Below are 57,671 nucleotides of genomic sequence, written 5' to 3'. Positions count from 1 at the left end.
GGACGGGACGGACCCGCTCAGCGCTCCGCGTTCATGATCTGCTGGTAGGCCGCGGCCAGTTTGAAGGGGTTGTGCACCGAGCTGCCGTCCTTGTCCCGCAGCGAGTCCCAGTGCACCACAGCACCGAGCTGGGCGGCCGCGGCCTCCACGTCCTTGGGGGACTCCGCCGCGGAGGGGTCTGCGAGCACCACGTCCAGGCGGAGGTCCGGGGCGTAGCGCTGCAGGATCCGCAGCTGGTCCCCCGATCCCATGCTGAGGGTCTCCGAGTCACGGGACAGGTTCAGGGTGACCAGGCGCCTGGCCGGGGACGCGCAGATGGCGTCCCGCAGCTGCGGGAGCAGCAGGTGCGGCAGCACCGAGGTGTGCCACGAGCCGGGGCCGAGCACCACCCAGGAAGCCTCCTCGATCGCGCTCACGGCCTCGGGGCACGCCGGGGCGTCCTGGGGAGACAGCCGCACGTTGCAGACGTCCGCCTCCTTGGCCAGCCGGGACTGGCCCGTGACCGTGCGGGTGACGGACTCGGGCGGGCAGGCCACCGTGGGGCTGCTGCCCGGGGACACGTCCCCCTCGATCACGAGCGGCACGCAGCTCATGGGCAGCACCTGGCCGCGGGCCCCGAGCAGGGCCCCGGCCCAGCGCAGCCCCTCCACGGGGTCGCCGAGCAGCTCCCACAGGGTGACGATCAGCAGGTTGCCCAGGGCGTGGTTGTCCAGGCCCTCGTCCGGGTGCGCCTTGACGCTGAAGCGGTGCTGCATCACGTCGCTCCACGTCCGGCCCCACTGCGAGTCGTCGCACAGGGCGGCCAGGGCCATCCTCAGGTCCCCCGGGGGCAGCACGCCGAGGTCGTCGCGCAGCCGCCCGGACGAGCCGCCGTCGTCCGCGACGGTGACCACCGCCGTGAGCGCGGGGGCCAGCAGCCGCAGGGCGGAGAGGCTCGCGGAGAGACCGTGGCCGCCGCCGAGGGCCACCACGGAGTCGGCGTCCGTGAGGGCGTCCCGGGCGGCGGGGTCCAGGGAGTGGTAGGGGTCCACGTCCCGCCGGCTGCTCAGCGGCAGCCGGGGCAGTGCGCCCGTGGTGGGAAAGGTGCTCATGGTTTCCGTAACGTCTGGGGGTCGGGACTACTCGCGGCCCATGTCCCGGTGCTGGAGGTTGACGGTCACACGCGGGGACTTGCTGAGCCGGCGGGCCACTTCCTCGGTGATCGCCACTGAACGGTGCTTGCCACCCGTGCAGCCGATGGCAATGGTGGCGTAGTGCTTGCTCTCGTTGCGGTATCCCGCGAAAACCGGTTCGAGCATGGCCACGAAACGGTCCACGAAGGTCTGCGCGCCCTCGGTGGCGAACACATAGTCCCGCACCTCGGGGTCCTTGCCCGTGCGGGGACGCAGGGCGGGCACCCAGTGCGGGTTGGGGATGAATCGGACGTCGGCCACGTAGTTGGCGTCCGCGGGCACCCCGTACTTGAAGCCGAAGCTCATGACCGTGAGGCGCAGCACCACGGGACCGCTCGTGGAGAACATGTCCGCCACGGCCTTGGTGAGGGCGTGGACGTTGAAGGACGTGGTGTCCAGCACGGAGTCCGCGGTCTCCCGCAGGTCCCGCAGCAGCTCCCGCTCGGCTCTGATGCCGTCCAGGATCCGCCCGCCCGCCTGCAGGGGGTGCGGCCGTCGCTGCAGCTCGTAGCGGGAGACGAGCACCTCGTCAGAGGCCTCGAGGAACAGCACGGAGAACTCCACGCCGGAGGTCTCCAGGGCCGCCAGGGTCTCCTTCATGTCGTTGAACAGCGCCTTGCCGCGCACGTCGATCACCACTGCCAGCCTGGGCAGGGTCTGCGGGGTGCGGGAGGCCAGGTCCGCCAGGGTTCCCAGCATCTGCGGGGGCAGGTTGTCCACGACGTACCAGCCCTGGTCCTCCAGGGCGTTCGCGGCGGTGGAGCGCCCGGCACCGGACATCCCCGTGACGATCAGCAGTTCCGCCGTGGGGGGTTTCACGGGCTTCAGGGCGGGGGTCTCGGCGTCCGGAGGTGGGGTGCTCATGGGGTGGTGGACCGCCTCATCTGCCGACTGCAAGGTTCCCCTTCAGGGTAGACCAGATTCACTCCAGGAGTTCGCCCGTTCCGGTGTCGACCCCCGGTTCGGACGACGCCGCCCGCTCCCCTCCCAGGGACTCGGCCACCTTCACGGCCAGTGCGGGACCGAAGCCCTTGACCTCCAGGATCTCCTCGGGCGTGGCCGCGCGCAGCTTCTTCACGGAGCCGAAGTGCTTCAGCAGCGCCTTCTGCTTCGCGGGGCCGAGCCCCGGGACCTCGTCCAGCGCGGAGACCGTCATGGCCTTGGAGCGCTTCTGCCGGTGGAAGGTGATCGCGAAGCGGTGCGCCTCGTCCCGGACGCGCTGCATCAGGAAGAGCCCCTCGGAGGCGCGGGGCAGGATCACGGGGAACTCGTCGTCGGGCACCCACACCTCTTCGAGCCGCTTGGCGAGGCCCACCACGTGCACGTCCGTGACACCGAGGTCGTCCAGGGCGCGCTGCGCCGCGGCCACCTGGGGCGGTCCGCCGTCCACGATCACGAGGTTGGGCGGGTACGCGAACGCACGCGAGGTGGGCTCCTCGGCGTCCGGGGACACCTCGCCCGTGCTGAGCCCCTTCTCCGCGGCGCGGCGCTGCTGCTCCACGTGGCGGGAGAACCGGCGGTGGATCACGTCGTACATCGAGGCGGTGTCGTCCCGCGCGGCGTCCCCGGTGATCGAGAACTTGCGGTACTCGGACTTGCGCGGCAGGCCGTCCTCGAACACCACCATGGAAGCCACCACGTTGGTGCCCTGCACGTGGGAGATGTCGTAGCACTCGATGCGCATCAGCGCGTCCGGCAGCCCCAGGGCCTCCTGCAGCTGCTGCAGGGAGGCCGAGCGCGTGGTGAGGTCCCCCGCACGGCGGGACTTGTGCAGGGCGAGTGCCTGCCGCGCGTTCTCCGCCACGGTCTCCAGCAGCTGTGCCTTGTCCCCGCGCTGCGGGCGCTGCACGGTGACCTGCGAGCCGCGCAGCTGGCTGAGCCAGCCGCGGATCTCGTCCGCCTCGTCCGGCTCGGTGGAGACGTACACGGTGCGCGGGATGGTGTCCTGGCGGTAGGCGAGCTCCGAGGTGCGGCGGTGCTGGCCCACCACGTCCTCGCTGCCCTGCGCCGCGGGCTTCCTGCGGCCCGATGCCGCCGGGGCCAGCCCCGTCTGCGCCTCGCCGTAGACCTGCTGCAGCAGGTTGGTCATGAGCTCGGCGGTGGTGACGTCCTCCACCTTCTCCGTGATCCAGCCGCGCTGCCCGCGGATGCGGCCGCCGCGCACGTAGAACACCTGGACGGCGGCCTCCAGCTCGTCCTCCGCGATGGCGAAGAAGTCCGCGTCCGTGGTGTCCGCGAGGACCACCGTGTTGCGCTCGAAGGCCCGCTCCAGTGCCCCGACATCGTCCCGGCGCGCGGCAGCGGTCTCGAAGTCCATGCGCTCGGCGGCCTCGTTCATCTGCCGGGTGAGCTCACGGATGTACGGCCTGGCGTGGCCCGCCATGAAGCGGCAGAGGTCGTCCGCGAGCCGACGGTGCTCCTCCTGGGAGATCTCCCCCACGCACGGCGCGGAGCACTTGTCGATGTAGCCCAGCAGGCACGGCCTGCCGCTGCGCTCGGCCCGCTGGTACACGCCCTTGGTGCACGTGCGCACGGGGAACACCCGCAGCAGGGCGTCCAGGGTGTCACGGATGGCCCAGGCCTGGGAGTAGGGGCCGAAGTACCGGTTGCCGGGCTTCTTCTCCCCGCGGGTGACCATGGCCCGGGGGACGTCCTCGGACATCGTGACCGCCAGGTACGGGTAGGACTTGTCGTCCCGGTAGGCGATGTTGAACCGCGGGGCGAACTCCTTGATCCACGTGTACTCGAGCTGCAGGGACTCGAACTCGGAGCCCACCACCGTCCACTGCACCGCGGCAGCCGTGGTGACCATGGCCCGGGTCTTGGGCGAGAGCTGGTGCAGCGGCGCGAAGTAGGACGACAGCCGGTTGCGCAGGTTCTTGGCCTTGCCCACGTAGATGACGCGGCCGTGCTCGTCCCGGAACCGGTACACCCCGGGGTTCGTGGGGATGTCCTGACGTGCGGGCCTGTAGCTGGCGGGATCAGCCACGCCCGAGGTCTCTCGCCGCCGAGGGGGACACGTTGTAGACGTCCTTGCGGGGCTGGCCGGAGAGTGCCGCGATGGCGTCCATGACCTGCGCCACGAGCTCCTTGCGCATCTTCCCCGTCTGCCGCTCCCCCGAGCGGGCCACCGTGATGGGCTCTCCCACGTGCATCTCGAACTTCGCCGGGCGGATCATGGTGGCCCCCGGCGGCTGCAGCCGCTGCGTGCCGATCATGCCCACCGGGACCACGGGGGCACCGGTGAGGTGGGCGAGGTACGCCACACCGGAGTGACCGCGGTACAGGTAGCCGTCCCGGGAGCGGGTGCCCTCGGGGTAGATGCCGAAGACCTTGCCCTCGCGCAGGTGCTCCACGGCGGGCTGCAGGGCGGCCACCGACTCGCTCTGCTGGCCGCGGGCCACGGGAATGATGTCGATGAACTCGAAGGCGTCCCGCATGACACGACCCTTGATCCCCGGGCTGTTCACGTACTCGGCCTTGGCGATGAACTTCACGCGTCGGGGCATGAATGCGGAGATGATCACGGAGTCCAGGAAGGTCAGGTGGTTGGCGGCAATGATCACGGGACCGCTCTGGGGCAGCCGGTCCAGGCCCGTGATCACGGGCCTGGACGTGAGCTTCAGCGCGCGCGCCACCGTGGCCTTGGTGAGGTCGTACTTGGTGATCATTGCCCGCGCTCCCTAGTGCTCCGTGTACCGACGGAGCAAGTGTGCCAAATCCCCGGGCTCCCCGGCGACTGCGGCACACCCCTGCTCCAGCTCCCCCGGGCCCGCGAAACCCCACGCGACACCGAGGCAGTCGAGACCGTGGCTGCGGGCGCCGTCGGCGTCGTAGCTGCGGTCCCCGACCATGACGGTGTGCGCGGGGTCCGGGGGCAGGGCACCGAGCCGGCGCAGTGCCTCGCCGATGATGGCGGGCTTGTCGTGGACCTGCCCGCAGCCCCCGCGCGGCGGGACGAGGTCGTCCGCGGCACCGCTCACGGTCTCGAAGTACGGGGCGAGGTCGAAGCGGGCCACCACCTCCGTGGCAATGTGCTCGGGCTTCTGCGTGGCCACCGCCTGCCGCACACCGGCATCCCTGAGCTGCTCCAGTACGGGCAGGATGCCGGGGTACACCCGCGTGCGCTCGAGCCCCTCCGTGAGGTAGCCCGCCCGGTAGACGGAGACCACCTGGGCGATCATCTCCTCGGGCACGTCCGTGAAGCGCCGCAGCGACTCGCCGATGGGCGGGCCCACGAAGCGGTCGAGGTTCTCGGGCGCCTCGAAACCGCACGTCCAGAGGGCCTCGGCCATGCCCTCGGTGATGGCGCCCGCGGGGTCCAGGACGGTGCCGTCCAGATCCCACAGGACGACGGGTCGCTGCGCCATCACGAGCCCGCCGCGGCGGCGGCCCCCGCGGTCCTCCTGCTGGAGGCGCCGACCTTTCCACCGGAGCGGTGTGCGGCCTCGCGCTGCGCGGAGTTCTCGAGCACCTCCCGCAGGAACTGGCCCGTGAAGCTCTCCTCGATCTGCGCGACCTGCTCGGGCGTGCCCTGGGCGACCACCGTGCCGCCCCCGGAGCCGCCGTTGGGTCCGAGGTCCACGATCCAGTCCGCGGACTTCACCACGTCCAGGTTGTGCTCGATGGTCATCACGCTGTTGCCCTTGTCCACGAGGCTCTGCAGCACCATGAGCAGCTTGCGGATGTCCTCGAAGTGCAGTCCGGTGGTGGGCTCGTCCAGCACGTAGATGGTCCGGCCGTTGGCCCGCTTCTGCAGCTCCGCCGCGAGCTTCACCCGCTGCGCCTCACCGCCCGAGAGCGTGGTGGCGGGCTGGCCCAGGCGCACGTAGCCCAGGCCCACCTCCACCAGGGTGTTGAGGTAGCGCGCAATCGCCGCGAACGGCGCGAAGAACTCCGCGGCCTCCTCGATGGGCATGTCGAGGACCTCGGCGATGTTCTTGCCCTTGTAGTGCACCTCCAGGGTCTCCCTGTTGTACCGGGCGCCCTTGCACACCTCGCACGGGACGTAGACGTCCGGGAGGAAGTTCATCTCGATCTTCAGGGTGCCGTCACCGGAGCACGCCTCGCAGCGCCCGCCCTTGACGTTGAAGGAGAAGCGGCCCTGCTGGTAGCCGCGCACCTTGGCCTCCTGCGTCTCCGCGAAGAGCTTGCGGATGCGGTCGAACACACCCGTGTAGGTGGCCGGGTTGGAGCGCGGGGTGCGGCCGATGGGGCTCTGGTCCACGTGGACCACCTTGTCCAGGTGCTCCAGGCCGTCGATCCGCCGGTGCCGCCCGGGCACCTGCTTGGCCCCGTTGAGCTTGTTCGCGAGACTCGTGTAGAGGATGTCGTTGACCAGCGTGGACTTGCCGGAGCCCGAGACGCCCGTGACCGCCACGAAGACGCCCAGGGGGAAGTCCACGGTGAGGTTCTGCAGGTTGTTCTCCCGCGCACCCACCACCGTGAGCTGCCGCTTCTTGTCGACCGGCCGCCGCTTCTGCGGCACCTCGATGAGCCGGCGCCCCGTGAGGTAGTCCGCGGTGATGGACTCCCGGTTCTGCAGCAGCTCGTCGTAGGTGCCGGAGTGCACCACGTCTCCGCCGTGCACGCCGGCACCGGGGCCCACGTCCACGATCCAGTCCGCCTCGCGCATGGTGTCCTCGTCGTGCTCCACCACGATGAGCGTGTTGCCCATGTCCCGCAGCCGCAGCAGGGTGTCGATGAGCCGGCGGTTGTCCCGCTGGTGCAGCCCGATCGAGGGCTCGTCCAGCACGTAGAGCACACCCACGAGCCCCGCGCCGATCTGCGTGGCCAGCCGGATGCGCTGCGCCTCGCCGCCGGACAGCGTGGCCGCGGCGCGCTCCAGGTTGAGGTAGTCCAGCCCGACGTCGATCAGGAACGTCAGGCGCGCCACGATCTCCTTGAGCACCTGGTCGCCGATCTTCGCCTCCCGGGAGTCCAGCGTGAGCTCCTCGAAGAACGTGAGCGACTCCCGCATGGGCAGCCGTGTGGCCTCCGCGATGCTCTTGCCCCCCACGGTGACCCCCAGGATGGTGGGGTTCAGGCGCGCACCGCCGCACTCGGGGCACGCCACCTGGCGCATGTACTGCTCGTAGCGGTCCTTGGCGTGGTCGGACTCGGTCTCCTCGTGCTTGCGCTTGATGTAGCCGTACACACCCTCGAAGCCCTGCGAGTACTTGCGCTCGCGGCCCCAGCGGTTGCGGTACGCCACGGTGACCTTGTAGTCCTTGCCCTCCAGCACGGCCTTGCGGGCCTTGGCGGGCAGGTCCTTCCACGGCGTGACCATGTCGAAGCCCACCTCCTTGCCGAGGCCCGCGAGCAGCCGGTTCCAGTACTCGCTCGTGGCCTTTCCGAGGGACCACGGGGCAATCGCGCCCTCCACGAGGGAGAGGTCCGGGTTGGGCACCACGAGGTCCTCGTCCACCTCGAGCCGTGAGCCGATGCCGTCGCACTTCGGGCACGCCCCGAACGGCGCGTTGAAGGAGAACGATCGGGGCTCGATCTCGTCGGTCTGCAGCTCGTGCTCGTTGGGGCACGCCAGGTTCTCGGAGAACGTGCGCCGCTCGTCCTGCCACGGGGACTCCTCGCCCTCGCGCGTGACGATCTCGATGACCACGCGGCCCTCCGCGAGGTTCAGCGCCGTCTCCACGGAATCGGTGAGGCGCTGGCGGGCGTCCGGCTTGGCGGTGAGCCGGTCCACCACCACGTCGATGGTGTGCTTGTACTGCTTCTTGAGCTTGGGGGCGTCCTCGAGCTGGACGGTCTCCCCGTCCACCACAGCGCGCGCGTAGCCCTGCTGGCTCAGCTGCTGGAAGAGGTCCTGGAACTCGCCCTTGCGGCCCTTGACCACGGGCGCGAGGACCATGAAGCGCGTGCGCTGCGGGAGCTCGAGCAGCTGGTCCACGATCTGCTGGGGGGTCTGCTTGGTGATGGGCTCGCCGCACACGGGGCAGTGGGGGTGGCCGATGCGCGCCCACAGCAGACGCATGTAGTCGTAGATCTCCGTGATGGTGCCCACCGTGGAGCGCGGGTTGCGCGAGGTGGACTTCTGGTCGATGGACACTGCCGGTGACAGGCCCTCGATGAAGTCCACGTCCGGCTTGTCCACGCGTCCCAGGAACATGCGGGCGTAGGAGGACAGCGACTCCACGTAGCGGCGCTGGCCCTCCGCGAAGATGGTGTCGAACGCGAGGGAGGACTTCCCGGACCCGGACAGACCCGTGAACACGACCATGGAGTCCCGGGGGATGGTGAGGTCCACGTTCTTGAGGTTGTGCTCGCGGGCGCCCTGCACCACGATCTCCGTGAGGTCCGAGACCCCGGAGGCGCGCGTGGCGGGCGCGTGCACGGACGTGGGCTGGCGGTCGCTGGACGTTTCGTGGGTTCGCTCTGACACGGCTGCCACTCTAGTACCCGGCCCCGACACGCCCACCGGCCCTCCCGGCGGGCCCGGATCAGGCCCGGTGGCGGGCCCTGCCGGTGGGCGCGTGGGGTGCGCGGGCGGCGTCGTCGTCCCGGGGCAGCTCCTCGGGTTCCGCGTCCGACGCCGCATGGGCGCCGCGCGGGGCGCCCCGCTCCTCCCCGCGCCCGCGCCGCAGCCCGGACGCGTTCGGGTCGATCACCGGGATCTGTCCCGTCTCCGCCCGCTCCATGCGCAGACCGGCGGCCTCCACGGGGTCCACGCGCCGCGTCACCACGGTGATCTCCCCGGTGTCCGGGTCCACCTCCGCGACGTCCACGGTGGTGCGCAGCGGCGTCTCCTTCATGAGCAGCACGCACAGCAGGGTCACGAGCGAGGCGAAGCCCGCCACGAGGAACAGGAGCCCGGTGCCCGTGCCGTAGGCCTCGCGGGTGGCCTCGAGCACGGCGGGGGGCAGACCCGCGAGGTCGATCGAGGCGGCGTCGGGGGTGGCCGACGGGTCCGCCCCGTGCTCCGCGGCGAACCGCGACATCTCCGAGGCGAGGTGGCGGGTGAGCAGGGCCCCGAAGAGGGACACGGCCACGGCACCGCCCACGGTGCGGAAGAACGCGACCGCGGAGGACGCCGAGCCCATGTCCTTGAGCCCCACGGTGTTCTGGACGGCGAGCACCAGGTTCTGGTTGAGCGTGCCCACACCCAGACCCACGAGGCAGATGTAGACGCCCACGAGCCACGCCGGGGTGGTGTGGGTCAGGTGCGACCCCAGGAACAGACCCACCGCGAGGACCACCGCACCCACGATCAGGACGCGCTTCCAGCGCCCGAAGCGGGAGATCAGCTGCCCGGCAACCATCGAGCCCAGGAACGAGCCCACGACCTGCGGGAGCATCAGCAGACCGGACTCCGTGGGCGAGTAGCCCTGGCCCAGCTGGAAGTACTGGCCCAGGTAGGTGGTGGAGGCGAACATGGCCGCGCCCGTGGCGATCGCCGCGACGATGGCGAGCACGGTGGTGCGCTCGGTGATCACGTGCAGGGGCATGGTGGGTTCGCTCGCCCGGCGCTCCACCGCCACGAACGCGACGGCGCCGACCACGGCGACGGCCAGCAGCAGGACGGCCTGCCACGAGCCCCAGTCGAAGAGCTTGCCCGCGAAGGAGACCCACAGCAGCAGGGCGGAGGTGGCCAGGGCCAGCAGGGCCATGCCCAGGACGTCGACCCTGGGTGCCCGGTCGCGGGTGACCGCGGGGACGTGGAGCGTCTTCACGATCAGCACGGCCGCGAGCACGGACAGCGGAACGGGGATCAGGAAGCACCAGCGCCAGCCGAAGGCGTCCACGATCAGACCGCCCAGCAGCGGTCCCACGGACGTGGCCACGGCCATGACCGCACCCATGTACCCCGCGTACCGCCCGCGCTCTCGCGGCGGGATGATGGTGCCCAGGATGGTCTGGGCCAGGGCCATGAGACCGCCCATCCCCACGCCCTGGATCACGCGGGCCACCACGAGCATGCCGATGCTCGTGGAGAGCCCCGCCGCACCCGAGCCGACCACGAAGATCGCGATGGCCATGAGCAGCAGCTTCTTCTTGTCGAAGAGGTCCGCGAGCTTGCCCCACACGGGGGTGGTCACGGCGTTGGCCAGCAGGGTTCCCGTGACGGTCCAGGACAGCGCCGTCTGGTCCCCTCCGAGGTCCGCCATGATCACGGGCAGTGCCGTGCCGATGATGGTCAGCGTGACCATGGCCATGAAGAACGCCGCCAGGATGCCGGTCAGCGCCTGCAGGACGTCGCGGTGCTCCTGCTCGGGGCTGCGCGTGGCGGAACCACCGCGCCTCGTGTCTCGGGGGGCTGTCACTGGGTGTTCTCCTCTCCGCGCCCGGCCGTGCCGGACGCACCGGGGTGCAGGGGGTCGGTGGTGTCGTGGGATGCGACGGGGTCGTGGGACGCGGCGGCGCCCGTGGGCACCGCCGGGATGGTGGCGGTTCGGGGGGCCGTCCCGAGCGATGCGAGGAACAGCTCCGTGAGCCGGGAGAGGCTGTCGCTCGTGCGGGCGGCGTCCTCCTCGCTCAGGTCTCCGAGCCGGGACGCGAGGCTCTCGGCGTCCGCGCGCAGGTGGCTCTCGAGCGCGGTGCGCCCGCTGGCCGTGAGGTGCACGATCTGCGCCCGGCCGTCCGCGGGGTCCGGCGTGCGGGCCACGTGCCCGAGCTGCTCCAGCACGGCGAGGTGGCGGCTCATGCCCGAGGCGCCCAGCGCGGACTCGGCCACGATGTCCTTGGCGCGGCGCCCTGGCGTGCAGCTCAGCAGCGTGAGGATGGTCGTCTGCACCACGCTCAGTTCCCGGTGCGCGGCCGACGCCTTGAGCACGCGCCGCGTGGCGCTCTGCAGCTCCAGCAGGTTGCGCACCAGGTCCTGCGCGGTGCCGTGGGACACGCTCACCGCGCGACCCCCTCCCCTCCGTGCGGCGGGCGCACTCGTCCCCCGCGGCGATATTTGTTTCACGCAACTATATATCTGCACCGCTGGGCTGTCCACGGGCGCGGGGGCACGCCCTCCCGGGGGCTACCGCCGTTCGCCCGTGCCCGGGCTCGCGGCCTACACTCGTGGGCATGATCGCCACGCAGACCGAGGTCACGGAACTCACCGACATCACCATCCGGCGGATTTCCGTGAGCGACATGGACAACAACGTGTACCTGCTCACCTCCAAGTCCGAGGGCACGCAGGTGCTCATCGACGCCGCCGACGACGCCCGCGCCATTGCGGGCATGGTGGCCGCCGGCTCCGGCGACTGCTCGGACTGGGGCAACCTGCAGCTGATCGTCACCACGCACTCCCACTGGGACCACGTGCGCGCCCTGGAGAACGTGGCCACGCACTCCGAGGCCATGACGGCCTGCGGTGCGGCGGACGAGAACGACATCGCCGTTCCCATGGACCTCACCTTCGACCACGGGGACACCGCCGAGCTGGACGGGCTCGAGCTGGAGATCGTCGAGCTGCGCGGGCACACCCCCGGTTCCATCGCCGTGGTCTACCGGGACCCGGACGGCCCCGCCCACATCTTCACCGGGGACTCCCTGTTCCCCGGCGGGCTCGGCAAGACCTCCTCCCCCGAGGACTTCCGCCAGCTCTTCCAGGACGTCACCGAGCGGCTCTTCGACCGCTTCGACGACGACACCGTGATCCACCCGGGCCACGGTGCCCCCACCACGCTGGGTGCCGAGCGGCCGCACCTGCAGGAGTGGGAAGAGCGCGGCTGGTGAGCGTCTCCCCCGCCCGCGCCCCGCGGGACGACGACGCCGCTGCCGCCCGGTCCTCCGCCGACCGCGCCGCCTACGTGGCGGTCCTGGTCTTCCCGCTCCTCGTCCTGGCCGGTGGTGCTGCGGGGTACCTGTTCGCGCCCGCCGTGCACCAGGCCGCACCCTGGACGAACCCGCTGCTGGGGCTCGTGATGTTCGGCATGGGACTGACCCTGCGCCCCGCGGACTTCGCACTGGTGGCCCGGCGGCCCGTGCCCATCCTGGTGGGGGTCCTGGCCCAGTACGTGCTCATGCCGGGGATCGCGGTGCTCGTCTCCTGGGCCCTGCAGCTGCCGCCCGAGATCGCCGCCGGCGTGATCCTGGTGGGCTGCGCCCCCGGTGGCACGGCCTCCAACGTGGTCTCCTACCTGGCCCGCGGTGACGTGGCGGTGTCCGTGACCATGACGTCCATCTCCACGCTCCTGGCGCCGCTGCTCACTCCGGTGCTCACCCTGTGGTTGGCCGGCGCGTACATGCCGCTCAACGGCGGGTCCATGGCCAAATCCATCGCCCTGGTGGTGCTGCTGCCCGTCCTGCTCGGCCTCGTGGTGCGCCTGGCGCTGCCGCGCGTGGTGACGCGCCTGCTGCCGGTGCTCCCGTGGCTTTCGGTCCTCACCATCGCCGTGATCGTGGCCATCGTGGTCTCGGGCTCCGCGGACAAGATCCTGCAGGCCGGCCTGCTCGTGCTGGTGGCCGTGGCGGTGCACAACGCCCTGGGCATGACCCTGGGGTGGCTCGTGGGCCGCCTGACCGCTCAGCCCGCGCCCGTGCGGCGCACCACCGCCATCGAAGTGGGGATGCAGAACTCGGGGCTCGCCGCCGGGTTGGCCGCGCAGTACATGTCGCCCCTGGCGGCCCTGCCCGGAGCCGTGTTCTCCGTGTGGCACAACCTCTCCGGAGCGGTGTTCGCGCTGCTGTGCCGCCGCGCGGATGCGAAGGCCGGGCGCGGCGTCGTCGTGGACTGACGGGTCCCGTGTGGGTGTCCCCGCCGGCCGCTAGGCTGACCGGGATGAAACTCCTCGACTCCCTCGCCCCAGACCTCTCCGCCCCCGGTCACCAGTACCTGCGGGGGGACTTCGCCTCCAACCCGCTGAGCGAGGACGAGATCTACGAGGGGTTCCTCGGCTGGATCGCCTCGCGGGACATGGAGCTGTACCCCGCGCAGGACGAGGCCGTGCTGGAGGTGGCCAACGGCTCCAACGTGATCCTCGCAACGCCCACCGGCTCCGGGAAGTCCACGGTGGCCGTAGCGGCGCACTTCGCGGCGCTCGCGCGGGGGCAGCGCTCGTACTACACCGCGCCCATCAAGGCACTCGTGTCCGAGAAGTTCTTCGACCTGTGCGAGATCTTCGGGGCGGAGAACGTGGGCATGGTCACCGGGGACTCTGCAGTGAACGCCGAGGCGCCCATCGTGTGCTGCACGGCGGAGATCCTCGCGAACGTGGCCCTGCGGGAGGGCCCGGACGCGGACCTCGGCGTGGTGGTCATGGACGAGTTCCACTTCTACGCGGACCCGCAGCGCGGGTGGGCGTGGCAGGTGCCGCTCATCGAGCTGCCGCAGGGCCAGTTCCTGCTCATGAGCGCCACTCTGGGGGACACCACCCGGATCGAGCACCGGCTCGAGGAGACCACGGGGCGCACCACGTCCCTGGTCTGCTCGGTGGAGCGGCCCATTCCCCTGCACCACTACTACTCCGAACGCCCCATCCACGAGGAGCTCGAGGAGCTGCTCACCACCCACCAGGCCCCCGTCTACGTGGTGCACTTCTCCCAGTTGGCGGCCGCGGAGCAGGCGCAGAACCTGATGTCCGTGGACGTGCTGAGCAAGGAGGAGAAGCAGCGGGTCGCGGAGCTCATCAAGGACTTCCGGTTCTCGGCGGGCTTCGGCAAGACCCTGAACCGGCTCGTGCGCCACGGGATCGGCGTGCACCACGCGGGCATGCTGCCCAAGTACCGTCGGCTCGTCGAGCAGCTGGCCCAGACCGGTCTGCTCAAGGTCATCTGCGGCACGGACACCCTGGGCGTGGGCATCAACGTCCCCATCCGCACCGTGCTGCTCACGGCACTCTCCAAGTACGACGGTCGCCGCACCCGCCGCCTGAGCGCACGCGAGTTCCACCAGATCGCGGGCCGCGCCGGACGCGCGGGCTACGACACCGCGGGCACCGTGGTGGTCCAGGCCCCCGAGCACGTGATCGAGAACGAGCGCGCCCTGGCCAAGGCCCGCGCCAAGCACGGGGACGACCAGAAGAAGCTGCGCCAGGTGCCCCGGAAGAAGGCACCGGAGGGCTTCGTCTCCTGGAGCCGCAAGACGTTCGACGGTCTCGTGGCCGCCCAGCCCGAGCAGCTCACGTCCTCGTTCGGCATCACCCACTCCATGGTGCTCAACATGCTGCAGCGCCCCGGGGACAACCTGGCGGCGGGCTACCGGCTGCTCACCGCCGTGGACGAGCCCCGCGCCAAGCAGCGGGCCCTCGTGCGCCACGCACTGGCCATCCTCAAGGAGCTGCTGCGCGCCGGTGTGGTGGTGCGGCTTCCCGAGCCGGACGAGACCGGACGCCGCTACCGGCTCACCGTGGAGCTGCAGGAGAACTTCGCGCTGAACCAACCGCTGTCCCCCTTTGCCCTGGCGTCCCTGGGGCTGCTGGACCCGGAGTCCGAGACCTACGCGCTGGACGTGGTCTCCGTGATCGAGGCCACCCTGGAGAAGCCCCGGCAGGTGCTGAACCTGCAGGAGAAGAAGGTCAAGGGCGAGGCGCTGGCCACCATGAAGGCCGAGGGCCTCGAGTACATGGAGCGGATGCGCGAGCTCGACGAGATCAGCTATCCGCAGCCCCTCAAGGAGCTGCTGGACCAGGCCTTCGAGACCTACCGCGGCTCCTCGCCGTGGGTCTCGCAGTTCGAGCTGTCCCCCAAGTCGGTCGTGCGGGACATGTACGAGCGCGCCATGACGTTCGGGGACTACGTGCAGTTCTACGGCCTGGCCCGCTCGGAGGGGATTCTGCTGCGCTACCTCTCGGACGCGTACAAGGCCCTGCGCCAGACCGTGCCGGTGGATGCCACCACCGAGGCGCTCACGGACCTCGTGGAGTGGCTCGGGGAGTCCATCCGGCAGACGGACAACTCCCTGCTGGACGAGTGGGAGAAGCTCGCGTCCGGCGAGGAGTCCCCCATGGAAACCGGCGCGGACTCCCTCGAGGAGCTCGTGGCGGAGCAGCCCGAGGGCGTCACCGCCAACCGCCGGGCCTTCCGGGTGATGGTGCGCAACGCCCTGTTCCAGCGGGTGGAGCTCTTCGCCCAGGAGAAGGACAAGGTGCTGGGCGCCCTGGACGAGAAGACCGGGTGGGACCGCGACCGCTGGGCGGACGCGATGGACGCGTACTTCGACGAGCACGAGGACATCTACACCGACGCCCAGTCCCGCGGCCCCTCCCTGATCCGGATCACCGAGGACCCCGAGGGCCTGGCCGGGTTCTGGACCGTGGTGCAGGTCTTCGACGACCCCGACGGCCACCACGACTGGGGCATCAACGCCCGGATCGACCTCGCGGCCTCGGACGAGGACGGCTTCCCCGCCGTGCTCGTGGACAACGTGGGGCCGGTCACGGACACCGGGCGCTGAACCGGCCACACAGTAATGCGTCCAGATACGCATAGTTGGATATGATGCGCTTCAAAGCGCATATCGGAGGAGGACAGGGATGTTCGTCCTGACCATCGACCGCCGCGCGTCCCGCCGGGACCGTGACGGTCTGGACATGCGTGCCGAGCGTGACCGGCTGCAGCGCGACCTCCCCCACCCGGTGCTCGACTGGGACGTCAACGCCGGGGACGAGCTCCAGGCCCTGTACGACGACGCCGCCGCCGCCCTCGCCGCCGTCCTGGCCCTCACCGCCACGGAGCAGTGGCACGTGGGACTGGGCGTGGGTGCCGTGGACGAGCCGCTGGCCGGAACCGTGCGGGAGTCCACGGGCCCCGCCTTCGTGGCGGCGCGGGAGGCCGTGAACGCGGCCAAGGAACGGGACACCCCCGCCGTGCGGGGCAACGAGTGGGCCGAGCAGGCCGGGGCCGTGCTGGGTCTGGTCTGCGCCGTGCGCGGGCGCCGCTCCCCCGCCGGGCACGAGGCCGCCACGCTGGCGGAGTCCGGGCTCACCCAGCACGCCGTGGCCGCGCGGCTCAACATCGGGCAGTCCTCGGTCTCCCGCCGACTGAGTGCGGCCCTGTGGCACGAGGAGCGCGAGGCCCGCGACAGCATCCGTGCCCTCCTGCAGCTCGCGGACGGCCACGAACCGGATCGGGCCGCCGCGGACGCGCCACGCGCTCCACACCAGGGAGCCACGCAGTCCGCGCGGATTCCCGCCCGCCACGCCGCCGGGAGGCAGACGCCGTGACCCTCCTCCGACCCCTCGCCACGGTGGTGCTGCCCGCCGCGCTCGTGCTCGTGACCGCGGTGCTCACCTGGGTCTCGGGCACCGTGCCCCGGGAGTGGGCCTACCCGGCGCTGCTCGTGGCCGGATCGCTGTCCGGCGACCCCGTGGTGCGCGCCGTGTTCTCGTTCGCGGACGTCTCCCACGAGCGGCCGCAGCCGGCCACGAGCCCCTGGACGGAGTCCGAGGCCACGGCCGAGCCCGTGGACCCGCCCCTGCGCGGCGGCCTCGTGATCGGGGCGCTGGAGCGCGCCGCCGCCATCGTCTCCCTGCTGACCGGCATGGTGGCGGGCATCGGAGTGGTCGTGGCCGTCAAGGGTCTCGCGCGCTACGGCGAGTTCACCAACGCCCGCCAGCGCGAGCAGTTCATCATCGGCACCCTGGTGTCCCTGCTGTGGGCGGCGCTGTTCGCGGGCGCCGCGCTGTGGTGCACGACGCCGCCCGGGCCGTTCGCCGGGTAGCCGGCGGGCCCGCGTCTCCGGCCGGGCGGCGTCGTCCGCCCTCTCCTACCGGGCCCCACCCGGGACATCCGGGGAGGGCGTCACCACCCGGCCCGTCTCCTCGAACTCCCGGTGCTGGCCCCGTGCGGTCTCCAGCATGTGGCGGAACCGGGTGCGAGACCCGATGAGCTCCTCCTTGTGCTTCTCCGAGATCCTCGGGAAGTGCTCCTGGAGGTCCTTGAGCTGGTCCGCGATCTCGTGGCGCCGCTCCGCGGGAGCGTCTGCCGGCAGGGCCAGGTAGCGCTCCGTGAGGTCCTGCGTCTTCTGGATCGTGCGCAGCGCGCGGCCCTTCGGGCTGAACAGGGACGCGAGCACGGTGACCACGAGGACGCCCACGATCACGGTGAGGGACGTGCCGATGCCGATCTCCACCACGGCCACGTGCTCACCGTTGTTGATGAACGGCAGCGAGTTCTCGTGCAGTGCGTGCAGGATGAGCTTCACGCCGATGAAGGCGAGGATCACCGACAGTCCCCACGAGAGGTAGATGAGGCGGTCCAGCAGGCCGTCGATCAGGAAGTAGAGCTGCCGCAGCCCCATGAGCGAGAACGCCGTGGCCGTGAAGACGATGTACGGCTCCTGGGTCAGCCCGAAGATCGCCGGGATCGAGTCCAGCGCGAAGAGGATGTCCGTGCCGCCGATCGCGATCATCACGAGCAGCATGGGGGTCAGCGCGCGCTTGCCGTGGTGGACCGTGAACAGCTTGTCGCCGTCGTAGTGGTCCGTGGTGTGGACGACCTTCCGGGCCAAGCGCACCACCACGTTGTCCGCCTCGTGGGACGCGTTCTCCGTCATCTCCCCCTTGATGAGGTTGCCGGCCGTGAAGATCAGGATCAGCCCGAACAGGTAGAAGACCCACGCGAACGCGTTGATGGCCGCGGCACCCACGAAGATGAACACCGTGCGGGCCACGAGCGCGAAGACGATGCCGAACAGCAGCACCTTCTGCTGGTCCGCGCGCGGCACCGCGAAGGAGCCCATGATGATGAGGAACACGAACAGGTTGTCCACGGACAGCGCCTTCTCCGTGATGTACCCGCCGTAGTACTCGGCCATCAGGGTGGTGCCGTCCAGCCACAGGACCACGAGGCCGAACGCGAGGGCGATGCCCACGTACACCGCGGACCACACCGCAGCTTCCCTGATGGTGGGCTCGTGGGCCTTGCGGACGTGGAAGATGAAGTCGTAGGCCAGCAGGCCGAGGATGAAGGCGATCGTGACGCCCCATTGCAACGTGGTGATCTCCACGGGGACTCCTTGTGGGTGGGTGGAACCGCACAAGTCTCTCCCCCACGTCCAGGATCCTGCGCCTCGTGGCGGGTCTTCCGGTGGTCGTGGCCCGTGCCCGGCCCGGCGGTGGCGCCGGACGTACTGACGTGCACGGGGAGGCGGGATACTCCCCTGATCGTCACCCACTATACCGGTGGCGCACCCCCTGTGCCCAGACCCCGCCGAGGTGATCGTGGCCTCGCGGGATGTGGCGCCGGAACGCCGTACCGGACGCCGCGGGCCCCACCGGTCCTCGACCGGTGGGGCCCGCTCCCCGGCGGATGGTCAGTTGTTCTCCGCCTCCCCGACGCGCTTCTCCCGCAGCCCGTGGGCGCGCTCGAGCAGGTCGTGGTAGCGGGCCTCGGACTCGATGAGCTCGTCCTTGTACTTGGCCTTCACGCCCGGCAGCTGGTCCCGGTACTTCTTCATCTTCTCGGCGGCCTTGGTCCGCTCCTCCACGGGGGCGGACTCCGGGAGGCTGAGGTAGCGCTCGGACCAGTCCCGCGCACCGTTGATGATGCGCACGGCGCGGCCCTTGGGGCTGTAGAGGGACGCCACGACCGTGAGCACCAGGACACCGATGATGACCGCAAGGGAGAACCCGGTGGTCACCTCCACCACGTGCACGGGTTGACCGTCGTTGATGAACGGCAGGGTGTTCTCGTGCAGTGCATGGAGGATGAGCTTGACGCCGATGAAGCCCAGGATGATCGCGAGTCCCCAGGAGAGGTAGATGAGACGGTCCAGCAGCCCGTCGATCAGGAAGTAGAGCTGGCGCAGACCCATGAGGGAGAACGCCGTGGCGGTGAAGACGATGTACGTCTCCTGCGTGAGTCCGAAGATCGCGGGGATGGAGTCCAGGGCGAACATGATGTCCGTCAGCCCGATGGCCACCATGACCAGCAGCATGGGGGTCATCACGCGTTTGCCGTCCACCTCCGTGAACAGCTTGTCGCCGTCGTACTCGTCCGTGGTCTTGAGGAAGCGCTTGGCCAGGCGCACCATGATGTTGTTGGCCTCGTCGTCCTCGTCCTTGTCGGTGATCTCGCCCTTGACCAGGTTCCCGGCCGTGTAGATGAGGAAGAGCCCGAAGACGTAGAACAGGGCGGCCCACCGGTTGATGGCGGCCGCGCCCACGAAGATGAACAGCGTGCGGGCGATCAGCGCCACCACGATGCCGAACAGCAGCACCTTCTGCTGGTCAGCGCGCGGGACCTTGAAGGACGCCATGATGATGAGGAACACGAACAGGTTGTCCACGGACAGCGCCTGCTCCGTGACGAACCCGGCGTAGTACTCCGCCGCGAAGGCCGGTCCGTCCCAGAACAGCACGATGAGCCCGAACAGCAGTGCCAGGGAGACGTACAGGCTCGTCCACGTGGCCGCTTCCTTCACGGTGGGCTCGTGGGGCTTGCGGGCGTGGAAGATGAAGTCGTAGGCCAGCAGGCCCACGATCACCGCGATGGTGATGCCCCATTGCAGTCCGGATATTTCCACGGGTACCCCTTAGGCGTGAGAGTGACAGGGAACAACCCGGGACCGGGCCGTACAGGAGCGCCAGTTTACCCGAGCGGCGCCCTCGGCACCCGGGCCGTGGGCCCGGTCACGCGTGGCCCGCCTCCTTCATGCGGCGCAGCTCCTTCTTGAGGTCCGCGATCTCGTCCCGCAGGCGCCCGGCGAGCTCGAACTTCAGCTCCGCCGCGGCGTTGCGCATCTGCTCGCTGAGCTCCCCGATGAGCTGCACGAGGTCCTCCGCGGGTGCCGCCGCCACGCCGTCGCGCAGCAGCTTGGACTCCGCCGCAGCGGCGTCGCCGCCCTTCTGCGTCCCCTTGCCCTTCGCACCCTTGACCGGTGCCGTGTGGTTGTTGGCCGCGGCCCGCTGGGCGAGCAGGGCCTGGGTGTCCTCGTCCTCGCGGGCCAGCTGATCGGTGATGTCCGCGATCTTCTTGCGCAGCGGCTGCGGGTCGATCCCGTGCTCCGTGTTGTACGCCACCTGGATCTCGCGGCGCCGGTTGGTCTCCTCGATGGCCACGTCCATGGAGCGGGTGATCTTGTCCGCGTACATGTGGACCTCGCCGGAGACGTTGCGGGCCGCGCGGCCGATGGTCTGGATCAGGGACGTGGTGGAGCGCAGGAAGCCCTCCTTGTCCGCGTCCAGGATGGCCACCAGGGACACCTCGGGCAGGTCCAGGCCCTCGCGCAGCAGGTTGATGCCCACGAGGACGTCGAACGTGCCCATCCGCAGCTCGCGCAGCAGCTCCACACGGCGCAGGGTGTCCACGTCCGAGTGCAGGTACTGCACCTTGACCCCGTGCTCCATGAGGTACTCGGTGAGGTCCTCGGCCATGCGCTTGGTCAGAGTGGTCACGAGCACACGCTCGTCCCGCTCCACGCGCAGCTCGATCTGCTCCAGGAGGTCGTCGATCTGACCCTTGGTGGGCTTCACGACCACCTGCGGGTCCACCAGGCCGGTGGGTCGGATGATCTGCTCCACCACGGAGTCCACCTTGGACATCTCGTACGGACCCGGGGTGGCGGACATGTACATGGTCTGCCCGATCCGCTCCAGGAACTCGCCCCACTTCAGGGGCCGGTTGTCCATGGCGGAGGGCAGCCGGAAACCGTGGTCCACCAGGGTGCGCTTGCGGGACATGTCCCCCTCGTACATGCCGCCGATCTGCGGCACGGTCACGTGGGACTCGTCGATGATGAGCAGGAAGTCGTCCGGGAAGTAGTCCAGCAGGCAGTGCGGGGCGGACCCGCGCGGGCGGCCGTCGATGTGCAGCGAGTAGTTCTCGATGCCGTTGCAGTAGCCCATCTGCTCCATCATCTCGAGGTCGTACGTGGTGCGCATGCGCAGCCGCTGGGCCTCCACGAGCTTGTTCTGGGACTCCAGCTCCTGCAGCCGCTCCCGCAGCTCGTTCTGGATGGACTCGATGGCCATGGCCATCCGCTCCGCGCCGGCCACGTAGTGGGAGGCGGGGAACACGTACATCTCCTGCTCCTCGTTGACGATCTCCCCGGTGAGCGGGTGCAGGGTGTAGATGGCCTCGATCTCGTCCCCGAAGAACTCGATGCGCAGCGCCATCTCCTCGTACATGGGGATGATCTCCACGGTGTCCCCGCGCACGCGGAATGTGCCACGGTGGAAGTCGACGTCGTTGCGCACGTACTGCATGTTCACGAACTGGCGCAGCAGGGCGTCCCGGTCCATCTCCTGGCCCACGGCCAGCGTGACCATCTGCTTGACGTACTCCTCCGGTGTGCCCAGGCCGTAGATGCACGAGACCGTGGAGACCACCACGGTGTCCCGGCGGGTCAGCAGCGCGTTGGTGGCGGAGTGGCGCAGCCGCTCCACCTCCTCGTTGATGGAGGAGTCCTTCTCGATGAAGGTGTCCGTCTGCGGCACGTACGCCTCGGGCTGGTAGTAGTCGTAGTAGGAGACGAAGTACTCCACCGCGTTGTTGGGCAGCAGCTCCCGCAGCTCGTTGGCCAGCTGCGCGGCGAGCGTCTTGTTCTGCACGAGCAGCAGAGTGGGCCGCTGCACGGCCTCGATCAGCCACGCCGCGGTGGCGGACTTGCCGGTGCCCGTGGCGCCCAGGAGCACCACGTCCTTCTCGCCGCCCTGGATGCGCTCCGAGAGCTCCGCGATGGCCCTGGGCTGGTCCCCGGCGGGCTGGAACTCGGACACGACCTCGAACGGGGCGACCACACGGTTGATCTTCTGCGCGAGCGACATGCCACCAGGCTACGCGGGCCCTCCGACACGCACGACGACGCCGCACGGCCCTCTGGGTGCCGCGTCGTCCGCGTGCGGAAACGGCCCCGGGACGTGCCCCGTGACGAGCTGTTCCGTCCCCGGGTCCGGCAGTGCCCGAGGAGTCCCGCGCCGTGGATCCGCCGCGGCCGCCGACTGGCGGTCAGGCCGTCTCGGCCTCCCACCACTGCCGCACCTGGCGCTCGAGGTCCTCGCGCGTCCCGGAGTTGTCGAAGACGGTGGTGGCCACGGCACGGCGCTGGGCGTCCGAGGCCTGGGCGGCAATGCGGCGTCGCGCGTCGTCGGGGTCCATGCCGCGGTCCGCGACCATGCGGCGCACGCGCTCGGCCTCGGGGGCCTCGACCACCAGCACGCGGTCCATGTCCGTGTGCTGACCGGTCTCCACGAGCAGCGGGATGTCCTGCACGAGCACTCCCCCGGGTGGCACCGTGGCCGCGAGCCGGGCGGCCCCGGCACGCACGAGCGGGTGCATGATGCCGTTGAGCTCGGCGAGCTCCTCCCGGTCGGCGAAGACGAGCGCGGCGAGGGCGGCGCGGTCCAGCCGCCCCGTGCCCCGGTCCAGGACCTGCTCGCCGAAGTGCGCCACGATGGCGGCCAGCCCCGGGGCCCCCGGCTCCTGCAGCTCGCGTGCAAGGGCATCGGCGTCCACCACCACGGCGCCGAGGCCTGCGAGGCAGCCGGAGACCGTGGACTTGCCGGAGGCGATGCCGCCCGTGAGACCGACCTTCAGGACGTCAGTTCGTCCCGCGCGCGTGAACGGTTCCGTCATGCTCCTGGCCTTCCGTGGGATCGTCCTCCTGCAGGACGGGCAGGACCTCATCCTCCCAGATGGCGCGGACCTGCTCGCGCACCTGCGCGACGTCCCCGTCGTTGACGATCACCCGGTCCGCGATGTCCCTGGTCTCGTCCTCGGACGGCGCCCGGTCCACGATGTCCCACGCGACGTCCGCGGGCACGCCCTCGTCCTCGCGCAGCCGCTGGACGCGCTCCTCCGCGGGCGCGGCCACGGCCACCACGAGGTCGAATCGGTCGTGCTGCTCCGTCTCGAGCGGGTCGCGGAGCACCTGGACCATCACGGCATCGGGTCCGGCCTCCCGGGCACGGCGCCGCGCCGTCTCCCGCATGTGCGGCATCAGCAGCTCGTGGGCGCGGGTGCGCACCGTCTCGTTGCGGGCCATGAGCTCGTCGAGCGCGTCCGAGACGTCGGCCGCCGGTGCCGCCGGGCCCGTTCCCAGCTGCTCGCCGAAGATGCGGTCCACCTCCTCACGCGTGGCGGTTCCGGGCTCCAGCAGCTCGTGCCACATCTGCACACTGTCCAGCATCACGGCGCCGAGCTCCTCGAAGGCGTGCGCCGCGGTGCGCTTGCCCGAGGAGGCGCCACCCGTCAGTGCCAGCTGGTACACCGGGCGGCCCTCCTGCTCGCGCTGCCAGTGCCACGTGCGCGGTTGGTGGGTGTCGTTCTCGGGCTCGGTGCCCACCTCGTACTCGGGGCGGATCACGAACTCGGAGACCGCCGCTGTGTCCTCCTGCGCGCGCCGGTGGTACTCCTCCGCGGGAAGCACCTTCTTCCACTGCCGGGTGCGCATGGGGCGGGCCGTGCCCGCGTCCTGCCGCAGCGCCTGCAGCAGCATGACCGCCTGCAGCACCTCCAGCAGCATCACGGGCGCGCCGATCACGATGATGACCTCCTGCAGCGCGTCGAGCCCGTTCTCGCCCGCGGTCAGCAGGATCGCCGCGCACACCGCACCCACGGCCAGGGTCCAGAAGACCCGCTGCCGCCGGGGTGCCTCGTCCTCGTGCCCGTTGGCCATCGCGTCCATGACCAGGGCACCGGAGTCGATCGAGGTGATGAAGAAGATGGTGATGACCACCAGGGCCACCAGGGCGGTGACGGCGAACCAGGGCATGGAGCCGAGGAACTGGAACAGCGCGGCCTCGGGGTTGCCCTGGGTCACGATCGTGTCCGTGAGGCTGCCCCGGGTCTCGGGGGCCCGGTCGATGCGGATCGCGTTGTAGCCGTAGATCGCCATCCACACGGCCACGAAGGCCGAGGGGACGGCCAGCACGCCCACCACGAACTGGCGGATGGTCCGGCCCCGCGAGATCTTGGCCACGAACATGCCCACAAAGGGCGCCCACGTCACGGTCCACGCCCAGTAGAAGACGGTCCAGTCCCCGGACCACTCGCCGTTGCCGTGGGTGTCGTTGAAGAACGCGAGCGTGGGCAGCTGGTTGACGTAGCTGCCCACGGACTCCACGATCGCGCGCATGGTGGACATGGAGGCACCCGCCATGAGCACGAACAGCATCAGGGCCACCGCGAGCACGATGTTGGCGTAGGACAGCCGCTTGACGCCCTTCTCCATGCCTGCGACCACGGAGGCGAGACCCACGGCGGTGATGACCGCAATGATGCCCGCCTGCACCCAGCCCGACACGGGGACCCCGTACACGTAGGTGAGGCCGCTGTTGATCTGCAGGGAGCCCATGCCCACGGAGACCGCGAGTCCGAACACCGTGGCGACGATCGCCAGGATGTCGATGGCCTTGCCCCACGGCCCGTGGATGCCGTCCCCCAGCAGCGGGTGGAACGCGGAGGACACCCGCGGAGGCAGCTTGCGCTTGTACGTGAAGTAGCCGAACGCGAGCCCCGGCACCGCGAGGATCGTCCACATGTGCAGCCCGAAGTGGAAGTTGGCGATGTTCAGCGCCTCCACGGCCGCCCGGTCGGAGCCCGCCTCCGTGCCGTACATGGGCGGGTTCGCGTAGTGGGTGATCGGTTCGGCCACACCCCAGAACATCAGGATGGCCCCCACCCCTGCCGCGAACAGCATGCCGAACCAGGTGAGGCCGGAGTACGCGGGCAGGGAGTCGTCGTCGCCGATCTTGACGCGGCCGTAGCGGCTCACCGCGAGACCCAGCGCGAAGACCACGAGCGCCGTCACGCTGAAGGTGTAGAACCAGCCGGTCTCGTACCGCAGAACGTGGGCCACGGCACCGAAGGCACCCTGCACGGGACCGGGGAACAGACCCATGGCCACGGTGAACACGACCACCAGGGCCGCCGAGAGGAAGAAGATGGAGGGTGTGGTGCGTAACCCGAGACGGTCGTGGAGACGATTGAGCACGGAAACAATGCCTTCGGCTGGAGAACGGGTGGGGTGGGCCGCCACGGCGGCCGCACTCACTGTACCGGCCCGTGAGTTCGTCTCCCGCGGGTGGCGCGGCGGGCGGCGCGCAGACGCATTCCTAGACTGGTCGGGTGCCCCACGAAGCATCCGCCGTTCCCGCAGCCCCCACCGCCCCCGCCGGTCCGGGCGTGTCCTACACCGTGCTGCGCTTCCCTGCCGCCCACACCGCGGAGCTGGAGGTCAAGAGGTCCCGCTTCCTGGCGGTGCTCACCCGGGTGCAGAGCGAGGCGCACGCCAGGGAGGTGATCGCCGAGGTGGCCGCGCGGCACCGGGATGCCCGGCACCACTGCACGGCCTTCGTCCTCGGGCCCACCCGGGACACGGCGCGCTCCTCCGACGACGGCGAGCCCTCCGGAACCGCGGGCATGCCCATGCTGCAGGCGCTCACCCAGTACGCGACACCCGCTCAGCGCGCCGCGGGCGAGCCCGGTGACCTCTCGGACGTGTGCGCCGTGGTGGTGCGGTGGTTCGGCGGGGTCAAACTCGGAGCAGGCGGCCTGGTCCGGGCCTACGCGGGCGCCGTGAGCGCTGCGCTGGACACGGCTCCCCTGACCCGTCGGCTGCGCTGCCGTCCCCTCACACTCACGGCGCCTCACTCGGACGCGGGCCGCGTGGAGGCCGAGATCCGCGCACACGGCTTCACGGTCCTTCCCACCGAGTACGACGCCGCCGGGGCCGTTCTCCACGTCCTGGTACCGGACCTGCCGCCCGAGCTGGACGCCGCCCGCCGCGCGCTGGCGGGCATCACCTCCGGTGCCGCCGACGTCCGCACCGGACCCGTGAGCTGGCACGACCTGCCCGGGGACTGAGCACCGGGCGGCCGCACCGGTGGCCGCACCTTTTCCCTGCAGGACGCGGCGCGATCCGCCACCAGCACTCCGGCCGCACCTCGGCAGGGTGCCCCGGGCCCTCTCGCACCACCACGTCGGCAGCACCCGGGGCCCGACGCAACGACGAGGTCCCGCACCCCCGAGGGGGTGCGGGATCTTGCCCGGCGTGCGGTGCCCGTCACCGGGCACCGCAGCTCACTTCACAATGCTCAGTGGCCGGTGAGCTTCTCGCGCAGCGCGGCGAGGGCCTCGTCGGACGCGAGCGTCCCGGAGTCCTCGGCCGGAGCCTCGGAGGAGTAGCTCGTGGGACCCGAGGAGTGGCTCGGGGACGCCGAGGACGAGGAGGAGGAGGAGGAAGAGGACGAGGTGGTCGCGGCCTCCTGGTCGTCCTGGATGTGCTTGCGCACCTGCTCCTTGTGGGCATCCCAGCGGGACTGGGCCTGAGCGTACTGCTCCTCCCACGCCGCGCGCTGGTCCTCGTAGCCCTCGATCCACTCGTTGGTCTCGGGATCGAAGCCCTCGGGGTACTTGTAGTTGCCCTGGTCGTCGTACTCGGCGGCCATGCCGTACTGGGCGGGGTCGAACTCGGTGGACTCCGGGTCCACACCCTCGTTGGCCTGCTTCAGGGACAGCGAGATGCGGCGACGGTCCAGGTCGATGTCGATGACCTTGACGAACAGCTCCTCGTTCACGGAGACGACCTGCTCGGCCATGTCCACGTGGCGCTGCGCCAGCTCGGAGATGTGCACCAGGCCCTCGATGCCGTCCTCGACGCGCACGAACGCACCGAAGGGAACCAGCTTGGTGACCTTGCCCGGCACGACCTGGCCCAGGGCGTGGGTGCGGGCGAAGAGCTGCCAGGGATCCTCCTGGGTGGCCTTCAGGGACAGGGAGACGCGCTCGCGGTCCATGTCCACGTCCAGCACCTCGACCGTGACCTCCTGGCCGACCTCGACGACCTCGGACGGGTGGTCGATGTGCTTCCAGGACAGTTCGGAGACGTGCACCAGGCCGTCCACGCCACCGAGGTCCACGAACGCACCGAAGTTGACGATCGAGGAGACGGTGCCCGTGCGGACCTGACCCTTCTGCAGCTGCTGCAGGAAGTTGGCGCGCACCTCGGACTGGGTCTGCTCGAGCCAGGCACGGCGGGACAGCACCACGTTGTTGCGGTTCTTGTCCAGCTCGATGATCTTGGCCTCGAGCTGCTGGCCGATGTACGGCGCGAGGTCGCGGACGCGGCGCATCTCCACGAGGGAGGCCGGGAGGAAGCCGCGCAGGCCGATGTCCAGGATGAGGCCGCCCTTGACGACCTCGATGACGGTGCCGGTGACGACGCCGTCGTCCTCCTTGACCTTCTCGATGTCGCCCCAGGCACGCTCGTACTGAGCGCGCTTCTTGGAGAGGATCAGGCGGCCTTCCTTGTCCTCCTTGGTGAGGACCAGAGCCTCCACCTCGTCACCCACGGCCACGACATCGTCGGGGTTGATGTCGTGCTTGATGGACAGCTCGCGAGAGGGGATGACACCTTCGGTCTTGTACCCGATGTCCAGGAGGACCTCGTCGCGGTCGACCTTGACGACGGTGCCTTCCACGAGGTCGCCGTCGTTGAAGTACTTGATGGTCGCGTCGACAGCGGCGAGGAAGTCCTCCTCGGTTCCGATGTCGTTGACGGCAACCTGCTGGGTGGTGGTGGTCATGTAGTAGGGACTCCGATGGAATTGGTGTGATGGATTGTCACTTCCGCGGCCGGCCCGGTGGGGCACGACGCAGCGGAAGCGTCGAACTTGGTGTGGGCGTGCGAAAACACGCACCGTGCCAGTCTAGTGGCCGGCCGGTGCGGGTTCAAGCCTGCGCCGCTCAGAACGGGGAGATGCAGTACGGGTCCGCGGGGGTGGACATCAGGTCCTGCAGGTCGCGCAGCGCGGTCTCGTCCCGCACGCGCAGCAGGCCGGCGTCGTGCAGCGTGGACGCCTTGACCGCGCCCAGGTACAGCGAGCCCAGCAGGTCCACCGTGAGGGCGGCGTCGGCGCCCTCGGGCAGCTCGACGGCGGGCAGGGACTTCCCGGCGCGGTCGTCGTCCGTGCGGGGCCGGTCCCCCACTCGCTCCACGCGGGTCTGCTCCCCCGTGGTGTCGATGGTGAACAGGCCGTCCGCGAAGTCCATGGGGTCCACGATCGACAGCGTGATCCTCCGGTGGGCGGTGTAGTGCCGTGCGGACAGCGCCGCCACGGGGTCCAGCACGCGCAGCCACACCCGGTCCGCGCGCTTGTGCACGGTGTAGGCGGACATGTCCACCATTCCCCACATCAGCGGGTCCTCGATGGGCGCGGACCGGTAGCGCACCTCGGTCACGAGGTCCAGGTTGCACAGGAACTCCCACAGCGCGATCCGTGCCTGCGGCGTGGCCCCCACGAGGTCCACGACCTCCAGGGTGCCCTCGTAGCCCTGGGTGGGCAGGAACTTGTAGCTGACGTAGCCGTCGGGCCCGCCCTGCTCGTCGTAGTGGACGGCCGTGCGCAGCTCGGGCTCGGCGGCACCGCGGTGCCAGTTCCACTGCCCCGAGACGTAGTCCCACCACTTCGTCGTGCGCAGCAGCGAGCCCGCCGTGGCACAGTGGAAGCGCCCGAAGATCTCCGGCGCGAGCCGGGCCACCGCCAGGTTGTCCGCCATCTCCACGCTGCCGGTGGTGGGAGCCTTGAGCTGCAGCCGGGTGTGCGCGTCCACCGTGATCTCGGCATTGAACGTGGCGGCACCGAAGCCGAAGCGGCCGTAGATCGTCGCCTCCGAGGCCGTCAGTGCGGCCACCGGGAAGCCGGCCTCGTGCGCCTCGGTGAGGTCCTCGGTCATGAGGCGGCGCAGCAGCCCACGGCGCGCGTGGGTGGGGCGCACGGTGACCTCGGAGATCAGCCACGCCGGGATGCTGCGGCCCTCCCCCAGGGTCAGCTCCGAGTTCCACGAGCAGAAGGTGGCCACGGGCCGGTCCGCTCCGAGAGCTGCCGGTGGCACGGGGTCCGCCGTGTAGACCGAGCGCAGGCGGGTGCCGGCCTCCCGCAGTGAGCGCAGGATGTGCGAGGTGGCCTCGTCCGTGGGCTCGGAGTCGTGGAAGCCCTGGTACACCGCACGGTTCCACTGCACCGCCTCCGGGTTCTCCGCGAGCGGTCCCTCGCTCACGTGGAAGCGCCGGAGCACGTAGGTGTTGCCGCGCGCGCTGTGGGTGCTCTCGCGGGGCGGCTCGTGCTGGGGGGTGGTGCTCATGGGCTCCTCGTTCCGTCAGGGGGTGGTGGTCACGGGTGCGCGGTGCCGGGGTCGGGCCGCCGCGGCTCGGGGCAGGGTGGTCAGTGCGCGGCCTGGTGCCACGTGCGACCGGTGCCCACGTTCACGTCCAGCGGCACCGTGAGGTCCGCGGCACCGGCCATCCGCGTGCGCAGGATCTGCTCCACGGCGTCCCGTTCCCCGGGGGCCACCTCCACGATGAGCTCGTCGTGGACCTGCAGCAGCACCCGGGAGCGCAGCTGCTCCTCCCGCAGGGCACGGTCCACCCCGATCATGGCCTTCTTGATGATGTCCGCGGCCGAGCCCTGGATGGGCGCGTTCAGGGCCATGCGCTCGGCGGCCTGGCGGGCCTGGCGGTTGTCGCTGGTGAGGTCCGGGAGGTAGCGGCGGCGGCCGTCGATGGTCTCGGTGTAGCCCTTGGACCGGGCCTCCTCCACGACGCCGCGCAGGAAGTCACGCACGCCGCCGAAGCGCTCGAAATAGCCGCTCATCATGGTCCGTGCCTCGTCCACGCCGATGCCCAGCTGCTGGGAGAGCCCGTAGGAGCTCAGCCCGTAGACGAGTCCGTAGCTCATGGCCTTGACCTTGGACCGCATCTGCGGGGTGACCTCCTCGGGGGCCACGTCGAACACCCGAGAGCCCACGAAGCGGTGCAGGTCCTCGCCGCCGCGGAACGCCTCGATGAGACCCTCGTCCCCGGAGAGGTGCGCCATGATGCGCATCTCGATCTGCGAGTAGTCCGCGGTCATGAGGCACTCGAACGGGCCCTCGGCGTCCTCCCCGACCACGAAGACGTCGCGGATGCGCTGGCCCTGCTCCGTGCGCACCGGGATGTTCTGCAGGTTCGGCCCCGTGGAGGACAGCCGCCCGGTGGCCGCCACGGTCTGCTGGTAGGTGGTGTGGATCCGGCCGTCGTCCGCGATCGCGTCCCGCAGCCCGGCGACGATCTGCTTGAGCTTGGAGTACTCCCGCCAGTTCATCAGCGCCACGAGGAACCGGGAGCCCGGGGTCTCCGGGGAGACCTTGCCGATCAGGTCCGCCACCGCGGCGGCGTCCGTGGTGTAGCCGGTCTTGGTCTTCTTGGTCTTGGGCAGCCCGAGCTCGTCGAACATCACGGCCTGCAGCTGCTTGGTGGAGCCCAGGTTGACCTCGTGGTCCAGCTGCGCCTGCGCCTGCTCGAACGCCTGGTCGATGGGCTGCTGCAGCTCCTCGAAGAGCCGGTCGATCCCCGGCCGGTCCATGGCGATGCCCGTGGCCTCCATGCGGGCGAGGATCACGGCCAGGGGCATCTCCAGATCGGTGAGCAGCCCCAGCTGGCCGTCCGCCTCGAGCAGTGCGCGCAGGTGCTCGCTGAGCATGCGGCACCCGCTGCCCAGGGTGGCCTGGCGGCTCAGCTCGGCGTCGGAGACACCGGCCAGGACGTCGTCGTCGCCCAGAACAAGCTCGGTCTGGCCGTGCGCGTCGGCCCCGGCCGCGGCGGCGGGCACCTCCGCCTCGAGGTGCTGCGCGAGCTGGGCCTCCAGCTCGTAGGAGCGCAGGGCGGGACGGAGGATGTAGCCCGAGAGCTGGACGTCGTCCACGACTCCCGCGAGCGTGATGCCGCGCTGGACCATCCCGTGGAACAGGTCCTTGAGACCGTCCACGATCTTGGGGGCCGCGGGGTCCCCGAGCCAGTGCTCCACGGCCGTGGTGAGGGCCTGGTCCGCTGTCACGAGGTCCACTGCCGCCCCGGTCTGCCCGGTGAGCACGAGCGTGGTGACCTCCTGCCCGGAGGGAGCCTTGGGATCGGGGGAGAGCCGCCGCACGACCACCGGTGCGTTCGCCGGCTGGGCGCCCAGCCAGGCCGTGAAGTCCTCGGCCGAGCCCACTCTGGTGACGCCCGTGACGGCGGGGAGCAGGGCGGCGTCGTCCGCGGGTGCGGCTCCGCCGAAGGCGTCGAGCAGACGTCCGGGCAGCTGGGAGCCGAACTCGAGCTCGTCGAAGACCTCGCCCACGCGCTCGGGGTCCGCGTGCGGCAGGACGGCCGTGGCGAGATCCACGTCCAGCGGCAGGTCCGTGACCAGGCGGTTGAGCTTGCGGTTGCGGCGCACGAGGTCCTCGTGCTCCCGCAGGGCCTCGCCCTTCTTGCCCGAGATTTCGTCCGCGTGCGCCAGCAGGGACTCCACCGGCCCGTACGCCGCGATCCACTTGGCCGCGAAGCCCGGACCCACGCCGGGGACCCCGGGAAGGTTGTCCGCGGTCTCCCCCGTGAGGGCGGCGAGATCGGGGTAGTTCTGGGGTGCCACCTTGTACTTCTCGAACACCGCGGCCGCATCCATGCGGCGCAGGTCCGAGGGGGTGCGGCCGGGGTAGACCACCGTGACGTGGTCCGTGATCATCTGGAAGGCGTCCCGGTCCCCCGAGAACACGAGGACCTCGAAGTCCTCGGCCGCGGCCCGCGCGGCGAGCGTGGCCAGGACGTCGTCCGCCTCGTAGCCCTCCATGGTGATGATGGGAACGCCCAGTGCCTCCAGGATGCGCTGGATGTTGGGAACCTGGCCGTGGAACTCCTCCGGCGTCTCGTCTCGGCCACCCTTGTACTCACCGTACTCCTGGGAGCGCAGCGTGGGACCCTCGAGGTCGAAGGAGACCACCAGGTGGGTGGGCTGCTCCTCGCGGACGAGCTTCACCATGGTGTTCACGAAGCCGTAGACGCCCTCGGTGTGCACGCCCTCGGAGGTGACGAACCCGGGCCCGCCACCGTACTCGGCGGCGCGGGACAGCGCGAAGAAGGCGCGGAACGCCAGGGAGTGGCCGTCGATGAGCAGCAGCCGCTTCTCGGGACGCGAGACCGGCACCGGCAGCGGCACGCTCTGCGGGCTGTCGGTCTTCTCACCGATCACCACGGTGCGGGTCTCGGGCGCGTCCTGGCTGTCCTGCTTGCTCGTCTCAGTCACGGGACCCATCCTAGGGCCACCTTCGGACAGCCACCGGGCCGCGGCGGGCGGTGCGGTTCAGGCCACCTGGTGGATGATCGCCTCGGCGACCTCTCGCATGGACAGCCGCCGGTCCATGGACGTCTTCTGGATCCAGCGGAACGCCTCGGGCTCGGAGAGGCCCATCTTGGTCTGCAGCAGGGACTTGGCGCGCTCCACGAGCTTGCGCGTGGCGAACTGCTCCTTCAGGTCCGCGACCTCGTTCTCGAGCGCGGCGATCTCCTCGAAGCGGGACAGGGCGATCTCGATGGCGGGCACCACGTCGTCCACCGTGAACGGCTTGACCACGTACGCCATGGCCCCGGCCTCCCGCGCGCGCTCCACGAGCTCCCGCTGGCTGAACGCGGTGAGCAGCACCACCGGTGCGATCCGCTGCGCGGCGATCTGCTCGGCGGCGGTGATGCCGTCCATCACCGGCATCTTCACGTCCATCAGCACCAGGTCCGGGCGGTGCTCCGTGGTCAGCGCCACGGCCTGCTCCCCGTTCTCCGCCTGTGCGAGCACCCGGTAGCCGGCGTCCTCGAGCATCTCGACGATGTCCATGCGGATCAGTGCCTCGTCCTCCGCGACCACCACGGTGCGGGGAGCCGCACCGGAGGCACCTGCGTCCACGAGGGTCTGCTCGCTCGTGGGCTCCGGGGCGGCGGGTTCGGGGGTGTTCGGCGATTCGGACACGGTCACTCCTGGGTTCGGGGGTCTGCTCGATGCTGTCGACACAGCATCCAACCACGGGTGGGCGGCGCGCACCGCGTGGCGGGGAGCACAGTCGCGGGACCGGTGCGGACACCGCCTCCAGCGTAGTCCCCTCCCGGACACCCCTTCCCGGACCCGCGGCCGCGGAGAGCGACGCCGGACCGCCCTGCGACCCGGGGCCGGTACCGGGGGTCATGTATGCTGTACCCGCTGTCGGCCGGGTCACCACCCGTCCGCACGCATCGGCCCAAGTGGCGGAATTGGCAGACGCGCCGCACTCAAAATGCGGTATGGAGACATGTGTGGGTTCGAGTCCCACCTTGGGCACCCCGAACTAACTAGTCAGAGCAGTACAGGAACGGCCTCGCTGACGCGGGGCCGTTCGTCGTCGGCCGGCCCTCTCGCACGACGACGGCGCACGGTGCGGATCCAGGGGATCTGCACCGTGCGCCGTCGTCGCCACGGTCTCAGCCGCTCACGTGCCCCGCTTTCCCTGGCGCGGGCCGGTCACGTGCTCAGCGGACCGCGTACCGGGCCGGTCAGCGGCTCACGGCTCGCGCCAGGACGCCGAGCCCGGGAGGTTCATGCCCCACGGACGGATGCCCTCGTGCGGCTCGCGCTGCGGGGCCTCCCCCGCGTCCTGGAGGTCACCCACGCGGTGCACCTTCACCAGGTTGGTGGAGCCGGCGTGTCCGGGGGGCGAGCCGGCGCAGATGACCACCATGTCCTCGGTGTCCGCCAGCTCCTGCTCCAGCAGGTAGTGGTCCACCTGGCGGGTCATGTCGTCCGTGTGCTCCACGCGCTCCACCAGGATGGGCTGCACGCCCCACAGCAGCTGCAGCCAGGACTGCACGCTCTTCTCGGGGGTGAACGCGAGGATCGGGCGGTCCGGGCGGAGCCGGGACAGCCGGCGCGCCGAGTCCCCGGACTGCGTGAACGTGCAGATCCAGTTCACGTCCAGCTGCCGGGCGATCGTGACCGCCGCGCGGGTGATGGCACCACCACGGGTGCGGGGCTCGGTGCCCAGCGGGGGCATGCGGTCCATGCCCTCGCGCTCGGTGGCCTCGATGATGTCCGACATGGTCTCGAGGGTCTTGATGGGGTACTTGCCCACCGAGGTCTCGCCGGAGAGCATCACGGCGTCCGCGCCGTCGAGCACCGCGTTGGCGCAGTCCGAGGCCTCCGCGCGGGTGGGGCGCGGGTTGTCGATCATGGACTCGAGCACCTGGGTGGCCACGATCACGGGCTTGGCCCAGCGACGGGCCAGCTCGATGGCGCGCTTCTGCACGATCGGCACGGCCTCCAGGGGCAGCTCCACGCCGAGGTCGCCGCGGGCCACCATGATGCCGTCGAAGGCGTCGATGATCTCGTGCAGCGCGTCCACGGCCTGGGGCTTCTCGATCTTGGCGATCACGGGGATCCTGCGACCCTCCTCCGCCATGATCTCGTGCACGCGGGTGACGTCCTTGGCGTCCCGCACGAAGGACAGCGCAATGATGTCCACGCCGCGCTGCAGGGCCCACCGCAGGTCCGCCTCGTCCTTCTCGCTCAGGGCCGGGACGTTCACGGCCACGCCGGGCAGGTTGATGCCCTTGTGGTCGGAGACGGTTCCGGGGACCACCACCTCGGTGGTCACGTCCGTGTCCGTGACGGCCGTGGCGCGCAGGGCCACCTTGCCGTCGTCGATCAGCAGGGGGTCCCCCACGTTGACGTCCCCGGGCAGGCCCTTGTGGGTGGTGGAGCACAGCTGCCTGGTGCCGGGCACGTCCCGCACGGTGATGGTGAAGGTGTCCCCCTCCGCGAGGTCGTGCGGGCCGTCCTGGAAGCTGCCCAGGCGGATCTTGGGGCCCTGCAGGTCCGCCAGGACCGCCACGGTGCTGCCGAGTTCCTCACTCGCACGGCGGAGGTTCTCGTAGGAGACGTTGTGCACTGAGTGGTCGCCGTGGCTCATGTTGAGCCGCGCCACGTTCATACCGGCCTGGATCGCTCGGGTGACGTTCTCGTACGAGGAAATGGCCGGGCCGATGGTGGCCACGATCTTCGCTCGACGCATGTGGAGACTCCCTTTCGGAGGACGGGTGGTTGGCACACACGGAAGAAGCGGCCGGGCCGTGCAGCGCGTTGCTGCGTGGCCGCGGCCGCTCCGCCGGTGTTGTCCCCAGCCTAGCAATCCGGGCGCGCAAAGAGTATGAGCGAGCTGATGGACCGGTGACCGGTGGATCACACCCGCCATCCCCACCGGGCGGCGGGATCCGGTTCAGAGGCTCAGGTCGATGGCCTGGTCCGAGGGGGCCACGGGCTCCGGGAGGCGGGTCTGACCCGTGAGGTGGCGCTCCACGTGCGCGGCGCACGCCCGCCCCTCCGCGATGGCCCACACCACGAGGGACTGGCCACGCCCGGCGTCCCCGCACGAGAACACTCCGTCCACGGCGGTCATGTAGGTCTCGTCGCGCGCCACGTTGTCCCGGCGGTCCAGGGCCACGGGCAGCTGCTCCGTGAGCTCGTCGGACTCGTTGCCCGTGAAGCCGAGGGCCAGCAGCACGAGGTCCGCAGGCAGCACCCGCTCGGTGCCGGTCCGAGGTCCGCGCGAGCCGTCCTCGCGGTACTCGGTCTCCGCGACCCGCAGCCCGGTGACCCGGCCGTCCTCCGAGCCCACGAACTCCACGGTGGAGGCCAGGAACGTGCGCTCACCGCCTTCCTCGTGGGAGGTGGAGACCTCGAAGACCCGGGGCATCATGGGCCAGGGCTCCTCGTCTGCCCGGTCAGCGGGCGGCTTGCGGCCGATCGCGAGGGACGTCACGGACGCCGCGCCCTGCCGCAGGGCGGTGCCGATGCAGTCCGAGCCGGTGTCCCCGCCGCCCAGCACGATCACGTGCTTGCCGCTCGCGTCGATGGGATCGACCACCTCGTCCCCCTCCACCGCGTGGTTGGAGCGCACGAGGTAGTCCATGGCGAAGTGCACACCCTGCAGCTCGCGGCCCGGGATGTCCAGATCACGGGGACGCGTGGCACCGGTGGCCACGATCACGGCGTCGTAGCGTCTGCGCAGCACGTCCCACGTGATGTCCTTGCCGATCTCCACTCCCGGGCGAAACCTGGTGCCCTCCTGGCGCATGACGTCCAGCCGGCGCTCGAGCACCGACTTCTCGAGCTTGAAGTCCGGAATGCCGTAGCGCAGCAGCCCACCGATGCGGTCGTCGCGCTCGTACACGGCCACCGTGAACCCGGCCTGCGTGAGCTGCTGCGCCGCCGCGAGTCCCGCGGGGCCGGAACCCACCACCGCGACGGTCTTGCCCACGAGGCGCTGCGGGATGCAGGGCTCCACCAGACCGTCCTCGAACGCCTTCTCGCCGATGGCGTACTCCACCTGCTTGATGGTCACCGGCTCCTGGTTGATGCCCAGCACGCACGAGGACTCGCACGGTGCGGGGCACACCCGGCCGGTGAACTCCGGGAAGTTGTTGGTCGCGTGCATGCGCTCGGACGCCTCGTCCCAGCGGTCGCGCCAGACGAGGTCGTTCCACTCGGGGATCAGGTTGCCCAGGGGGCAGCCCTGGTGGCAGAAGGGCACGCCGCAGTCCATGCAGCGCCCGGCCTGCTCGTGCAGCACACCGGCCTCCTGCCGCTGCTGCACCTCCTTCCAGTCCATGAGCCGCACCGGGACGGGGCGCTTGGGTCGGTCCTCTCGCGAGCGGACCTTCAGGAAGCCACGGGGATCAGCCACGACGGGTCACCTCCAGGATCTTGTGCCAGGTGCCGTCGCCGTCCGGGTCCTCGCCCGTGGCTTCGGCCTCGTTGCGCAGTGCGAGCACCGCGGAGTAGTCCCGCGGCAGCACCTTGGTGAAGCGGGTCATGGTCTGCTCCGGGTCCGCGAGCAGCTCCGCGGCGAACGCGGAACCCGTCTCCTCGCGGTGGCGCCGGAGCAGGCCCACCAGCAGCTCGCGGTCCTTGCCGTCCACGTGGGACAGCTGCAGGTCCCCGCCCTCGCGGGCCTGCCTGTTGACGTCCGTCTCGTCCAGGTCCAGCACGTAGGCCACACCGCCGGACATGCCGGCACCGAAGTTGCGGCCGGTCTCACCCAGGACCACGGCCACGCCACCGGTCATGTACTCGCAGCCGTGGTCCCCGATCCCCTCGACCACCGCGGTGGCGCCCGAGTTGCGGACCAGGAAGCGCTCGCCCACCACGCCGTTGAAGAACATCTCGCCGCTCGTGGCGCCGTAGCCGATCACGTTGCCCGCAATCACGTTCTCGTGCGCCACGAACCCGGCGTCCCGCGGGGGCCGCACCACGATGCGCCCGCCGGAGAGGCCCTTGCCGGTGTAGTCGTTGGCGTCGCCCTCCAGCCGCAGCGTGATGCCGCGCGGGATGAACGCCCCGAGGGACTGGCCCGCCTCACCGGTGAGCGTCACGTCGATCGTGCCGTCCGGCAGCTCGGTGGTGCCGAGCGCGTTCGTCACGGTGTAGCCCAGCATGGTGCCCACCGCCCGGTCCGTGTTGACCACCCGTTCCTGCACGCGCACCGGCTCGGCGTTCTCGATCGCGGGGCGCGCGAGCGGGATGATCTTCGTGTCGAAGTGCTTCTCCAGCTCGTGGTCCTGCGCGGTGGTGTTGCGCAGCCCGTCCGTGACGCCCTCCGCACGGAACGAGTCCAGCACGGGGCTCAGGTCCAGCCCCTTGGCCTTCCAGTGCTCCACGGCCTCGCGGGTGCGCAGCACCTCGGCGTGGCCCACGGCCTCCGCGATGCTCCGGAAACCGAGCTCGGCGAGGTACTCGCGCACCTCCTGGGCAATGAACTCGAAGAAGTTCACCACGTGCTCCGCCTTGCCCGTGAAGCGCTCGCGCAGCTCGGGGTTCTGGGTGGCCACACCCACGGGGCAGGTGTCCAGGTGGCACTTGCGCATCATGATGCAGCCCTCCACCACGAGCGGCGCCGTGGCGAAGCCGAACTCCTCCGCACCCAGCAGCGCGGCGACGACGACGTCCCGGCCGGTCTTGAGCTGCCCGTCCGCCTGCACCACCACGCGTTCGCGCAGCCCGTTGAGCCGCAGGGTCTGCTGGGTCTCGGCGAGGCCCAGCTCCCACGGCATGCCCGCGTGCTTGAGCGAGTTCAGGGGCGCGGCACCAGTTCCGCCGTCGTGGCCCGAGACCAGCACGACGTCGGCCTTGGCCTTGGTCACGCCCGCCGCCACCGTGCCGATCCCCCGCTCCGAGACGAGCTTGACGTGCACGCGCGCCCTCGGGTTGGAGCGCTTGAGGTCGTAGATCAGCTGCGCGAGGTCCTCGATCGAGTAGATGTCGTGGTGCGGCGGGGGCGAGATCAGCGACACCCCGGGGGTGGAGTGCCGGGTGCGGGCGATCCACGGGTAGACCTTCTGCGCCATGAGCTGCCCGCCCTCGCCCGGCTTGGCACCCTGGGCCATCTTGATCTGCAGGTCGTCCGCGGACGCGAGGTACAGGCTCGTGACGCCGAACCGGCCCGAGGCCACCTGCTTGATCGCCGAACGGCGCTCGGGGTCCACGAGCCGTTCCACGTCCTCACCGCCCTCACCGGTGTTGGACTTGGCGCCCAGCCGGTTCATCGCGATCGCCAGCGTCTCGTGCGCCTCCATGGAGATGGAGCCGTAGCTCATGGCACCGGTGGAGAACCGCTTGACGATCTCGCTCACGGGCTCGACCTCGTCGATGTCCACGGGCTCCCGCGTGGAGCGGAAACTCATGAGCCCGCGCAGCGAGGCGATCTCCTCGGCCTGGCTGTCCACGCGCCGGGTGTAGGACTTGAAGATGTCGTAGCGCCCGGTGCGCGTGGCGTGCTGCAGCCGGAAGACCGTGTGGGGGTCGAAGAGGTGGCGTGGCCCCTCGCGGCGCCAGTCGTACTCGCCGCCCGTGGCGAGGTCCCGGTGGGGCTCGGTGACCCCGTCCTCGGGGTAGGCCAACCGGTGGCGCGCCCGGGTCTCCTCCGCGATCACGTCCAGGCCCACCCCCTCGATCTGGGTGCGCGTGCCCGCGAAGTAGTCCGCCACGAGCTCGCTGGAGAGCCCCAGGGCCTCGAAGGTCTGGGCGCCGCAGTAGGACTGCACCGTGGAGATGCCCATCTTGGACATGATCTTCTGCACGCCCTTGCCGAGCGCCGTGATGAGGTTCGCGACGGCCTGCTCCTCCGTGACCCCCTGGACGTCCCCGCGGCGCACGAGCTCCTCCGCGGACTCCATGGCCAGGTACGGGTTCACGGCGGAGGCTCCGTAGCCCAGCAGCAGGGCCACGTGGTGGACCTCCCGCACGTCCCCGGACTCCACGATCAGCGCAACTTTGGTGCGGGTGGCGGAGCGCAGCAGGTGGTGGTGCACCGCCGAGGTCAGCAGCAGGGACGGGATGGGTGCCCACACCCCGTTGGAGTCCCGGTCCGAGATGATCACGAACTGCACCCCGCGGTTCACGGCCGCGGAGACCTTCTCGCAGATCTCCGCGATCCTGGCCCGCAGGGACTGCGCGCCGTCCACCGGACGGTAGAGCCCGCGCACGCGCAGACTCAGCGGGGCGCCGTCGTCGTCGTCCAGGTGCACGAACTGGTCCAGCTGGTCGTTGTCGATCACCGGGAAGTCCAGGCGGATCTGGCGGGTGCGGGTCTGCTGGGTGGACAGCATGTTCGCCATGGGTCCCACCGCACCGGCCATGGACGTGACCAGCTCCTCGCGGATCGCGTCCAGGGGCGGGTTGGTGACCTGGGCGAAGGACTGCACGAAGTAGTCGTACAGCAGCCGCGAGCGGTTGGAGAGCACCGCCACGGGTGTGTCCGTGCCCATGGCGTAGATGGGCTCCGCACCGGCCACCGCCATGGGGCCGATGATCAGCTTCAGCTCTTCCTCCGTGTACCCGAAGGTCTTCTGCCGCAGCCGGATCGAGTGCGCGGGGTGCGTCATGTGCTCCCGCTCCGGCAGCTCGGAGACGGGCCGTACGGACTCCCGCACCCAGTCCTGCCAGGGCTTCGCGGCAGCCAGCTCCGCCTTGATCTCCGCGTCCTCCACGATCCGGCCCTCGTCCGTGTCCACGAGGAACATGGTCCCGGGCGCCACCCGGCCCTTGCGCACGACCCGGCGCTCCCCCACGTCCACCACGCCCACCTCGGACGCGAAGACCACCAGACCGTCGTCGGTCTGCCAGAAGCGGCCCGGGCGCAGGCCGTTGCGGTCCAGCACCGAGCCCACGCGCACCCCGTCCGTGAAGGACACGCACGCGGGGCCGTCCCACGGCTCCATGAGGGTCGAGTGGTACTCGTAGAACGCCCTCAGCCGCGGGTCCATGCTCTCGTGGTTCTGCCACGCCTCCGGGATGAGCATGAGCATGGTCTCGGTCACGGGGCGGCCCGCGAGCTGCAGCAGCTCGGCCACCTCGTCCAGCGACTGGGAGTCCGAGGCACCCTCGGAGCAGATGGGGAACAGGTCCTCGGGCTGGCGCCCCAGCACGGCCCCGGACATCGAGGACTGCCGGGCGCGCATCCAGTTGCGGTTGCCCACCACGGTGTTGATCTCCCCGTTGTGCGCGAGCGTGCGCATGGGCTGGGCCAGCGGCCAGGACGGGAACGTGTTGGTGGAGAAGCGGGAGTGCACCACCGCGAGCCGGGTGGCGAACCTCGGGTCCGAGAGGTCCGGGTAGAACGGCTCCAGCTGCGCGGTGGTGAGCATGCCCTTGTAGACGATCGTGCGGGAGGAGAACGAGGGGAAGTAGACCCCGAACTTGTTCTGCGCGCGCTTGCGCACCCGGAACGCCTTCTGGTCCAGCTCCAGCTGCGCGGCCACGGGGTCGTGGGAAGCGGCGTCCCGCGCGAACAGGGACGTCGCACGCTCGTTGTGGCCGCTGTCCGAGACGAAGAACTGCACGAAGGTGGGCATCACCGCGCGCGCGGAGGCGCCCACGGCGTCGTCGGCCACGGGGACGTCCCGCCAGCCGAGCACGGTGAGCTGCTCCATGCGCGCGAGCTCCTCGAGTGCCCGCTTGAGGTCCTCCAGGTGGCGCCCGCCCGTGGGCATGAACGCGGTGCCCACCACGTAGGCGCCCTGCGGCGGCAGCTCGAAGTCCACGCTCTCGCGCAGGAAGCGGTCCGGGATCTGCGTGAGGATGCCGGCGCCGTCGCCCGTGCCCTCGTCCCCTCCCACGGCACCGCGGTGCTCGAGGTTGCGCAGTGCGGTGAGCGCTGCGTCCACGATGTCGTGGCTCGCAACCCCGTCCAGGGTGGCCACGACCGCGAGACCGCACGCGTCCTTCTCGTCCTCCGCGCGGTAGAGGCCCTGGTCACGGGGCACGGCGGAGAACTGCTCGAACGGGGAGGCCGTCTCACGGGTCTGCCCCGCCGACGCCGCGTGGTCGCGGTCCGCGGGCGGCTGCCCGGGCAGTCCGGTGCTCGGGGATGTGTGCTGGCTCATGATGGAGCTCCTCACCAAGGGTGGGCAGGTCTGGTGCGTCGACGAGGCCCGGGAACACTCGGTGGGTGCGCGGCGGGCGTCGTGGGATCCAGGTGACGCGTGGGTCCGCCCCGTTGCGGAATGGCTGCGGCAGAGCGGCGAGCCGAGGATCGAACCGGTGGGGGCGTGAGGATGGTCGGCCCCGGGCCGGTGCGTGGGTAACTTACCACGTAGTTCAGATCACACCCTCACGCCCGGGTCCGATTCCAGCATGTGGGCACTGCTGACCCCGAGCCGGTGTGCGACAGGCCCCGGCACGGGGCCGGGGCCTGTCGCAGCCACTCGCGCGGCGGGGTCGGACGGAGTCAGGGACGCGCTGCCGCGGGGTCGTCGTCGGGTGCGGGAGCCCCGGCAAGGGAACGGCGCCCCAGCAGGATGAACAGCACCGCTCCCCCCAGGACGATGGCCAGCGACGTCCACACGTGCACGCGCACCCCCAGCACCATCAGCGCCGGGTCCACGCGCAGGAACACCTCGATCAGGAACCGGCCCGCACCGTAGAACACCATGTAGAGGGTGAACAGCTGCCCGGCCCGCAGCCTCAGCCGGTGGTCCGCCAGCAGGAGCAGCGCAACCCCCAGCAGGTCCCACAGTGACTCGTAGAGGAACGTGGGGTGGAACAGGGTGTCCGGAGGCAGGCCGGGAGGGAAGGTGGGGGAAGTCGGGGAGATCTCCAGACCCCACGGCAGGGTGGTGGGCCTGCCGAAGAGCTCCTGGTTGAACCAGTTGCCCCAGCGGCCCACGGCCTGGGCCAGCAGCAGACCGGGGGCCACGGCGTCCGCGAAGACCGTGAGGGACAGGCCGTGGCGCCGGGACACGAGCCACGCTGCCCCGGCCCCGAACAGCACGGCACCCATGATCCCGATGCCGCCCTCCCAGATCCGGAGGACGTCCAGCGGGTCCGCCCCGGGACCGAAGTAGCCTTGGGGGTCGGTGACGAGCACGTGGTAGGCGCGCGCGCCCACGATGCCGGAGACCACGGCCCAGAACACGATGTCCCACAGCACGTCCGGGTCCTGGCCGCGCCGCCTCCAGCGCCGCAGGGTGAGCCACATGGCCAGGGCCATGCCCGCGAGGATGCAGAGGGCGTAGAAGTGGATGGTGAGGAAGCCCAGGTGGATGCTGCTGACGTGCGGGGACGGGATGGCCGCGGGCCGCACCGCGGTCATCCGGCGCGTCCCGCGAGCTCGGCGGCCAGGCGGCCGACCGCCTCGGGCCCGCCCTCGCCGAGGGCGCGCACCAGGGCGGTGCCCACGATGACGCCGTCCGCGTACGCGCCGATCTCCAGCACGTGCTCCCGGGTGGAGACGCCGAGGCCCACGCACACGCGAGGGGCGCCGGCGGCGCGGGCACGTGCCACGACGTCCTCCGCCGCGGAGGAGACCCGGTCCCGGGCTCCGGTGACGCCCATGACGGAGACGGCGTAGACGAAACCGGAGGCCGCCTGCACCGTCATGTCCATGCGCTCGCGCGTGGTGGACGGCGCCACCAGGAAGATCCGGTCCAGACCGTGCTCCTCGGAGGCCGCGAACCACTCGCCGGCCTCGTCGGGGATGAGGTCCGGGGTGATGATGCCCGCTCCCCCGGCCTCGCTCAGCCGGCGTGCGAACTCCGCCACACCGGTCTGCAGCACGGGGTTCCAGTACGTCATGACCACGGGGACCGCGTCCGTCTGCTCGGCCACCGCCCGCACCACGGTGAAGACGTCCGAGACGTGGAAACCGTTGGCCAGGGCCTCGGTGGTGGCCGCCTGGATCACGGGGCCGTCCATCACGGGGTCCGAGTACGGGATGCCGATCTCGATGACGTCCGCACCGTTCTTCCCGAGGGCCACGGCGGCCGCCACGGACTGCTCCACCGTGGGATAGCCGGCGGGGAGGTAGCCCACGAGGGCGGGGCGTCCCTGCGCCCGGCAGTCCTCGATCCGGCGCGCGAGCCGTGACTCCTCGTCACGGCGCAGGCCACGGGGAAGGATGCGCTCGGCCAACCCGGTGGACGGGGTGGCGTCGGGTGCGGTCTCTGGTGCTCCGGTGGTGCTCACAGTTGTTCGCCTTTCTGCGCCACGCGCTCCTCGTGGCTGTCGTCGGGCAGCATGTCGAACCATTCCGCGGCCGTGGCCACGTCCTTGTCGCCGCGTCCGGAGAGGGACACCACGATGATCTTCTCCGCGGCGGCCTCGGGGCCGAGCTCGGTCACCCAGCGGGCGGCCACCTCACGGGCCCCGGCCAGGGCGTGGGAGGACTCGATGGCGGGGATGATCCCCTCGGTGCGGCACAGCAGCCGGAACGCGTCCATGGCCTGCTCGTCCGTGACGGCCTCGTACTTCACGCGGCCGATCGAGTGCAGGTAGGAGTGCTCGGGCCCCACGGCCGGGTAGTCCAGGCCGGCGGAGATCGAGTGGGACTCCACGGTCTGCCCGTCCGTGTCCTGCATGAGGAAGGTCTTGGCGCCGTGCAGCACGCCCGGACGGCCCAGGGAGATCGTGGCCGCGTGGCGCCCGGTGGACACGCCGTCGCCCCCGGCCTCGTTGCCGTAGAGCTCCACGGAGGCATCGTCCAGGAACCCGTGGAAGATCCCGATCGCATTCGAGCCGCCGCCCACGCACGCGGTCACGGCGTCCGGGAGCCGGCCCGCCTGCTCCAGGATCTGGGCCCGGGCCTCTTCGCCGATCTGCTCGTGGAAGTAGCGGACCATTGCGGGGAACGGGTGGGGGCCGGCGGCCGTGCCCAGCAGGTAGTGGGTGGTGTCCACCGAGGCCACCCAGTCCCGCAGTGCCTCGTTGATCGCGTCCTTGAGCGTCCGGGAGCCGTTCGTCACGGCCACCACCTCGGCGCCGAGCAGCCGCATGCGCGCGACGTTCAGGGCCTGGCGGCGGGTGTCCTCCTCGCCCATGTAGACGCAGCACTCCATGCCGAACAGGGCCGCGGCGGTGGCCGTGGCCACGCCGTGCTGCCCGGCGCCGGTCTCCGCGATCAGGCGGGTCTTGCCCATCCGGCGGGCGAGCAGTGCCTGGCCCAGCACGTTGTTGATCTTGTGGGAACCCGTGTGGTTGAGGTCCTCGCGCTTGAGGAACACCCGGACCCCCAGCTCGGCCCCGAAGCGCTCGGCCTCGGTGAGCAGCGAGGGACGCCCCGAGTAGTCGCGCGAGAGGGCCGTGAACTCCGCCAGGAAGTCCTCGTCCGTGCGCGCCTTCTCGAAGGTCTCGGTGAGCTCGTCCAGGGCGGCCACGAGGGACTCGGGCATCCAGCGCCCGCCGAAGTCCCCGAAGTACGGGCCCGGGGCGTGGCGCAGGGACTCGTCACCGGGCCGCGGGTCGGCCGCGGGTGCGGCGGCCTGCTGCGCGGCGTACTCCTCCTGCGCGGCGGGCGGGGTGGCGCCGGCGAGGTGTTCGGCCCGTGCCAGCGCACCCACCTCACGGAACCGGGAGATCTGCTGGGCGGGATCCTCCGCGGTCACGAGCGCCTCACCCGCGAGCACCGCGTTGGCACCGTGGCCCGCGTACAGCCGGATCTGGTCCTCGCCCACCACACCGGACTCCGCCACCACCACGGCCTCACGCGGCAGTCGCCGGGCGAGCCGCCCGAAGGTGTTCACGTCCACGTCCAGGGTCTTCAGGTTGCGGGTGTTCACGCCGATGATGCGTGCGCCGACCGCCACTGCGCGGTCGATCTCCTCCTCCGTGTGGGTCTCCACGAGCGCGTGCATCCCCAGGTGGTGGGTGAGCTCGAGCAGTCGGGCGAGGGCGGCGTCGTCCAGCGCGGCCACGATGAGCAGCACGAGGTCCGCACCGTGAGCCCGTGCCTCCCAGACCTGGTACTCCTCGACCACGAAGTCCTTGCGCAGCACGGGGATGCCCACGGCGCGGCGCACGGCGTCGAGGTCCGCGAGCGAGCCCCCGAAGCGGCGCCGCTCGGTCAGCACGGAGATCGCGGACGCACCGCCGCGCTCGTAGGCCGCGGCGAGCTGCGCGGGGTCGGAGATCTCCGCGAGGACGCCCTTCGAGGGGCTGGAACGCTTGACCTCCGCGATGACCTGGACGGAGGCCGGGTCCGCGCCCCGCAGCGCCGCCTCCGCGTCCAGCGCGGGGGTCTGCTCCCCCGCGGCGCGCTGCAGCTGCTGCAGGCTCACGGACGCCCTGCGCTGCTCGAGGTCCTCACGCACCCCCTCGATGATCCGGTCCAGCACCGTGCCGGTGTTCTGCTGCGTCATGCGACTCCCTCATCCGTCCGCGTGCCCCGGGGCCGGAACGCCCCGCGGCACCTACGACGATGACCAGCTCCCCGACGGAGGAACTGGTCATCGTCCTGTGCCTTCGATCCTGATGCTGCCGTGGCCCGCGGGCCGCGGAGTCAGTGGGCGGTGGTCTTGGCCCCGCCCTTGCCGTAGCCCATGGCCTTGAGCACGCCGCCCACGATCACGCCCACCACGATGAAGCCGATGCCCACCACGGTGACGGGCACGGAGGCGTTGACGAATCCGACGCAGCCCACGATGACGCCCACGGTCATCACGGCCACGCAGGCCCAGGCGGCCACGGTGTTGCCGTGGCCCACCGCGGCGGTGTGGTCCAGGATGATCTGATCGGTGTTCGACATGCGTGTCCACTCTCCCGTGCCGGTCGAGCCTGCGGCTCGTGGTGTTCCGGACACGCGGATACCGCGCGTCCGAGTTTTCTCTGCGTCCATTGTGCCACTACCCGGGCCCGGGTCCCGGCAGGTCGCGACGGTCACGTGTTTCGCGTGGGGTCCTCCCCGCGGGTCAGCGCGTCCCACGTGTCGATGTCGTCCGCGTGCTCGGCGGCCTGCGTCTCTCCCGCCGACGCCGCCGCACCCGCCGCGCGCGGGCCGCTCACCGCGGCGTCGCCCTCCGCGGACCCGGCTCCGGTGCCGGTCACCGCGGCGCGGTCGTAGCGCTGGGAGACCCGGCGCCGCACGTGCTGGGCCACCAGCACGAGCCACACCCCGCACAGCGCGAGCAGGGCGGCCGCCGCGACGGCCGCCCACGGCCAGCCGGTCAGGGCGTACTCGCCGCCGCCGTTGATCACACCGGTCTGATCGCCCACCGTGGGCTGGGCGGCCGCGCGCGGGTCCGCGGTGACCGCGAGCACCGAGGCCACCGCGCCCGCTCCCGCGAGCGCGACGACGGCGCCCACCACGGTGCGCAGGACGCGCCCGCCCAGGGCGGAGGCCACGGCGGCCACGGCGGCCACGAGGCCCAGGGCCGTGACGGCCGGAGCGGCGTCGGCGCCCTTGACGTCCACCGTGACGGGCTGCAGGGAGGTGGTGACCTCCGCGTGGATCCACGCGACGGCAGTGGTGCCGAACAGGGCGAGGGCGCACAGCAGGGTGATCAGGACGGCGGGTGCGGTGCGACGCAGCACGGTGGGCTCCTCGTAGGTGGGCGTGGTGGTCAGCGCGAGAGCTCGCGCAGCGACCGGGCGATCAGTGCGGCGCGCAGGGGCGCGGTGGCCTTGTTGAGGGATTCCTGGGCCTCGGACTCGGGATCCGAGTCCGCCACGATACCCCCGCCCGCCTGGACGTAGGCGGTGCCCTCCAGCAGCAGGGCGGTGCGGATGGCGATGGCCATGTCCATGTTGCCCGCGAAGTCCATGTAGCCCACCACGCCGCCGTAGACGGCGCGGCGCAGGGGCTCGTACTCGTCGAGCAGCTGCAGGGCGCGGGGTTTGGGCGCCCCGGAGAGGGTCCCGGCGGGGAAGGTGGCGGCGAGGACGTCGTAGGCGCTCACGTCCTCCCGCATCCGGGCCACCACGGTGGAGCACAGGTGCATGATGTGGCTGAAGCGCTCGATCTCCATGAACTCGCTGACGTCCACGCTGCCGGGTTCGGCCACCTTGGAGAGGTCGTTGCGGGCGAGGTCCACGAGCATGAGGTGCTCGGCCCGCTCCTTGTGGTCCGCGAGCAGGTCCTGGCCGAGTGCCTGGTCCTGCTCCACGGTGGCGCCGCGGGGGCGGGAGCCGGCGATCGGGTGGGTCATGGCCTGGCGGCCGGTGACCGTGACGAGCGCCTCGGGGGACGAGCCCACGATCGAGTAGGGGCGGCCGCCCGCATCCTCGAACGAGTAGAGGTACATGTAGGGGCTGGGGTTGATCCGGCGCAGCGTGCGGTAGACGTCCAGGGACGTGGCCTCGCACGCGGCCTCGAAGCGGCGCGAGACCACCACCTGGAAGATCTCCCCGTCCACGATGGCCTGCTTGCCGCGGTCGATCGCGGACATGAACAGCTCGCGGTCCCAGGACTGGTGCACCGCGGACTCCAGGTCCACGTCGTGCTCCTGGTCCGTGACGGAGACGGTGGTGCGGCCCAGCGGCGTGGCCAGGCGTTCCACCATGGAGTGCAGCCGGGCCACGGCGTCGTGGTAGGCGCCGTCCACGTTCTCGTCCGTGCCGTTGACGTTCACGGCGTTGGCCACGAGCAGGACCGTGCCGTCACGGTTGTCGTGCACCGCCATGTCCGAGACCAGGTTCATGGCGAGCTCGGGCACGCGGAGGTCGTCCTCGGGCGGGTGCGGGAGCTTCTCCCAGTGCCGCACGGCCTCCCAGCCCACGAATCCGACCATGCCGCTGGTCAGGGGCGGCACGCCGTCGAAGGGTTCGGTGTGCAGCAGCTCCATGGTGGCCCGCAGCGCCTCGAGCGGATCGCCGTCCGTGGGGGCACCGGCGGGGGCTTCGCCGAGCCAGTGCGCCTGCCCGTCCTTCGCGGTGAGCGTGGCCACGGAGCCGGCGCCCACGAACGAGTAGCGGGACCAGACCCCGCCCTCCGCCGCGGACTCCAGCAGGAAGGTGCCGGGCCGGGCCTGCCCGTCGCGCGCCACCAGCGCCCGGTAGAGCCCCACCGGGGTCAGGGCGTCCGCGAGCACGGTGGTGCGCACCGGGACCACCCGGCGCGTGGCCGCGTGCTCCCGGAACTCCTCCAGGGTGGGGGTGATGGTGCCGAGCTGCTGCATCTAGACCGCCTGTTCCGCGTTCAGGTCCCGCCCGTCGAAGCACGTGCGGGTTCCGGTGTGGCATGCCGCCCCGGTCTGGTCCACTCGCACCAGCAGGGCGTCCCCGTCGCAGTCCAGGTGCACCGAGTGCACCCGCTGGACGTGACCGGAGGTGTCCCCCTTGCGCCAGTACTCCTGCCGGGAGCGGGACCAGAACGTCACCCTGCCCTCCGTGAGGGTCCGGTGCAGGGCCTCGTCGTCCATCCAGCCGAGCATGAGCACCTCACCGGTGTCGTGCTGCTGGACCACCGCGGCCACCAGGCCGCAGGCGTCGCGCTTGAGCCGGCTCGCGATCTGCGGGGCGAGGCGTCCCTCGGGCGCCTGCGGCCGGTCCCCGTGCTGCGTCCGCTCCGCCATCAGCGCACCTCGTGCCCGGCGGCGCGCAGGGCGTCCTTGACCTCGGCGATCGCGTGGTCCGGGCCGAAGTGGAACACCGACGCCGCGAGCACCGCGTCCGCCCCGGCGGCCACGGCCGGGGGGAAGTGCTCGGGGGCGCCGGCGCCGCCCGAGGCGATCAGCGGCACGCCCACGATGTCGCGGACCGCCGAGATCAGCTCCAGGTCGAAGCCCTCGCGCGTGCCGTCCGCGTCCATCGAGTTGAGCAGGATCTCCCCCACGCCCCGCTCCTCGGCCTCACGGGCCCACTCGAGGGCGTCGCGGCCCGTGAGCGTGCGTCCGCCGCGCGCGGTCACCTCGAAGCCGGAGGGGGTGTTGCCCGTCCGCTTCGCGTCCAGCGAGAGCACGAGCACCTGGTTGCCGAAGCGCCGTGTGATCTCGTCCACCACCTCCGGGCGGTCCACGGCGGCGGTGTTGATCGAGGCCTTGTCCGCCCCGCACCGCAGCAGCCGGTCCACGTCCTCGGGGGTGCGCACCCCGCCGCCCACCGTCAGCGGGATGAAGACCTTCTCCGCGGCACGCGCCACGACGTCGAACATCGTGTCCCGTTCGCTCGAGGACGCCGTGACGTCCAGGAACGTCAGCTCGTCCGCGCCCGCGAGGTCGTAGCGGGCCGCCAGCTCCACGGGGTCCCCCGCGTCGCGCAGGTTCTCGAAGTTCACGCCCTTGACCACGCGCCCGGCGTCCACGTCCAGACACGGGATCACCCGTACCGCCACTGCCATATCCGTCGTCCTCACTGCTCGTCCTGCTGGGTGCGGGCCACGGCCCGCGAGCGCCCCGGGTGCCGTGCGTCCCGGGCCGCGGTGTGTCCGGGGCGGTCCCGGGTGCTCAGATGCGCGCGGCCTGGATGGGGGAGACCAGGATCGCGCGGGCGCCCGCCTCGTAGAGGGCGTCCATGACCTTGTTGGTGTCGGTCTTGCGGACCATGGCGCGCACCGCCACGGCGCCGTCGCGGCCGAGCGGGGAGATGGTGGGGCCTTCCATGCCCGGGGTGATGTCCACGGCCGCGGGCAGCAGCTCCTCGCGGATGTCGTAGTCCATCATCACGTACTGCCGGGCCACGAGCACGCCCTGTAGCCGACGTCGCAGCACGCGCAGTCCCTCGGGTTCCGGTTCGTCGCCGCGTCGGATCAGCAGGGCCTCGGAGTGCATGACGGGTTCGTCGAAGATCTCGAGTCCGGCCGCGCGCAGGGTGCTGCCGGTCTCCACGACGTCCGCGACGGCATCGGCGACGCCCAGGCGGATGGCGGACTCCACGGCCCCGTCCAGGCGCACGACCTCGGCGGAGACGCCCTGCTCGCGCAGGTGGTTCTCGAGCAGCAGCTGGTAGCTCGTGGCGATCCGCTTGCCCTCCAGCTCCCGGACGGAGCTGAACCGCCCCGCGGGTCCCGCGAGGCGGAAGGTGGAGCGGGCGAAGTCGAGGCTCAGCTCCTCGGCGGCCTCGGCCCCCGAGTCCAGCAGCAGGTCACGGCCGGTGATGCCGAGGTCCAGGGTGCCCCCGCCCACGTAGATGGCGATGTCGCGGGGGCGCAGGTAGAAGAACTCCACCTCGTTGTCCGTGTCCACGTGCACGAGGTCCCGGGTGCTGCGCCGCTGCCGGTAGCCGGCCTCGGTGAGCATGGTGGTGGCGGCTTCGGACAGGGCGCCCTTGTTGGGCACGGCAACTCGCAGCATGGCGTTCCTTTCCGCGGTGCGGTCTCGATGACGGGGTGGCGCTCCCGTGCCCGCCGTGGGCCCGGTGGCCCGGCGCAGTGGGCGCCGTGGCTGACCCGCCGTTCGGGTGGCGGGGGCGCCGGAGCGCGGCTGGCCCGGTCCCCGCGGGCGGCAGGGCCGGGGCGCGGTCGCTCAGAGGTGCTTGTAGACGTCCTCGAGGGTCATCCCCTTGGCGATCATCATGACCTGGAGGTGGTAGAGCAGCTGGGAGATCTCCTCGGCCGCCTCGGCGTCCGACTCGTACTCGCACGCCATCCACACCTCGGCGGCCTCTTCGACGACCTTCTTGCCGATGGCATGGACCCCGCCGTCGAGCTCGGTGACGGTCCTGGAGCCCTCCGGGCGCTGCGCGGCCTTGGTGCTGAGTTCGGTGAAGAGGTCTTCGAAGGTTTTCACCGTCCCAGCCTACTGGGTGCGTGGGCCGGGCCCCCAACGCGGGCCCGGCCCGACGGTCCGGTGCGGGTGCGGCTCTCCGGTGCCGTCCACCCGGTGGCGCGCAGGGTCAGCGTTCGAGGTCCCGCAGGGTCAGTGCGGTGCTCAGGGCGGCGTGGGCTGCCTCGTAGCCCTTGTCCTCGTGGGAGCCCTCGAGTCCCGCGCGGTCCAGGCCCTGCTCCTCCGTGTCGCACGTGAGCAGCCCGAAGCCCACCGGGGTCCCGGTGCGCACGGACACTTCCGTGAGTCCGTTCGTCGCCGCCTGGCACACGTAGTCGAAGTGCGGGGTCCCGCCCCGGATCACGACGCCGAGCGCGACCACCGCGTCCACGTCGCCCGCGAGCCGGCTCGCCGCGACCGGGAGCTCGAAGCTGCCGGGCACGCGCAGCTCGAGGACCTCTCCGGTGCGGGCCTCCGCGAGGGCGCGCCGGGCGCCGTCGAGCAGTCCGTCCATGATGGTGGTGTGCCAGCTCGCGGCCACCACGGCCACGCGCAGCCGTGTGGCGTCGAGGTCCGTGGCGCTGCTCCGGGGTGCTCCGTGTCCGCTCATGAGGTCTCTCCTGGGGTGAGGTGGGTGAGGTGGTGGTGCATGCGGTCGCGCTTGGTGCGCAGGTAGTCGAGGTTCTCGGTGCGGGCGTGCACCTCGTGGGGGACCACGTCCGCCACGGTGATGCCCAGCGCCTCGAGCTTCTCGACCTTGTCCGGGTTGTTGGTGAGCAGCCGCACGGTGCGCAGTCCCATGGCCGTGAGGATCCGCCCGGCGGCCGTGTAGTCGCGGGCCTCCGCGGGCAGCCCCAGCAGGGTGTTGGCGTCCACGGTGTCCGCGCCGGCGTCCTGCAGCTTGTAGGCACGCAGCTTGTTGACGAGCCCGATGCCGCGGCCCTCGTGGTTGCGCAGGTACAGCACCGTGCCGCCGTGCTCGGCGATCCGTTCCATGGCCAGGTGCAGCTGGGGTCCGCAGTCGCAGCGCCACGAGCCCAGGACGTCCCCGGTGAGGCACTCGGAGTGCAGCCGCACCAGGGGTGGGAGGTCCTGCTCCTGCCGCGGCGCCGGGGCGCTCAGGGAGACGTGCTCGGTGACCGGTCCTCCGGTCGGCCCGGGCACGCGCCAGCCCACCACGGAGAAGGTGCCGTGCTCGGTGGGCACGGACACCGGCTCGGAGTGCTCCAGCACCTCGCCCGGGGCCGCCGGGGCGGGGTGCTGCGGGGGATCCGCGTCCTCGCGGTGCTCGGCAACGCTCATGCGGTGAGGTCCCGCTCCGCTGCGGCCGCGGCGTCGTCGTGGTCCTCGAGGGACGCGATCAGGTCCGCGATGCTGATCATCAGCAGACCGTGCTCGTCCGCGAAGCGGCGCAGGGCCGGGGCGCGGCGGGGCTGACCGGCATCGTCCACGACCTCCGCGATGGCCCCCACGGGTTCGCAGCCGGCCAGGCGCGCGAGCTCCACGGCGGCCTCGGTGTGGCCCGCGCGCTCGCGCACACCCCCGGGGACCGCGCGCAGCGGCAGGATGTGCCCGGGGCGGGTGAGGTCCGCGGCACCCGTGCCCGGCAGCGCGAGCAGGCGGGTGGTCAGGGCGCGGTCGCGGGCGCTGATGCCCGTGGACACGCCCACCCGGGCATCGCACGTGAGGGTGTACGCGGTGCCCTTGGCGTCCTCGTTGTGCTCCGTCATGGGCGGCAGACCCAGGTGGTCCGCGCGCTCACCGGTCATGGGCACGCACACCACGCCCGAGCTGTGGCGCACCGTGAAACCCATCAGCGGCGGGGTGGCGTGCTGCGCGGCGAACACGAGGTCCCCCTCGTTCTCACGGTCCTCGTCGTCCACCACCACGACGGCGGCGCCCGAGGCCACGGCCGCGACCGCGTCCGCCACCGGGTCCAGGCGCACGGCCCCGGCACCCGACGCGGCCGCCGTGGGTGCGTAGGAGGCCAGGCGCTCGGCGTACTTGGCCAGCACGTCCACCTCCAGGTTGACGCGATCCCCCACCCCGAGCGCACCGAGCGTGGTGGCGCGCAGCGTCTCGGGGATCAGTCCCACCTCGAACCACGCGGGCTCCTCGGACGCGGGGTTCACCGCGGTGACCGTGAGGGAGACCCCGTCCACCGCGATCGAGCCCTTGACGGCGACGTAGCGCGCCAGCTCCACTGGCATCCCCACGCGCAGGGTGTCCCAGCCCGTGTGGGGCGTGCGGGAGACCACGGTGCCCACGCCGTCCACGTGCCCCTGCACCACGTGGCCGTCCAGGCGGTCCCCGGCGGCTGTGCAGCGCTCCACGTTCACGCTCTCCCCGCCGCGCAGCTCCCCCAGCGTGGTCAGGCGCAGCGTCTCGCCCATGACGTCCGCGGTGAAGTCCCCGGCCCCGGCCTCCCGGGAGGGCACGGCGGTCAGGCACACGCCGTTGACCGCGAGCGAGCCGCCGTGGGGCAAGTCCGCGACCAGGCGCCCCGCGCCCAGGTGGAGCCGCGCGGCGTCGTCCGCCACACGCTCCACGCGGTGCACGACGGCCTGGGATTCGACGATTCCGGTGAACACTTGTCCTCCTCGGGGGACGGGATGGGCGGGGACGGCACGGCGACGTCGCGGTGCCGGGCCCGCGGGTCAGGGTGCGGACGACGTGTCGTCCGGTGAGTTCGTGGCGGTTCCGCGGGCATCGGCAGGGCCGCTCCCCGGGGTGGGCGCGGGGCCTGCCGGCGTGCGGGATGCCGGGTGGCGCTGCGGGGTGGCGGGTGCTCCCGGCCGGGAGGCGCCCGCGTCCAGGGAGTCCGCGTCCGGGGTGCCCCGAGCGGGGCGCAGGTGCCAGCGCAGGTCCTCGCCCACGGGGGCCACCGCCCGGTCGTCCGGAACTCCCACGGGGTCCCCGCGCCACCGCGACGCCGCCGTGATCGTCCCGATGCCGAGGTCGCCCACCGAGGGCGCTCCCGCACCAAGCAGCACGGGCGCCTGGTGCAGCCACAGCTCGTCCACCAGATCGCACGACAGGAACGCGGCCGCGACCGTGGGCCCGCCCTCCACCAGCACGTGCGAGACGCCGAGGCCGCGCAGCCGGGCCAGTGCCTCGTGGGGGTCGTGGGTGTCCAGGTGCACGAACCGCCCGTCGTGCTCCTCCGCCCTGACGACGCCGCGGCGCACCCTGGCATCCGCGGGGACCGGCCGCGTGGTCATCACCGCGCGCAGCGGCTGCCGGGTCAACGGGCCACCGGTGGCGTCACGGGCCGTGAGGGAGGGGTCGTCGGAGCGCAGGGTGCCGCCGCCCACGAGGATCGCGTCCACCCGGGAGCGCAGGGCGTGGCCCTCCCCCCGGGCGGCCTCCCCCGTGATCCACCGGCTCGTGCCGTCCGCCGCGGCCACCCGGCCGTCCAGGCTCTGGGCGATCTTGAGCGTCACGAAGGGGCGCTGCTGCTCCTGGGCGCGGAACCAGCGCGCGTTGAGATCCCGGGCGTCCTCGGCCAGCAGACCCGCCCGGACGTCCACACCGCGCTCCATGAGAGCGGCTGCTCCCCCGCGGGCGGTGTCCGTGCCGTCCCCCACCGCGTAGACGACCCGAGGCACCCCGGCCTCCAGGATCGCCCCGGAGCACGGCCCCGTGCGGCCCGTGTGGTGGCACGGCTCCAGCGTCACGACCAGGGTGGTGTCCCGCAGGTCCGTCCCCGCCTCACGGGCGGCCCGCAGGGCGTCGACCTCGGCGTGGGGCGTTCCGGCACCGCGGTGGTGGCCCACGTGCAGGACCTCGCCGGAGGCGCTCAGGACCGCCGCACCCACCACGGGATTGGCCCCGCGCACTCCCCGTGCTGCGGCCCGCAGGGCGGAGCGCATGGCGGTGTGCTCGGCGGAGGTGAACGTGGGCTCGGGTTCCACCGCGGCGTCGTGGGACGGGGGCGTCATGGGCGCTCGTCACCCACGGACAGGTGCAGGTCCGGGAAGCCCGTGCCGATCGTCGCGGCGCGGCGCTGACGCGTGTTCACGCGCCACCAGACGAAGAAGCCGGCGAGGGTGAAGGCGCCGTAGAAGACGTACATGAGACCGGAGGCGTAGTACCCGGCGGAGAACAGCAGCGGCACACCCACGAGGTCCACCGCCACCCAGAACAGCCAGAACTCGACCCAGCCCCTGGCCATGCCCAGGGTGGCCAGCAGCGAGCCCATGAAGATCCAGGCGTCCGCCCACACCGGTTCGTAGGAACCCAGGGCGCGGAAGACGGGGGTGAGCACGGCGGTGCCCGCGAGCATCGCGACGACCAGGAGGATGCGCTGCCTGCCACCGGCCCAGTGCGGCGTCACGGCTTCCTGCTGCGCACCGCGAGAACGGCGCCACTGCACCCAGCCGTACACGGAGACCGCGATGAACATGATCTGCCGCCCGGCCTGGCCGAGCAGGTTCACGGGGTTGGGGGTCTCGAAGACCGCGCCCAGGAAGACGGTGAGGAGGATCGCGTTGCCCACGATGCCCACGGGCCACGCCCACACCTTGCGGCGCATCCCGCCCAGGGCGGACAGCAGGCCGAAGACGTTGCCGAGCACCTCGCGCCACAGGATGAACCCGTCACCCACACGGATCTGTGCGTCGAACAACCACCGCAGGACGTCCACGGAATCTCCTCTCACCCGCCACGATCGGTGGTTCCGGGGAGCAGGAGCACGCCCACGGTTCAGACCGCGCGGCGGACGACACCGCCATGTGACCCCGCGTGGCACCGGTGCTGAAGGGTGGCCCTTCTGAGGGGTGCGCCGCGGGAGGGCGGTGCGCACGTGTGCCTACCATCCAGACTGTACTGTCGGTCCCGGACTTCCACCGGATCGGCCGAGCTCCCCGCCACCCCCTGGACTCCACCCACCGTGCGGCAGGGCCCGAGGGCCACGCGGTTCCCGGTTCGCGGACTGTCACCGCCGGTTCGGAATTGCACCGACCCCGGAACACGTTGCGGAGCCCAGTATGCCACGGCTCCGGCACCGCCCATGAGCCGGGGTGGGAGCCCGGTGCTGAACTGTGCCCGGTGCCGGCGGGGGCGGTGCTGGCGGGGGCGGTGGTTCGCCTCAGCCCTGGTGCGCGCGGGCCGTGTCCCGCAGCGCCGCCACGGCGGCGGCGGGGTCCTCCTTGCCGTACACCGCCGAACCCGCCACGAAGGTGTCCGCACCGGCCTCGGCGGCGCGCACGATCGTCTCCTCGGTGATCCCGCCGTCCACCTGCAGGGCCACCGTGCCGCCGTGGGCCTTCACCGCGGCCGCCGCACGCCGCAGCTTGGGAAGGGTCACGTCCAGGAACTTCTGGCCGCCGAACCCGGGCTCCACGGTCATCACGAGCAGCATGTCCAGCTCGGGCAGCAGGTCCAGGTACGGCTCGATGGGAGTGGCGGGACGCACGGCGAGCCCGGCCTTCGCACCGGCGGCCCGCAGCTCCCGGGCGAGCTTCACGGGAGCCATGGCCGCTTCCGCGTGGAACGTCACGGACGCGCACCCGGCCTCCGCGTACGCCGGGGCCCAGCGGTCCGGGTCCTCGATCATCAGGTGCAGGTCCAGGGGGATGGGGCTCGCCCGCTGCAGGCTCTCCACCACGGGCAACCCCAGCGTGAGGTTCGGGACGAAGTGGTTGTCCATCACGTCCACGTGCGCGGCATCCGCGTTCTCGATGCGCTGCAGCTCCTCCCCCAGGCGGGCGAAGTCCGCGGAGAGGATGGACGGGTGGATGTCGCAGCGGGTCATGGGGGTCCTCCAGGTGTGGTGTCTCGGTCGGGGGTGGGGTCGGGTGGCCGCGAGCCGGCCTGCGCGGCAGGAGGTGCTCAGCCGCGCCGACGCAGCGCCACCATGTACATGGCGTCCGTGCCGTGCACGTGCGGCCACAGCTGCACGCTGCTCCCACCGCCGGGCAGCTCCAGCCCGGCGGCACGGGTGCCGTGGAACGCGCCGGGCAGGGCGGCCTGCTCCGCGAGGGCCGCGGTGTCCAGGACCTCCACGTCCGCGCGCCGGTCCCGGACGTCCTGCAGCACGTCGTGGGTCTCGGCGGTGTGCGGCGAGCACGTCGCGTAGACCACCACGCCGCCGGGGCGGGTGGCCTCCAGCGCCGCGTCCAGCAGCTCCCGCTGCACGTCCGCGAGGTTCGCGACGTCCGACGGCGTGCGCCGCCACCGCGCCTCGGGGCGCCGTCGCAGGGCCCCCAGGCCGGTGCAGGGGACGTCCACGAGGACCCGGTCGAAGGTGCCCGCGTGCTCGCCAGGGACCTCCCGGGCGTCTCCCGTGCGCACACGCCACGCCTCGCGCGGAACGGGGGCCAGGGACTGGCGCACGAGCTCGCTGCGGTGCTCGCTGACCTCGTTGGCCAGCAGCGTGGCGCCCCGCTCGTGGGCGAGCGCCGCGAGGAGAGCGGCCTTGCCGCCCGGGCCCGCGCACAGGTCCGCCCACCGGCCGGCGTCCTCGGCAACCGCCGCCTGGGCGAGCACTCGGGCCACGAGCTGCGATCCCGCGTCCTGCACACGCACCACGCCCTCCCGTGTGCCCGGGATGCGGTGGACGTCTCCGCCGCCGCTCACGGCGCTGTCCGCCACGAACTCCCCCGGGTGGGCACCGGCCTCCAGCACGGGGTCGAGGGACCCCAGACCCGGCAGCGCCACGAGGTGCACGTCCGGGGCGGCGTTGTCCGCGTCCAGCAGGGCGGTGATCTCCTCCGGATCGCGTCCGTTCGCACGCAGGGCACGCCGCATGGCCCGGATCTCCCACACGGGGTGGGCACGGCGGACGCTCATGGCGCGCCACTCGTCCGGCTGCTGCGAGGCGAGGTCCTCCAGCCACTCCTCCTGGGTGCGCCGCGCCACCTTGCGCAGCACCGCGTTGACGAGTCCCGCCG

General features: G+C 71.3%; 43 protein-coding genes, 1 tRNA gene and 1 riboswitch (1 of these 45 cut by a window edge). Of the genes, 7 read left to right on the top strand and 37 right to left on the bottom strand.

Annotation, left to right across the window (positions count from 1 at the left end; translation table 11 throughout):
• Nucleotides 1-17: 17 nt before the first annotated feature.
• The 8 genes from EAE32_RS07230 to EAE32_RS07195 all read right to left on the bottom strand — a co-directional run bounded on the left by EAE32_RS07230 (nucleotide 18) and on the right by EAE32_RS07195 (nucleotide 11,031).
• Nucleotides 18-1,091: a gluconeogenesis factor YvcK family protein gene (locus EAE32_RS07230; protein ID WP_121845415.1), complete on the bottom strand. Its 1,074-nt coding sequence runs from the start codon at nucleotides 1,089-1,091 to the stop codon at nucleotides 18-20.
• A 27-nt stretch (nucleotides 1,092-1,118) separates the two neighbouring features.
• Nucleotides 1,119-2,036 (bottom strand): RNase adapter RapZ, encoded by a 918-nt coding sequence (gene rapZ, locus EAE32_RS07225; RefSeq protein WP_121864607.1) that lies wholly within the window; start codon nucleotides 2,034-2,036, stop codon nucleotides 1,119-1,121.
• A 58-nt stretch (nucleotides 2,037-2,094) separates the two neighbouring features.
• On the bottom strand, nucleotides 2,095-4,161 hold the full coding sequence (gene uvrC / locus EAE32_RS07220; RefSeq protein ID WP_121864606.1) for an excinuclease ABC subunit UvrC: 2,067 nt from the start codon (nucleotides 4,159-4,161) through the stop codon (nucleotides 2,095-2,097).
• Nucleotides 4,154-4,843: a lysophospholipid acyltransferase family protein gene (locus EAE32_RS07215; RefSeq protein ID WP_121864605.1), complete on the bottom strand. Its 690-nt coding sequence runs from the start codon at nucleotides 4,841-4,843 to the stop codon at nucleotides 4,154-4,156. The genes uvrC and EAE32_RS07215 overlap by 8 nt, the downstream gene beginning before the upstream one ends.
• 12 nt (nucleotides 4,844-4,855) lie before the next feature.
• On the bottom strand, nucleotides 4,856-5,542 hold the full coding sequence (locus EAE32_RS07210; RefSeq protein ID WP_121864604.1) for an HAD hydrolase-like protein: 687 nt from the start codon (nucleotides 5,540-5,542) through the stop codon (nucleotides 4,856-4,858).
• The gene (gene uvrA, locus EAE32_RS07205) at nucleotides 5,542-8,523 is read right to left on the bottom strand and encodes an excinuclease ABC subunit UvrA (RefSeq protein WP_121864837.1); all 2,982 of its coding nucleotides are present in this window, start codon (nucleotides 8,521-8,523) and stop codon (nucleotides 5,542-5,544) included. Before uvrA ends, EAE32_RS07210 begins: the two co-directional genes overlap by 1 nt.
• 106 nt (nucleotides 8,524-8,629) lie before the next feature.
• A complete protein-coding gene (locus EAE32_RS07200; protein WP_121864603.1) occupies nucleotides 8,630-10,450 on the bottom strand; it encodes an MDR family MFS transporter in 1,821 nt (606 codons plus the stop codon).
• Nucleotides 10,447-11,031, bottom strand: a complete 585-nt coding sequence (locus EAE32_RS07195; RefSeq protein ID WP_121864602.1) for a MarR family winged helix-turn-helix transcriptional regulator — start codon at nucleotides 11,029-11,031, stop codon at nucleotides 10,447-10,449. Before EAE32_RS07195 ends, EAE32_RS07200 begins: the two co-directional genes overlap by 4 nt.
• Nucleotides 11,032-11,201: 170 nt before the next feature.
• On the opposite strand from EAE32_RS07195, the gene EAE32_RS07190 reads away from it, so the two are divergent.
• From EAE32_RS07190 to EAE32_RS07170, 5 genes are all read left to right on the top strand, one after another.
• Nucleotides 11,202-11,858, top strand: coding sequence for an MBL fold metallo-hydrolase (locus tag EAE32_RS07190; RefSeq protein WP_121845832.1), 657 nt, complete (start codon nucleotides 11,202-11,204; stop codon nucleotides 11,856-11,858).
• Nucleotides 11,855-12,859 (top strand): bile acid:sodium symporter family protein, encoded by a 1,005-nt coding sequence (locus EAE32_RS07185; protein WP_121845833.1) that lies wholly within the window; start codon nucleotides 11,855-11,857, stop codon nucleotides 12,857-12,859. The genes EAE32_RS07190 and EAE32_RS07185 overlap by 4 nt, the downstream gene beginning before the upstream one ends.
• A 44-nt stretch (nucleotides 12,860-12,903) precedes the next feature.
• Nucleotides 12,904-15,516, top strand: coding sequence for a DEAD/DEAH box helicase (locus EAE32_RS07180; RefSeq protein WP_121845834.1), 2,613 nt, complete (start codon nucleotides 12,904-12,906; stop codon nucleotides 15,514-15,516).
• Nucleotides 15,517-15,595: 79 nt separating this feature from the next.
• Complete coding sequence (locus tag EAE32_RS07175; RefSeq protein WP_121864601.1) at nucleotides 15,596-16,285, top strand: transcriptional regulator; 690 nt, start codon at nucleotides 15,596-15,598, stop codon at nucleotides 16,283-16,285.
• A complete protein-coding gene (locus EAE32_RS07170; RefSeq protein WP_121845836.1) occupies nucleotides 16,282-16,782 on the top strand; it encodes a hypothetical protein in 501 nt (166 codons plus the stop codon). Before EAE32_RS07175 ends, EAE32_RS07170 begins: the two co-directional genes overlap by 4 nt.
• 45 nt (nucleotides 16,783-16,827) lie before the next feature.
• Here EAE32_RS07170 and EAE32_RS07165 read toward each other — a convergent pair whose 3' ends face one another.
• The 5 genes from EAE32_RS07165 to EAE32_RS07145 form a co-directional block, all read right to left on the bottom strand.
• Nucleotides 16,828-18,069, bottom strand: a complete 1,242-nt coding sequence (locus EAE32_RS07165; RefSeq protein ID WP_121864600.1) for a TerC family protein — start codon at nucleotides 18,067-18,069, stop codon at nucleotides 16,828-16,830.
• 306 nt (nucleotides 18,070-18,375) lie between these two features.
• The gene (locus tag EAE32_RS07160) at nucleotides 18,376-19,587 is read right to left on the bottom strand and encodes a TerC family protein (protein WP_121864599.1); all 1,212 of its coding nucleotides are present in this window, start codon (nucleotides 19,585-19,587) and stop codon (nucleotides 18,376-18,378) included.
• 106 nt (nucleotides 19,588-19,693) lie between these two features.
• A complete protein-coding gene (gene uvrB / locus EAE32_RS07155) occupies nucleotides 19,694-21,829 on the bottom strand; it encodes an excinuclease ABC subunit UvrB (protein WP_121864598.1) in 2,136 nt (711 codons plus the stop codon).
• A gap of 181 nt (nucleotides 21,830-22,010) precedes the next feature.
• The gene (gene coaE / locus EAE32_RS07150; RefSeq protein WP_121864597.1) at nucleotides 22,011-22,637 is read right to left on the bottom strand and encodes a dephospho-CoA kinase; all 627 of its coding nucleotides are present in this window, start codon (nucleotides 22,635-22,637) and stop codon (nucleotides 22,011-22,013) included.
• On the bottom strand, nucleotides 22,603-24,996 hold the full coding sequence (locus tag EAE32_RS07145; RefSeq protein ID WP_341537796.1) for a dephospho-CoA kinase: 2,394 nt from the start codon (nucleotides 24,994-24,996) through the stop codon (nucleotides 22,603-22,605). Before EAE32_RS07145 ends, coaE begins: the two co-directional genes overlap by 35 nt.
• A 134-nt stretch (nucleotides 24,997-25,130) precedes the next feature.
• On the opposite strand from EAE32_RS07145, the gene EAE32_RS07140 reads away from it, so the two are divergent.
• Nucleotides 25,131-25,868: an IMPACT family protein gene (locus tag EAE32_RS07140; RefSeq protein ID WP_424321732.1), complete on the top strand. Its 738-nt coding sequence runs from the start codon at nucleotides 25,131-25,133 to the stop codon at nucleotides 25,866-25,868.
• Nucleotides 25,869-26,098: 230 nt separating this feature from the next.
• Here the strand turns inward: EAE32_RS07140 and rpsA are convergent, their stop codons facing one another.
• From rpsA to EAE32_RS07120, 4 genes are all read right to left on the bottom strand, one after another.
• A complete protein-coding gene (gene rpsA, locus EAE32_RS07135) occupies nucleotides 26,099-27,589 on the bottom strand; it encodes a 30S ribosomal protein S1 (protein WP_121864596.1) in 1,491 nt (496 codons plus the stop codon).
• A gap of 160 nt (nucleotides 27,590-27,749) precedes the next feature.
• A complete protein-coding gene (locus EAE32_RS07130; RefSeq protein ID WP_121864595.1) occupies nucleotides 27,750-29,147 on the bottom strand; it encodes a GNAT family N-acetyltransferase in 1,398 nt (465 codons plus the stop codon).
• A gap of 80 nt (nucleotides 29,148-29,227) precedes the next feature.
• The gene (gene polA, locus EAE32_RS07125; RefSeq protein ID WP_243635616.1) at nucleotides 29,228-32,110 is read right to left on the bottom strand and encodes a DNA polymerase I; all 2,883 of its coding nucleotides are present in this window, start codon (nucleotides 32,108-32,110) and stop codon (nucleotides 29,228-29,230) included.
• A 48-nt stretch (nucleotides 32,111-32,158) separates the two neighbouring features.
• Entirely contained in the window at nucleotides 32,159-32,815 is a 657-nt protein-coding gene (locus tag EAE32_RS07120; RefSeq protein WP_424321731.1) for an ANTAR domain-containing response regulator, read from the bottom strand.
• A 263-nt stretch (nucleotides 32,816-33,078) separates the two neighbouring features.
• Between EAE32_RS07120 and EAE32_RS07115 the strand changes: the two genes are divergently transcribed.
• A tRNA-Leu gene (locus tag EAE32_RS07115) sits at nucleotides 33,079-33,160 on the top strand.
• Nucleotides 33,161-33,380: 220 nt separating this feature from the next.
• Here EAE32_RS07115 and pyk read toward each other — a convergent pair.
• From pyk to EAE32_RS07015, 20 genes are all read right to left on the bottom strand, one after another.
• On the bottom strand, nucleotides 33,381-34,886 hold the full coding sequence (gene pyk, locus EAE32_RS07110) for a pyruvate kinase (RefSeq protein ID WP_121864594.1): 1,506 nt from the start codon (nucleotides 34,884-34,886) through the stop codon (nucleotides 33,381-33,383).
• A 204-nt stretch (nucleotides 34,887-35,090) separates the two neighbouring features.
• Nucleotides 35,091-36,557, bottom strand: a complete 1,467-nt coding sequence (locus tag EAE32_RS07105; protein WP_121864593.1) for a glutamate synthase subunit beta — start codon at nucleotides 36,555-36,557, stop codon at nucleotides 35,091-35,093.
• Nucleotides 36,550-41,253 carry a glutamate synthase large subunit gene (gene gltB / locus EAE32_RS07100; RefSeq protein ID WP_243635615.1) on the bottom strand — a complete coding sequence of 1,568 codons (4,704 nt, stop codon included), beginning with the start codon at nucleotides 41,251-41,253 and terminating at the stop codon, nucleotides 36,550-36,552. Before gltB ends, EAE32_RS07105 begins: the two co-directional genes overlap by 8 nt.
• A 344-nt stretch (nucleotides 41,254-41,597) precedes the next feature.
• On the bottom strand, nucleotides 41,598-42,461 hold the full coding sequence (gene lgt / locus EAE32_RS07095; RefSeq protein ID WP_121864592.1) for a prolipoprotein diacylglyceryl transferase: 864 nt from the start codon (nucleotides 42,459-42,461) through the stop codon (nucleotides 41,598-41,600).
• Nucleotides 42,458-43,267: a tryptophan synthase subunit alpha gene (trpA, locus tag EAE32_RS07090; protein WP_439108829.1), complete on the bottom strand. Its 810-nt coding sequence runs from the start codon at nucleotides 43,265-43,267 to the stop codon at nucleotides 42,458-42,460. Before trpA ends, lgt begins: the two co-directional genes overlap by 4 nt.
• Before the next feature lie 62 nt (nucleotides 43,268-43,329).
• On the bottom strand, nucleotides 43,330-45,501 hold the full coding sequence (locus tag EAE32_RS07085) for a bifunctional phosphoribosylanthranilate isomerase/tryptophan synthase subunit beta (RefSeq protein ID WP_121864591.1): 2,172 nt from the start codon (nucleotides 45,499-45,501) through the stop codon (nucleotides 43,330-43,332).
• 140 nt (nucleotides 45,502-45,641) lie between these two features.
• The gene (locus EAE32_RS07080; protein ID WP_121845619.1) at nucleotides 45,642-45,887 is read right to left on the bottom strand and encodes an HGxxPAAW family protein; all 246 of its coding nucleotides are present in this window, start codon (nucleotides 45,885-45,887) and stop codon (nucleotides 45,642-45,644) included.
• Between the two features lie 131 nt (nucleotides 45,888-46,018).
• Entirely contained in the window at nucleotides 46,019-46,672 is a 654-nt protein-coding gene (locus EAE32_RS07075; protein ID WP_121864590.1) for a Trp biosynthesis-associated membrane protein, read from the bottom strand.
• A gap of 29 nt (nucleotides 46,673-46,701) precedes the next feature.
• Nucleotides 46,702-48,255, bottom strand: coding sequence for an anthranilate synthase component I (locus EAE32_RS07070; RefSeq protein WP_121864589.1), 1,554 nt, complete (start codon nucleotides 48,253-48,255; stop codon nucleotides 46,702-46,704).
• Entirely contained in the window at nucleotides 48,256-48,651 is a 396-nt protein-coding gene (hisI, locus tag EAE32_RS07065; protein ID WP_121864588.1) for a phosphoribosyl-AMP cyclohydrolase, read from the bottom strand.
• On the bottom strand, nucleotides 48,651-49,415 hold the full coding sequence (hisF, locus tag EAE32_RS07060; protein WP_121864587.1) for an imidazole glycerol phosphate synthase subunit HisF: 765 nt from the start codon (nucleotides 49,413-49,415) through the stop codon (nucleotides 48,651-48,653). The genes hisI and hisF overlap by 1 nt, the downstream gene beginning before the upstream one ends.
• 106 nt (nucleotides 49,416-49,521) lie before the next feature.
• Nucleotides 49,522-50,367, bottom strand: a complete 846-nt coding sequence (gene hisG / locus EAE32_RS07055; RefSeq protein WP_121845624.1) for an ATP phosphoribosyltransferase — start codon at nucleotides 50,365-50,367, stop codon at nucleotides 49,522-49,524.
• 171 nt (nucleotides 50,368-50,538) lie between these two features.
• Nucleotides 50,539-50,802 (bottom strand): phosphoribosyl-ATP diphosphatase, encoded by a 264-nt coding sequence (locus EAE32_RS07050; protein WP_121845625.1) that lies wholly within the window; start codon nucleotides 50,800-50,802, stop codon nucleotides 50,539-50,541.
• Nucleotides 50,803-50,908: 106 nt separating this feature from the next.
• Complete coding sequence (ribH, locus tag EAE32_RS07045) at nucleotides 50,909-51,388, bottom strand: 6,7-dimethyl-8-ribityllumazine synthase (protein ID WP_121864586.1); 480 nt, start codon at nucleotides 51,386-51,388, stop codon at nucleotides 50,909-50,911.
• Nucleotides 51,385-52,080: a GTP cyclohydrolase II gene (gene ribA, locus EAE32_RS07040; RefSeq protein ID WP_121864585.1), complete on the bottom strand. Its 696-nt coding sequence runs from the start codon at nucleotides 52,078-52,080 to the stop codon at nucleotides 51,385-51,387. The genes ribH and ribA overlap by 4 nt, the downstream gene beginning before the upstream one ends.
• Nucleotides 52,077-53,369: a 3,4-dihydroxy-2-butanone-4-phosphate synthase gene (gene ribB / locus EAE32_RS07035; protein ID WP_121864584.1), complete on the bottom strand. Its 1,293-nt coding sequence runs from the start codon at nucleotides 53,367-53,369 to the stop codon at nucleotides 52,077-52,079. Before ribB ends, ribA begins: the two co-directional genes overlap by 4 nt.
• 66 nt (nucleotides 53,370-53,435) lie before the next feature.
• The gene (gene ribD, locus EAE32_RS07030; protein WP_243635614.1) at nucleotides 53,436-54,719 is read right to left on the bottom strand and encodes a bifunctional diaminohydroxyphosphoribosylaminopyrimidine deaminase/5-amino-6-(5-phosphoribosylamino)uracil reductase RibD; all 1,284 of its coding nucleotides are present in this window, start codon (nucleotides 54,717-54,719) and stop codon (nucleotides 53,436-53,438) included.
• Complete coding sequence (gene pnuC, locus EAE32_RS07025; protein ID WP_121846866.1) at nucleotides 54,716-55,423, bottom strand: nicotinamide riboside transporter PnuC; 708 nt, start codon at nucleotides 55,421-55,423, stop codon at nucleotides 54,716-54,718. Before pnuC ends, ribD begins: the two co-directional genes overlap by 4 nt.
• A gap of 156 nt (nucleotides 55,424-55,579) precedes the next feature.
• Nucleotides 55,580-55,754: riboswitch (FMN riboswitch) on the bottom strand.
• A gap of 113 nt (nucleotides 55,755-55,867) precedes the next feature.
• Nucleotides 55,868-56,533, bottom strand: coding sequence for a ribulose-phosphate 3-epimerase (rpe, locus tag EAE32_RS07020; protein ID WP_121864583.1), 666 nt, complete (start codon nucleotides 56,531-56,533; stop codon nucleotides 55,868-55,870).
• Between the two features lie 77 nt (nucleotides 56,534-56,610).
• On the bottom strand, nucleotides 56,611-57,671 hold the 3' portion of the coding sequence (locus EAE32_RS07015; RefSeq protein ID WP_121864582.1) for an RsmB/NOP family class I SAM-dependent RNA methyltransferase. It continues 589 nt past the right edge of the window; 1,061 of the gene's 1,650 nt are visible here — the last part of the coding sequence; its start codon lies off the right edge, out of view; it ends in the stop codon at nucleotides 56,611-56,613.

It is taken from the genome of Kocuria tytonicola (genome assembly GCF_003687175.1).
GTDB classification, from domain to species: Bacteria; Actinomycetota; Actinomycetes; order Actinomycetales; family Micrococcaceae; genus Kocuria; species Kocuria tytonicola.
This window is presented reverse-complemented; position numbering and strand designations above follow the sequence as displayed.

What these genes read in the sequence shown, in the direction of transcription:
- EAE32_RS07230 (WP_121845415.1), bottom strand. Translation starts at nt 1,091, where the DNA reads ATGAGCACCTTTCCCACCACGGGCGCACTGCCCCGGCTGCCGCTGAGC.
- rapZ (WP_121864607.1), bottom strand. Translation starts at nt 2,036, where the DNA reads ATGAGCACCCCACCTCCGGACGCCGAGACCCCCGCCCTGAAGCCCGTG.
- EAE32_RS07215 (WP_121864605.1), bottom strand. Translation starts at nt 4,843, where the DNA reads ATGATCACCAAGTACGACCTCACCAAGGCCACGGTGGCGCGCGCGCTG.
- EAE32_RS07210 (WP_121864604.1), bottom strand. Translation starts at nt 5,542, where the DNA reads ATGGCGCAGCGACCCGTCGTCCTGTGGGATCTGGACGGCACCGTCCTG.
- EAE32_RS07190 (WP_121845832.1), top strand. Translation starts at nt 11,202, where the DNA reads ATGATCGCCACGCAGACCGAGGTCACGGAACTCACCGACATCACCATC.
- EAE32_RS07180 (WP_121845834.1), top strand. Translation starts at nt 12,904, where the DNA reads ATGAAACTCCTCGACTCCCTCGCCCCAGACCTCTCCGCCCCCGGTCAC.
- EAE32_RS07175 (WP_121864601.1), top strand. Translation starts at nt 15,596, where the DNA reads ATGTTCGTCCTGACCATCGACCGCCGCGCGTCCCGCCGGGACCGTGAC.
- uvrB (WP_121864598.1), bottom strand. Translation starts at nt 21,829, where the DNA reads ATGTCGCTCGCGCAGAAGATCAACCGTGTGGTCGCCCCGTTCGAGGTC.
- coaE (WP_121864597.1), bottom strand. Translation starts at nt 22,637, where the DNA reads ATGACGGAACCGTTCACGCGCGCGGGACGAACTGACGTCCTGAAGGTC.
- rpsA (WP_121864596.1), bottom strand. Translation starts at nt 27,589, where the DNA reads ATGACCACCACCACCCAGCAGGTTGCCGTCAACGACATCGGAACCGAG.
- EAE32_RS07130 (WP_121864595.1), bottom strand. Translation starts at nt 29,147, where the DNA reads ATGAGCACCACCCCCCAGCACGAGCCGCCCCGCGAGAGCACCCACAGC.
- polA (WP_243635616.1), bottom strand. Translation starts at nt 32,110, where the DNA reads ATGGGTCCCGTGACTGAGACGAGCAAGCAGGACAGCCAGGACGCGCCC.
- pyk (WP_121864594.1), bottom strand. Translation starts at nt 34,886, where the DNA reads ATGCGTCGAGCGAAGATCGTGGCCACCATCGGCCCGGCCATTTCCTCG.
- gltB (WP_243635615.1), bottom strand. Translation starts at nt 41,253, where the DNA reads ATGAGCCAGCACACATCCCCGAGCACCGGACTGCCCGGGCAGCCGCCC.
- lgt (WP_121864592.1), bottom strand. Translation starts at nt 42,461, where the DNA reads ATGACCGCGGTGCGGCCCGCGGCCATCCCGTCCCCGCACGTCAGCAGC.
- EAE32_RS07085 (WP_121864591.1), bottom strand. Translation starts at nt 45,501, where the DNA reads ATGACGCAGCAGAACACCGGCACGGTGCTGGACCGGATCATCGAGGGG.
- EAE32_RS07080 (WP_121845619.1), bottom strand. Translation starts at nt 45,887, where the DNA reads ATGTCGAACACCGATCAGATCATCCTGGACCACACCGCCGCGGTGGGC.
- EAE32_RS07070 (WP_121864589.1), bottom strand. Translation starts at nt 48,255, where the DNA reads ATGCAGCAGCTCGGCACCATCACCCCCACCCTGGAGGAGTTCCGGGAG.
- hisI (WP_121864588.1), bottom strand. Translation starts at nt 48,651, where the DNA reads ATGGCGGAGCGGACGCAGCACGGGGACCGGCCGCAGGCGCCCGAGGGA.
- hisF (WP_121864587.1), bottom strand. Translation starts at nt 49,415, where the DNA reads ATGGCAGTGGCGGTACGGGTGATCCCGTGTCTGGACGTGGACGCCGGG.
- hisG (WP_121845624.1), bottom strand. Translation starts at nt 50,367, where the DNA reads ATGCTGCGAGTTGCCGTGCCCAACAAGGGCGCCCTGTCCGAAGCCGCC.
- ribH (WP_121864586.1), bottom strand. Translation starts at nt 51,388, where the DNA reads ATGAGCGGACACGGAGCACCCCGGAGCAGCGCCACGGACCTCGACGCC.
- ribA (WP_121864585.1), bottom strand. Translation starts at nt 52,080, where the DNA reads ATGAGCGTTGCCGAGCACCGCGAGGACGCGGATCCCCCGCAGCACCCC.
- ribD (WP_243635614.1), bottom strand. Translation starts at nt 54,719, where the DNA reads ATGACGCCCCCGTCCCACGACGCCGCGGTGGAACCCGAGCCCACGTTC.
- rpe (WP_121864583.1), bottom strand. Translation starts at nt 56,533, where the DNA reads ATGACCCGCTGCGACATCCACCCGTCCATCCTCTCCGCGGACTTCGCC.